The 57,671-nt window shown below is 29.0% G+C and carries 55 protein-coding genes and 1 pseudogene (1 of these 56 running past the window's edge); 26 read left to right on the forward strand and 30 right to left on the reverse strand.

The features are described 5' to 3' along the window. Both WAO74_RS08470 and WAO74_RS08475 read left to right on the forward strand, forming a co-directional pair. A pseudogene (locus WAO74_RS08470) lies at positions 1-732 on the forward strand (hypothetical protein); the annotation flags it as partial. Next, positions 726-2,240, forward strand: a complete 1,515-nt coding sequence (locus WAO74_RS08475; protein WP_422161196.1) for a cellulase family glycosylhydrolase — start codon at positions 726-728, stop codon at positions 2,238-2,240. The pseudogene WAO74_RS08470 and the gene WAO74_RS08475, both read left to right, overlap by 7 nt. On the opposite strand, the gene WAO74_RS08480 is transcribed toward WAO74_RS08475, so the two are convergent. After that, entirely contained in the window at positions 2,233-3,447 is a 1,215-nt protein-coding gene (locus tag WAO74_RS08480; protein WP_422161197.1) for a glycosyltransferase, read from the reverse strand. The two genes, WAO74_RS08475 and WAO74_RS08480, sit on opposite strands and share 8 nt — an antisense overlap. A 102-nt stretch (positions 3,448-3,549) precedes the next feature. Beyond that, positions 3,550-4,806, reverse strand: coding sequence for a sugar isomerase (locus WAO74_RS08485; RefSeq protein WP_422161198.1), 1,257 nt, complete (start codon positions 4,804-4,806; stop codon positions 3,550-3,552). A gap of 179 nt (positions 4,807-4,985) precedes the next feature. On the opposite strand from WAO74_RS08485, the gene WAO74_RS08490 reads away from it, so the two are divergent. Beyond that, the gene (locus tag WAO74_RS08490) at positions 4,986-7,010 is read left to right on the forward strand and encodes a tetratricopeptide repeat protein (protein ID WP_422161297.1); all 2,025 of its coding nucleotides are present in this window, start codon (positions 4,986-4,988) and stop codon (positions 7,008-7,010) included. A 51-nt stretch (positions 7,011-7,061) separates the two neighbouring features. Here the strand turns inward: WAO74_RS08490 and WAO74_RS08495 are convergent, their stop codons facing one another. The 12 genes from WAO74_RS08495 to rpsF all read right to left on the reverse strand — a co-directional run bounded on the left by WAO74_RS08495 (position 7,062) and on the right by rpsF (position 17,535). Next, positions 7,062-9,506, reverse strand: a complete 2,445-nt coding sequence (locus WAO74_RS08495; RefSeq protein WP_422161200.1) for a DUF4114 domain-containing protein — start codon at positions 9,504-9,506, stop codon at positions 7,062-7,064. 110 nt (positions 9,507-9,616) lie between these two features. Continuing rightward, positions 9,617-10,327 carry a LytR/AlgR family response regulator transcription factor gene (locus WAO74_RS08500; protein WP_422161202.1) on the reverse strand — a complete coding sequence of 237 codons (711 nt, stop codon included), beginning with the start codon at positions 10,325-10,327 and terminating at the stop codon, positions 9,617-9,619. Positions 10,328-10,332: 5 nt separating this feature from the next. Further along, positions 10,333-10,650 carry an Hpt domain-containing protein gene (locus WAO74_RS08505; protein ID WP_422161203.1) on the reverse strand — a complete coding sequence of 106 codons (318 nt, stop codon included), beginning with the start codon at positions 10,648-10,650 and terminating at the stop codon, positions 10,333-10,335. Next, positions 10,619-11,701 carry a sensor histidine kinase gene (locus tag WAO74_RS08510; RefSeq protein WP_422161204.1) on the reverse strand — a complete coding sequence of 361 codons (1,083 nt, stop codon included), beginning with the start codon at positions 11,699-11,701 and terminating at the stop codon, positions 10,619-10,621. The genes WAO74_RS08505 and WAO74_RS08510 overlap by 32 nt, the downstream gene beginning before the upstream one ends. Next, complete coding sequence (locus tag WAO74_RS08515; protein WP_422161206.1) at positions 11,701-12,840, reverse strand: FIST signal transduction protein; 1,140 nt, start codon at positions 12,838-12,840, stop codon at positions 11,701-11,703. Before WAO74_RS08515 ends, WAO74_RS08510 begins: the two co-directional genes overlap by 1 nt. A 3-nt stretch (positions 12,841-12,843) precedes the next feature. Beyond that, positions 12,844-14,823 (reverse strand): PAS domain-containing sensor histidine kinase, encoded by a 1,980-nt coding sequence (locus WAO74_RS08520; protein WP_422161208.1) that lies wholly within the window; start codon positions 14,821-14,823, stop codon positions 12,844-12,846. Then, entirely contained in the window at positions 14,823-15,362 is a 540-nt protein-coding gene (locus WAO74_RS08525; protein ID WP_422161210.1) for a heme NO-binding domain-containing protein, read from the reverse strand. The genes WAO74_RS08520 and WAO74_RS08525 overlap by 1 nt, the downstream gene beginning before the upstream one ends. Next, entirely contained in the window at positions 15,363-15,776 is a 414-nt protein-coding gene (locus WAO74_RS08530) for a response regulator (RefSeq protein ID WP_422161212.1), read from the reverse strand. Between the two features lie 126 nt (positions 15,777-15,902). After that, complete coding sequence (locus WAO74_RS08535; protein ID WP_422161213.1) at positions 15,903-16,370, reverse strand: DUF6495 family protein; 468 nt, start codon at positions 16,368-16,370, stop codon at positions 15,903-15,905. Between the two features lie 61 nt (positions 16,371-16,431). Beyond that, the gene (rplI, locus tag WAO74_RS08540) at positions 16,432-16,878 is read right to left on the reverse strand and encodes a 50S ribosomal protein L9 (RefSeq protein ID WP_422161215.1); all 447 of its coding nucleotides are present in this window, start codon (positions 16,876-16,878) and stop codon (positions 16,432-16,434) included. 15 nt (positions 16,879-16,893) lie between these two features. After that, positions 16,894-17,190, reverse strand: coding sequence for a 30S ribosomal protein S18 (gene rpsR / locus WAO74_RS08545; protein ID WP_422161217.1), 297 nt, complete (start codon positions 17,188-17,190; stop codon positions 16,894-16,896). A gap of 3 nt (positions 17,191-17,193) precedes the next feature. Continuing rightward, positions 17,194-17,535 carry a 30S ribosomal protein S6 gene (gene rpsF / locus WAO74_RS08550; RefSeq protein WP_422161218.1) on the reverse strand — a complete coding sequence of 114 codons (342 nt, stop codon included), beginning with the start codon at positions 17,533-17,535 and terminating at the stop codon, positions 17,194-17,196. 124 nt (positions 17,536-17,659) lie between these two features. Here rpsF and WAO74_RS08555 point away from each other — a divergent pair, with 124 nt between their 5' ends. Then, complete coding sequence (locus WAO74_RS08555; protein WP_422161220.1) at positions 17,660-18,553, forward strand: sterol desaturase family protein; 894 nt, start codon at positions 17,660-17,662, stop codon at positions 18,551-18,553. A 39-nt stretch (positions 18,554-18,592) separates the two neighbouring features. On the opposite strand, the gene ald is transcribed toward WAO74_RS08555, so the two are convergent. The 4 genes from ald to WAO74_RS08575 all read right to left on the reverse strand — a co-directional run bounded on the left by ald (position 18,593) and on the right by WAO74_RS08575 (position 22,406). Next, positions 18,593-19,672, reverse strand: coding sequence for an alanine dehydrogenase (gene ald / locus WAO74_RS08560; RefSeq protein ID WP_422161222.1), 1,080 nt, complete (start codon positions 19,670-19,672; stop codon positions 18,593-18,595). Positions 19,673-19,869: 197 nt separating this feature from the next. Further along, positions 19,870-20,979, reverse strand: coding sequence for a hypothetical protein (locus tag WAO74_RS08565; RefSeq protein ID WP_422161224.1), 1,110 nt, complete (start codon positions 20,977-20,979; stop codon positions 19,870-19,872). A gap of 58 nt (positions 20,980-21,037) precedes the next feature. Next, positions 21,038-21,859: a hypothetical protein gene (locus WAO74_RS08570; RefSeq protein WP_422161226.1), complete on the reverse strand. Its 822-nt coding sequence runs from the start codon at positions 21,857-21,859 to the stop codon at positions 21,038-21,040. After that, a complete protein-coding gene (locus tag WAO74_RS08575; RefSeq protein WP_422161227.1) occupies positions 21,846-22,406 on the reverse strand; it encodes an RNA polymerase sigma factor in 561 nt (186 codons plus the stop codon). Before WAO74_RS08575 ends, WAO74_RS08570 begins: the two co-directional genes overlap by 14 nt. Before the next feature lie 141 nt (positions 22,407-22,547). Between WAO74_RS08575 and WAO74_RS08580 the strand changes: the two genes are divergently transcribed. Next, on the forward strand, positions 22,548-24,188 hold the full coding sequence (locus WAO74_RS08580; RefSeq protein ID WP_422161229.1) for a carboxypeptidase-like regulatory domain-containing protein: 1,641 nt from the start codon (positions 22,548-22,550) through the stop codon (positions 24,186-24,188). Between the two features lie 89 nt (positions 24,189-24,277). On the opposite strand, the gene WAO74_RS08585 is transcribed toward WAO74_RS08580, so the two are convergent. The 3 genes from WAO74_RS08585 to priA form a co-directional block, all read right to left on the reverse strand. Beyond that, a complete protein-coding gene (locus WAO74_RS08585; protein WP_422161231.1) occupies positions 24,278-24,514 on the reverse strand; it encodes a DUF2442 domain-containing protein in 237 nt (78 codons plus the stop codon). Further along, positions 24,492-24,731: a DUF4160 domain-containing protein gene (locus WAO74_RS08590; RefSeq protein ID WP_422161233.1), complete on the reverse strand. Its 240-nt coding sequence runs from the start codon at positions 24,729-24,731 to the stop codon at positions 24,492-24,494. The genes WAO74_RS08585 and WAO74_RS08590 overlap by 23 nt, the downstream gene beginning before the upstream one ends. Before the next feature lie 75 nt (positions 24,732-24,806). Then, positions 24,807-27,227 carry a replication restart helicase PriA gene (gene priA / locus WAO74_RS08595; protein ID WP_422161299.1) on the reverse strand — a complete coding sequence of 807 codons (2,421 nt, stop codon included), beginning with the start codon at positions 27,225-27,227 and terminating at the stop codon, positions 24,807-24,809. A 142-nt stretch (positions 27,228-27,369) separates the two neighbouring features. On the opposite strand from priA, the gene WAO74_RS08600 reads away from it, so the two are divergent. The 4 genes from WAO74_RS08600 (at position 27,370) to WAO74_RS08615 (ending at position 31,256) form a co-directional block, all read left to right on the forward strand. Next, positions 27,370-28,260, forward strand: coding sequence for an alpha/beta hydrolase (locus WAO74_RS08600; protein ID WP_422161235.1), 891 nt, complete (start codon positions 27,370-27,372; stop codon positions 28,258-28,260). 21 nt (positions 28,261-28,281) lie between these two features. Beyond that, positions 28,282-29,145 carry an alpha/beta fold hydrolase gene (locus tag WAO74_RS08605; RefSeq protein ID WP_422161237.1) on the forward strand — a complete coding sequence of 288 codons (864 nt, stop codon included), beginning with the start codon at positions 28,282-28,284 and terminating at the stop codon, positions 29,143-29,145. A gap of 70 nt (positions 29,146-29,215) precedes the next feature. Continuing rightward, complete coding sequence (locus tag WAO74_RS08610; RefSeq protein WP_422161239.1) at positions 29,216-30,067, forward strand: alpha/beta fold hydrolase; 852 nt, start codon at positions 29,216-29,218, stop codon at positions 30,065-30,067. Between the two features lie 94 nt (positions 30,068-30,161). Continuing rightward, positions 30,162-31,256: a polysaccharide lyase family 7 protein gene (locus WAO74_RS08615; RefSeq protein ID WP_422161241.1), complete on the forward strand. Its 1,095-nt coding sequence runs from the start codon at positions 30,162-30,164 to the stop codon at positions 31,254-31,256. On the opposite strand, the gene WAO74_RS08620 is transcribed toward WAO74_RS08615, so the two are convergent. From WAO74_RS08620 to WAO74_RS08630, 3 genes are read right to left on the reverse strand one after another with little or no spacing between them, the layout of a single operon-like run. Then, on the reverse strand, positions 31,253-31,471 hold the full coding sequence (locus WAO74_RS08620; RefSeq protein ID WP_422161243.1) for a VF530 family DNA-binding protein: 219 nt from the start codon (positions 31,469-31,471) through the stop codon (positions 31,253-31,255). The two genes, WAO74_RS08615 and WAO74_RS08620, sit on opposite strands and share 4 nt — an antisense overlap. Continuing rightward, positions 31,472-32,131: an NAD(P)H-binding protein gene (locus WAO74_RS08625; RefSeq protein WP_422161245.1), complete on the reverse strand. Its 660-nt coding sequence runs from the start codon at positions 32,129-32,131 to the stop codon at positions 31,472-31,474. It abuts the gene before it with no gap. After that, positions 32,131-33,753, reverse strand: a complete 1,623-nt coding sequence (locus WAO74_RS08630) for an aminopeptidase P N-terminal domain-containing protein (RefSeq protein ID WP_422161247.1) — start codon at positions 33,751-33,753, stop codon at positions 32,131-32,133. Before WAO74_RS08630 ends, WAO74_RS08625 begins: the two co-directional genes overlap by 1 nt. Positions 33,754-33,882: 129 nt before the next feature. Here WAO74_RS08630 and gcvT point away from each other — a divergent pair, with 129 nt between their 5' ends. Beyond that, positions 33,883-34,968, forward strand: coding sequence for a glycine cleavage system aminomethyltransferase GcvT (gene gcvT / locus WAO74_RS08635; protein WP_422161249.1), 1,086 nt, complete (start codon positions 33,883-33,885; stop codon positions 34,966-34,968). 397 nt (positions 34,969-35,365) lie between these two features. After that, positions 35,366-36,112 (forward strand): glycoside hydrolase family 16 protein, encoded by a 747-nt coding sequence (locus WAO74_RS08640; protein ID WP_422161251.1) that lies wholly within the window; start codon positions 35,366-35,368, stop codon positions 36,110-36,112. A 67-nt stretch (positions 36,113-36,179) separates the two neighbouring features. Here WAO74_RS08640 and ychF read toward each other — a convergent pair whose 3' ends face one another. After that, positions 36,180-37,271 (reverse strand): redox-regulated ATPase YchF, encoded by a 1,092-nt coding sequence (gene ychF, locus WAO74_RS08645; RefSeq protein WP_422161253.1) that lies wholly within the window; start codon positions 37,269-37,271, stop codon positions 36,180-36,182. Positions 37,272-37,386: 115 nt separating this feature from the next. After that, positions 37,387-37,737 (reverse strand): 4Fe-4S dicluster domain-containing protein, encoded by a 351-nt coding sequence (locus WAO74_RS08650; RefSeq protein WP_422161255.1) that lies wholly within the window; start codon positions 37,735-37,737, stop codon positions 37,387-37,389. A gap of 69 nt (positions 37,738-37,806) precedes the next feature. Between WAO74_RS08650 and WAO74_RS08655 the strand changes: the two genes are divergently transcribed. From WAO74_RS08655 to WAO74_RS08690, 8 genes are all read left to right on the forward strand, one after another. After that, on the forward strand, positions 37,807-38,868 hold the full coding sequence (locus WAO74_RS08655) for an acyl-CoA reductase (RefSeq protein ID WP_422161257.1): 1,062 nt from the start codon (positions 37,807-37,809) through the stop codon (positions 38,866-38,868). 80 nt (positions 38,869-38,948) lie between these two features. Continuing rightward, entirely contained in the window at positions 38,949-40,010 is a 1,062-nt protein-coding gene (serC, locus tag WAO74_RS08660) for a 3-phosphoserine/phosphohydroxythreonine transaminase (RefSeq protein ID WP_422161259.1), read from the forward strand. A gap of 146 nt (positions 40,011-40,156) precedes the next feature. Further along, positions 40,157-41,107, forward strand: coding sequence for a D-2-hydroxyacid dehydrogenase (locus WAO74_RS08665; RefSeq protein ID WP_422161260.1), 951 nt, complete (start codon positions 40,157-40,159; stop codon positions 41,105-41,107). Positions 41,108-41,151: 44 nt separating this feature from the next. Beyond that, on the forward strand, positions 41,152-42,387 hold the full coding sequence (locus WAO74_RS08670) for a DUF1015 domain-containing protein (protein ID WP_422161262.1): 1,236 nt from the start codon (positions 41,152-41,154) through the stop codon (positions 42,385-42,387). 56 nt (positions 42,388-42,443) lie between these two features. Next, positions 42,444-43,103, forward strand: coding sequence for a YggS family pyridoxal phosphate-dependent enzyme (locus WAO74_RS08675; RefSeq protein ID WP_422161264.1), 660 nt, complete (start codon positions 42,444-42,446; stop codon positions 43,101-43,103). Between the two features lie 20 nt (positions 43,104-43,123). Further along, a complete protein-coding gene (locus WAO74_RS08680; protein ID WP_422161266.1) occupies positions 43,124-44,203 on the forward strand; it encodes an exonuclease domain-containing protein in 1,080 nt (359 codons plus the stop codon). Positions 44,204-44,301: 98 nt separating this feature from the next. Continuing rightward, complete coding sequence (locus WAO74_RS08685; RefSeq protein ID WP_422161268.1) at positions 44,302-45,744, forward strand: C1 family peptidase; 1,443 nt, start codon at positions 44,302-44,304, stop codon at positions 45,742-45,744. 10 nt (positions 45,745-45,754) lie between these two features. Beyond that, the gene (locus WAO74_RS08690) at positions 45,755-49,165 is read left to right on the forward strand and encodes a caspase family protein (protein ID WP_422161269.1); all 3,411 of its coding nucleotides are present in this window, start codon (positions 45,755-45,757) and stop codon (positions 49,163-49,165) included. Between the two features lie 158 nt (positions 49,166-49,323). On the opposite strand, the gene WAO74_RS08695 is transcribed toward WAO74_RS08690, so the two are convergent. Together WAO74_RS08695 and recF are read right to left on the reverse strand one after the other, a co-directional pair. Then, positions 49,324-49,620: a DUF721 domain-containing protein gene (locus WAO74_RS08695; RefSeq protein WP_422161271.1), complete on the reverse strand. Its 297-nt coding sequence runs from the start codon at positions 49,618-49,620 to the stop codon at positions 49,324-49,326. Between the two features lie 84 nt (positions 49,621-49,704). Then, positions 49,705-50,784 (reverse strand): DNA replication/repair protein RecF, encoded by a 1,080-nt coding sequence (gene recF / locus WAO74_RS08700; protein ID WP_422161273.1) that lies wholly within the window; start codon positions 50,782-50,784, stop codon positions 49,705-49,707. A gap of 115 nt (positions 50,785-50,899) precedes the next feature. Between recF and WAO74_RS08705 the strand changes: the two genes are divergently transcribed. The 7 genes from WAO74_RS08705 to WAO74_RS08735 all read left to right on the forward strand — a co-directional run bounded on the left by WAO74_RS08705 (position 50,900) and on the right by WAO74_RS08735 (position 57,096). Continuing rightward, positions 50,900-51,664 carry a tetratricopeptide repeat protein gene (locus WAO74_RS08705; protein WP_422161276.1) on the forward strand — a complete coding sequence of 255 codons (765 nt, stop codon included), beginning with the start codon at positions 50,900-50,902 and terminating at the stop codon, positions 51,662-51,664. A 70-nt stretch (positions 51,665-51,734) separates the two neighbouring features. Continuing rightward, positions 51,735-52,241: a 6,7-dimethyl-8-ribityllumazine synthase gene (gene ribH / locus WAO74_RS08710; RefSeq protein WP_422161278.1), complete on the forward strand. Its 507-nt coding sequence runs from the start codon at positions 51,735-51,737 to the stop codon at positions 52,239-52,241. A 145-nt stretch (positions 52,242-52,386) separates the two neighbouring features. Then, positions 52,387-52,662 carry a riboflavin synthase subunit beta gene (locus WAO74_RS08715; RefSeq protein ID WP_422161279.1) on the forward strand — a complete coding sequence of 92 codons (276 nt, stop codon included), beginning with the start codon at positions 52,387-52,389 and terminating at the stop codon, positions 52,660-52,662. Beyond that, the gene (gene mutL, locus WAO74_RS08720) at positions 52,662-54,473 is read left to right on the forward strand and encodes a DNA mismatch repair endonuclease MutL (RefSeq protein WP_422161280.1); all 1,812 of its coding nucleotides are present in this window, start codon (positions 52,662-52,664) and stop codon (positions 54,471-54,473) included. The genes WAO74_RS08715 and mutL overlap by 1 nt, the downstream gene beginning before the upstream one ends. Positions 54,474-54,475: 2 nt before the next feature. After that, complete coding sequence (locus tag WAO74_RS08725) at positions 54,476-55,210, forward strand: rhomboid family intramembrane serine protease (RefSeq protein ID WP_422161282.1); 735 nt, start codon at positions 54,476-54,478, stop codon at positions 55,208-55,210. Continuing rightward, complete coding sequence (locus WAO74_RS08730) at positions 55,207-56,058, forward strand: rhomboid family intramembrane serine protease (RefSeq protein ID WP_422161284.1); 852 nt, start codon at positions 55,207-55,209, stop codon at positions 56,056-56,058. The genes WAO74_RS08725 and WAO74_RS08730 overlap by 4 nt, the downstream gene beginning before the upstream one ends. A 21-nt stretch (positions 56,059-56,079) precedes the next feature. Continuing rightward, positions 56,080-57,096, forward strand: a complete 1,017-nt coding sequence (locus WAO74_RS08735) for an endonuclease/exonuclease/phosphatase family protein (RefSeq protein WP_422161286.1) — start codon at positions 56,080-56,082, stop codon at positions 57,094-57,096. Here WAO74_RS08735 and WAO74_RS08740 read toward each other — a convergent pair. Next, positions 57,093-57,410, reverse strand: coding sequence for an antibiotic biosynthesis monooxygenase family protein (locus WAO74_RS08740; protein ID WP_422161288.1), 318 nt, complete (start codon positions 57,408-57,410; stop codon positions 57,093-57,095). The two genes, WAO74_RS08735 and WAO74_RS08740, sit on opposite strands and share 4 nt — an antisense overlap. Beyond that, a protein-coding gene (locus WAO74_RS08745; protein WP_422161290.1) for a GNAT family N-acetyltransferase crosses the window boundary here: on the reverse strand, positions 57,407-57,671 show its 3' portion. It continues 233 nt past the right edge of the window; the window shows 265 of its 498 coding nt (coding positions 234-498); the start codon falls outside the window, past its right edge; its stop codon occupies positions 57,407-57,409. Before WAO74_RS08745 ends, WAO74_RS08740 begins: the two co-directional genes overlap by 4 nt.

Raw genomic sequence — 57,671 nt, forward strand, 5'->3', positions numbered from 1 at the left:
CAATTTCTGGATGCAGAAAATACAACTCAAGTTTTTACCAATAATTTAATTGCTTATCATAGAATATTTTCACCTGTAAAAAGTGGTAGAATGTTACTTTCTTCAAAATCATTTGAACTAAATTCTAAAGAATATGATGTGAATATTATGCCAGCCATTGGAACAAATTTCAATCTTTATTCGAAAAGAAATCATGAATATGCAGATGGAAATCAAATTACCCAATTTTACACTTCTATAATTCTAGACAAAAATAATAATGTAGTAAGTGATGGTACTTTTGTAGATTTTTTTATCACCAATAAAAAAGGAAATATTCTTAAAACTTCTGGAACTACCATAAATGGAGTAGCTTTTGCTAAAATGATTCACCCTGAATGGGAAGAAAATTGGAGTGTGAAAGCCTACATTAATGGAATTGCAGAGAGCGATATTTTACAAATTAATTATAAAAAAGTAATAGAAGATTTTAAAGTAATTTTTTCTAAAAATAATAGAAAAATAACTGTTGGTCCTTTAAAAAGTTTTATGAATCAAATGATACCTGATGGTTTACAAGTGAAATTATCTATTTCTAGAAATGGAAAAGTTCTCGATGAAATTGTTAAAAAATCAATAGACGGATTTGTTATTTTTGATTTAAACAGTAACATTTATGAAAACAACACTTACGATTTAACAATAACTGCTGCAGGAATAACCAAAACATTTCAATCTAAAAAATTATGGTAAAAAGAAACAAAGCCATTGTAAGAGGTGTTTTGATGTTGTCTTATATCCTTATAATTTCAATCATTTTATTCTTAATCAGCTCTTTATTAAATTACTTTAATACTGGCGCAGATAGAAGTAAAATTTTACACACAGAAGTTAAAAAAATAGACCAATATCTTCCAAAAATCGATTGGATTTTAAACGGAAATGAAGGAAGAGAAATAAACCAACAAACCCTAAATAGCATAGAAAACGATTATTTAGATGCCTGGTATGTAAAACATATTGCTTACAAAACTAATTTAAAAAATGGCATTGAAGATTATTATACTGATAATGCAAGACAAAATATATTCAATTTTATAACTGAGAATAAAAAACAAAACACCTCTATAGAAAGCACTACTTTAGAACACAAACCTGATATTTTATTTTTTAGTGAAGATGGTCAATTAGTGGTTTTAGAAGATAAAAATGTTGTTGAATATAAAAAGATATTAAAAGATGATAAAATTGTTTTAGAAATATCTGAAGTCTCCAGTTATAAAATCATTTTGCTTTTAGAAGATGGTTTTTGGAGAATTAGACATTTGGTAAAAGAAAGTACAAAACTTTTAGATAAATCTGTAAGCCCCACTCCTATTCATTCTTTAAGTATAAAAGGTATTAATTATTATCCACAAGCAACTCCATGGAATATGTTTGGAGACGATTTTAATATTCAAATTATTCAAAAAGATTTTAATATTATTAAAGATGCCAATTTAAATACCATTCGAATTTTTATTCCTTATGAAGATTTTGGAAAAGCCAAAGTAAGACAAACCAAATTAAATAAACTGAAGCAAGTTTTAGATGCTGCTGAAAAAAGTAATTTAAAAGTTGTAATTACTTTATTTGATTTTTATGGAAATTATGATGTTTTAGATTGGACATTAAATTATAAACATGCAGAAACAATTGTATCAACCTTTAAAAATCATAACGCAATTTTAGCTTGGGATTTAAAAAACGAACCCAATTTAGATTTTGATTCAAGAGGAAAAGAAAATGTAATTTCTTGGCTAGAACATTTAATTATTTTAATAAAAAAAATAGATAAAAAGCATGGGATTACCATTGGTTGGTCTAATATAGAAAGTGCCCATATTCTAGAAGATAAGCTCGATTTTATTTCTTTTCATTATTACGAAGACATCAATAAGTTCGAAAAATCTTATAATGATTTAGCTTCAAAAATCAATCACAAACCCATTATTTTAGGTGAGTTTGGTGTTTCTTCTTACAATGGTTTTTGGAAACCTTTTGGAAGTTCTGAAGAGAAACAAGCCAATTATTATAAAGAAATGCAAAAAATCCTAAGCAAAAAGGAAATTCCTTTTATGTCTTGGACTTTGTATGATTTTGAAGATGTTCCCAAAGAAGTTGTAGGGAAACTTCCTTGGAGAACAAACCCTCAAAAAAGATTTGGTTTTATTAATAGCAAGGGAACTAAAAAACCTTCTTTTGAGTTTATTTCTAAATAACTGAAGGAGTTGATAATGATTTACTAGTATTCAGTTTTGAATTAATTAACTCAAACTCCTCTAAATATATGTTTGTTATTCTTTCCATAGGAAAAGCTGTTGCAGCCTTGTAATTTGCTTTTTCTAACTCTATTCTATACGTATCGTTTGTAACAATAGCCTCAATTGCATTTGCCAAACTTGTTACATTTTCTGGCTCGAAAAACTCTCCTCTGTAACCTTCATCTTTTATTAAAGTGGCTAAATCACCCAAATTAGGCATTACAACAGCTTTACCATAACTACCTGCTTGATGCAAAACGCCTGAACTTCCTGTAGTTGATGTGTAAGGGAAAACAACAACTGCACTTTCATTAAAAATTCTTTCCACTTCACTTTCTTCTACATAACCTGTAAAAGTTATTTGAGGCACATGTTGATAAATCTCTTTTACATTTGCTAAATATCCTATTACATTTGGATTGTCTGTTCCTGCAATTACAATCTCTAAATTTAAACCAGAAGAGGCTCTCACTTTTTCAACTGCTTCAATCATAGATTCTACTTTTTTGTAAGTTCCGAATTTACCAAAAGTCATTATTTTTAGGGCACCATTTGGTAATTGATGTGATGGTTTTTCTGGAATTTCAAAAGTTCCATGAGGAATCATTTTTACATTGTCAACTTTATATTTTTCTTCAAGTATCGTAACATATTTATCCATAGTAACAGCGACTAAATCGGCTTTTAAAATTAATTTTGTTAAGCTTGTTCCTATAAAATTATATATTTTTTGAGCTATTTTATTTGATGTAAAACCTGCACTTTTTAAATCTACTTGTTCTAAAATATTATGTAATAAAACAATGGTTGGTAATTTCTTAATTTTACACACTAATGGTAATGCCAATCCTAAAGCTGCAGCAACTTTCTTATCACCAAATTTCATAAACTGTAAATTGAATAATATTGCATCTGGCTTTAGGTTATTAATTGCCTTGGTAACATTAACAATATTTAAATAGCTATTAAACTTCCAACATTCTTTTGCAGTAATTTTACATCCGTTTTCGGTAAAATTAATATCTTTTCCTTCAGGGGTTTCATCCGTTAACAAAACCAATTCAGTAACTTTTTCACTTTGTCTAAAACTTTTTACTAAGTGATATGCGTATTCGTTTAACGTTACTTTACTTGGTGGATATGCTGTTACGATTGCTAATTTCATAATATATATTTTTAATTATAGTTCAAATTTCAGATTAAATTATGGTATAAAAAGACCAGGTATGCTCAAATACAATTAAGTATAGATTAATGGTTGAAAGGTTTAGATGATGCTATTTGTTCTCTCTTTAAAATTAGATAAGAAGAAGAAAGTAAGTTGCACAATCAATAAAATAACCATTGCAATTATTTGAACATTTACTACTTGCTCTAAAGAAGAATGGAAAAGAATAATTAAGACGATCTGTAACATACCAAAGATTCCTGATAAGAAAACTGGCACATATTTATCTAATGATAAATAGTAGTATGCAAAAATATTAGAGACTGCAAAAATACCAGTAGCTAAGGCATATTTCCATAATAATGATGCTATTTCTAAATATCCATCACCAAATAATATATATATGATTTGTGTCGGAAAAAGATAACAAACTGTAGTAATAGAAATAGCAATAATTGAAATATAACCAACGTATTTCAGTAAAATTGGCAACGTCGATTTTCCATCTTTTTTAAGTTGAACAACAGCTGGTAAAAGCAACATTACAAACATCCATGCAACAAAGTAAACTACTCTACCAATTAATGCTAAAGAGGCGTATAAACCAGCTTCATAAGACTCAAAGTAATGTTTTACCAATAAAATATCGCTGTTGTTAATTATTATTTGTGTGAGTTCATAAAATGCGGTAATCACAAAAAAACCTTGTACCATTTTAGACTCTGTTTTTTCGAGTTTGATAAATTTAGAGAAGGAAATATTTTTGAATTTAAAAGGAATTAAACCAAATAAAAATGAAGCTAAAATTCCAAGAGCAATAATTAAAGAGGATTCTATTTCCAGAAAATAAAGCAAACCAAAGGTAATTACCAATCGACTAATCATTTCTAATTGATAGGTAATTGATAAAAAAGTAAATTCTTTTTTTCCTTGAAAAAAACCTCTATTTACACTCATTAAAAAGTAAAACGGAATTCCAATTCCAAAAACCACAAACATTCGTGCAGACGATGTTTTAAAGAAGGTTTGTAATTCAGATGAAAATAAAATAACTGCCAAACCAAAAAGCAAACCAACTATTGATGCGTATTTAAAGGTGTTTGCTATGAAATTTTTAAACACTTCATTCTCAAATATTACAGAGAATTTCGCGGTTACTAACTGAAAAGTCATGGCTACAAAAGACAAAACCAATAAAAAAGTAATCATTATAGCAGCATCAGCAAATTTTTCAGGACCTAAAATTCTTCCTAAAACCAAATTATAAAGGTAATTTCCACCATTTACTAACAAACCACTAATCATAAAAATTTGCTCTGGAGAAATCTTTTGTCTTAAAGGAATTGAAATTGCCATGTAATTTGTTGTTTTTATAATTAATGGTGCAAATATCTTTCAGAAACTCTAAATAAAAAGTCTTCTGTCGACCAAAAACCATTTTGTATGGCTTAATGATTAAAAGCTAATGCTTAACTTGCCATAGATATTAAAAGAGCATACAATTGAAAAAAATAGCACTACTTACCTTTCTTTTTATGAGTGTTTACATGCAATCGCAAGACATGAAAGAAGGTTTTAATTATTTAGAAACAGGTAAATATAAAAAAGCAGAAACCTTTTTTAAGACCATTTTAAAAGAATTTCCAACCAACAAAACAGCAAGATTGTGTTATGGAAGAGCTGTTGGTTTAAATGGAGATTCTACAGAAGCTGTAGACTTATTTACTTCACTTTTAAACGATTACCCAAATGATTTTGAAGTAAAACTAAACTTTGCTGAATCTCTATTGTGGGACAAACAATATAAGGCTGCAGAAACATATTATGAAAAATTGATTCAAGAAAATAATCAAAGTTTTCCTGCGCTATTAGGCTATGCAAATACATTATCGAATCTTAAAAAATTTAAGGATGCACTTATTTACGTGAATAAAGCTTTGGTTGTTTTACCAGGAAATAATAATGCATTGGTTTCTAAAAAATACATGCGTTTAGGTTTAGCCAATGAGCAAGTAAATGCCCAAAATTATTTGGAAGCAGAAAGTATTTTAAACGAAAATTTTACGGATTTTAAAAAGGATAAAGAAACTTTACTAAACTTAGCAAACTTGTATCTCATTTCTAATCAAATAGATAAAGCTCTAGAAACGTATACAATTATTGGAGAAAACCCAGAGAATATGTTTACCTCTTTAAACGGAACTTCTTTGGCTCATCATTTAGATGGAAATGATAAACTAGCATTAATTACTAGCGAAAAAGCGATGAGTTTGTTAAATGAGAACTCATCTACCACTGATGTAAAACAAACAAAGGAAAGATATATTCAAGCTTTAATTTGGAATAAAAAATACAAATTAGCAAAAACTGAAATTGATATTTTATTTGCAGAAACTGAAACACCAGAAAACTGGATGTTAAGTTTAAGAGCTACTTTAAATATTTATAAAAGTGATTTTAAAAAAAGTATAGAAGATTACAATTTAATCTTAAAAAAAGACAGTGCTTCTTTTGATGGAAATCTTGGAAAAGCCAATGCATTAAAAGCTTCTGGTTATTATATAGATGCTTATAAAAGTGCTGACAATACTTTGAGTTTTTATAAAAACCAGAAAGATGCTACACAGTTTATTAAAAGTTTAGACAAAGATTTTACGCCTTTTTTAGAAACAAACATTTCTTATTCTTTTGATAATGGAAACAATAAAGCCTATTCTTATGCTGCAAATACCGAAATTCCTTTTTCTACAAAATTTAAAGTATTAGCAAGTTATACATATAGAACAACAAGCAATTCTGTAAATAATTTAGCTGCAAATTCGAATAACTTTTTAGCTGGAATATCGTATCAACTTTTAAATAATGTTACCTTTAAAGGGAGTTTGGGTGTAACAGCTTCTAAAGCAGATACCAACGAATTTAGTCAGTTATTAGCAGATGTTTCTTTTAATATAAAACCTTTTAAACTTCAAAATCTAGAAGTAGGATATAAAAGAGAAGTACAGAATTTTAATGCTGAGTTGTTAGATAGAGAAATTGTTCAAAATAACTATTTACTAAATTACAGTTTAAGTACAAACTTTAAATTGGGTTGGTTTACTCAATATTATTTCACCTCTCAGAATGATAGTAATACAAGAAATTTATTATTTACATCTTTGTATTATAATCTTTTAGAAAAACCTTCTTTAAAAGTGGGCTTGAATTATCAGAATATTTCTTTTAAAAACCAAGTGCCAACAATTTATTTTAGTCCGAGTAAATTTTATGCAGCAGAAGTGTTTTTAAATTTGATAAAAGACGAAAATATTGCTAAAATTGATGAATGGTTTTACGAACTAAATTTAGCAACGGGTTTCCAATATATAGAAGATGATAAAAGGCAAAGCACTTATAGAGTTCAGGCAAAATTAGGTTATAAATTTTCTGAACGAGCTTTGCTAAATGTTTATGGTTTGCAGAGTAATATTGCCTCTGCAACTGCTGCTGGTTTTACTTTTACCGAAATTGGATTAAGATTTAAATGGTATCTTTCTAAAAAACCTTTCTATAAAAAATAAAGGTAAAAGCTTTCGCTTTTACCTTTTTGTATTCCTTCTTAAAGTTGAGGGTTATTTGATGATAAACGTTCCAGAATACAACTTGTTGTTATCATCTTTTAATTTATATTTATAAATACCCTTGTTTAATCTTGGAGCATTATAGCTCACTTTTATAGAAGTACCATCTGTATTTATTGTTTGTATATCTACTACTCTACCCAAGTAATCATATACTTGAATAACAATATTTTTAGAAGTTTCTACCAATTGAATAGTGGTATTACTAGAAAAAGGGTTTGGATAGTTTACTGTTTTTTTAGCGTCAGAAACCGTAAAACTATCATTTGATAACACATTTTTATTTTGTCTAAAAGATAATTCACTTACTTCAATTTTGTAAGGTTTATAAGTTGTATAATTTCCAATGATAGAAAAAACTATCGTTTTAATATTGGTAATAGTTGCTTTATTTCCTGATGCATCTACAAAGTCAGAAAAAGCAATTGTGTGCTCAGTTTCTTCTGAATTTGCAGTTATTGTATAACGTAATCTATTCTCCCAAGCTCTATCTTCTTCCTGCATAATTACAATTTCTACAGGTTCATTATTGGTCATTTTAAAGTTTACGAACTCATAATCTCTTACTTCTAAAGTTTGATCTCCAGGTAAAATATGTCTGAATAAATTTATATTTCCTTTAACTTCTCCACTTGCTAGTACATTTCTATCCACTTCATAAAAATCATCTTCATAACTTCTTTCAGATGTAGAAACCTCAAAATTAGAAACTGTTGCATAATCGTTTAAATAATCTAAACCCCAAGGACCATCAGCTAAATACAAAGCATCTATTAAATCTGATGTTTCTGTTTGTAAAGAAAATCCGATATCGAATAAAACACCTGTTTCTATTTCTAAAACTTCGTTGTAAGCACCTGAAAGAGAAAATGTGTTTTTAACCTCTATATGATCTGCTACTTCAGTTTCTGCAATATAACCAACAAAATTAATAGATTGTTCTTTTGTTTTATTAATCAAGTTTAAGCGAACAACTCCATTTGAATAGCTTCCAGATTTTACAAAAACATTTGGTAAAACTTCTTCTTTTATGCTACTTTTCAATCCGTTTTTAGCTGTATGAGTATCTATAATATAATTAGCTATAGAAAAAACTTGCGAATACGAACTACCCCAAATTTGATAATTTTGATAATTTCCTGTTGGATATTGAGCGATGTTCCAAAAGCTAAACAATTCGTTTTCAGAATCATCCATCTTTACAGAAAAACTTAAGCTATATTCTATTTCTCCAGAAGCTCTTTTAATTTTAGAACTTATAATTTGATGTCCTCTTGTTTGTACTGTTCTTACATCTTCTAAACTTGATGAATTTAAACGATCACAAATAATTTTAGAATGATCATAAATATTCCCATTGGTTGCTGTAGCCAAAACTGCTGCAATTCTATTATTCCCTTGATAATAATCAACAGAAAATACCTCTGTAGCATTTGTGATTCCTAATAAATCTTCAGGACTAGAAACTTTGGCAACTTCTGTTTTATACATGCCTGTTTCAGGTAAAAAATCCATTAAAGAAGTTGTATTCGATTTTCTTGAAATTTCGCTTTTATTAAAGTTGCTTTGAAACTGTTTATTAAATTTAGAATTTCCACTTTTTTCTCTCTGAAAGTTTCTTTTAGCAATTAAATCTGCTAAAGAACCATTGCTTTCTAAACCTCCATCATAAGCAGACGTAACATTATTTGCCTCTGTAATATCTGCATAATTACTTGTATTAATAGCTTCATAAGGGTTTGCAGTAACATAAAAAATAGCATCATTAAAATCTTGATCACAATTCGAATAATCTCTTCTAACATCCTCGAAACCAAGTATAATTCTCTCGTTTTTTGGATCTGCTAGTAAAACATTATGGTAACGTAAACTTGGCTCATTTTCTGGATTATAGTCAGGGTTAGAAAATAATTTCCATAAACCATTTCCAACTTTTTGTTGAGATGAACTCCAGGCATTCGCTAATAATACCCAACCAATTCCTGTTCCTGCTTTAAATGAACCTATTTTAACTTTATCACCAACTTTTAGGCCTCCTCCACTGCCAAGTGCTGACACATTTGGAAATATGATGGTAATATCGTTATCTGCAGGTTTACTGCGATTTGTAGCATTTAAATCGTACGTATAAAAACCTAAAACATTTCTATAACCTGCTCCTTCTGCTACAAAAGTTACCCAAACATCTGCATCTTTGGTAATTTGTATATCTGTATCGTAACCAGAAGTAATGTATTGTGGATTGTAATCTGGCACAGGATAAGATTCTGGCAAAGAATTGCTAATCATTTCTTGTGTTTCTACAGAAACTAAATCTCCTGGGTTTTCTAAATATTTTGGAGTTCCATCAGAAGTATATTCTCCTAAGTATTTAAAAGATTGTGCTTGCAAAGAAGCCATTGTGGTAAGTACCAAAACACATATAATTTTTTTCATGATATTTATTTTAATACCACAAAATTATAGCGAAATGATTTTTGATTTTTAAATAATCTGCATTTACAGTTTAAGTGTAGACCAAATGCATGTTTTCTTTAGACTAAGTATTATAATAAGTCTAAACGCTGCATTAATTCTGGTCTTTTTGATCTACTAATGGGAATTACATCTTTCTTAATTAGCACACTGTTATCTTCAATATCAATAATTTTTTTAATATTGATAATGTAAGAACGATGAATTTTAAGAAATAAAGATTCTGGTAATTTTTCTTCTATCTTTTTAAGAGTAGAATGCACTATATACTCTTTATTTTCGGTTTTTATTTTGATATAATCTTTTTGAGCTTCAATTAAATAAATACTAGGTAAATCTATTTTAATTAAACGTCTATCTATATTTACGTAGAAATCGTTATCAATAGCTGGTTTATTATCAGCTTCTTGTTTATTATTTTTGGAAGTAATCGTTTTCTTTTCAGCTTTTAAAACTGCTTTTTGAAAACGAGGAAGCGTTAGTGGTTTTAGAAGGTAATCTACAATAAAATCGTATTCAAAAGCTTCTATAGCAAATTTTGGATCTGAGGTTGTTAGAATTATTTTTGGTGGATTTTTAAGCGTTTGTATAAAGTCTAATCCATTAAAATCTGGCATGTGAATGTCTAAAAAAATAAGATCTATTTCGTTACCATTTAAAAACTTAATAGCTTGCATTGCATTCGAATACTCCTCAATAACATGTAATCCTTTTATATCATCGCAAAGAGTTCTAATAATAACCCTTGCCATTTTTTCGTCATCTATAATAATACAATTCATAAATCTTAAATAGTTTCTAAAAATTCTGAAATTACATTGAGTATTTTTTCAAAATCTTCTGAACCTTCTATCGAAAATTCTCTCAGATTATGTTCATACTCATTTGCAATTTTATAACTTTTCTCCAGGCCAAAAATACTAATTTTATGTTTAAGTTTATGAACATTTTCTTCTATTTTTTTATAATCTAACTGACCAAAACTTTCGAAATAGTCTTTTTTCTCATCAGGAAACTCAGTTTTAATAACGTCTATTAATTGATTTTTTACAGATTTATCTCCTCTTGCAAGACTATCTATATAAAGCATGTTGGGGTTTTCCATATTGTTTTTTTAATGTAAAATAAAAAGTTGAGCCTTGGTAAATTTCTGATTTTATCCAAATAACACCTTCATATAAATTTACAATTTTTTTTACAATAGATAAACCAATTCCTGTAGATTTATAATTATTTTCTAATTTTTGAAATACTTCGAAAATTTTAGAAAAATACTTTTCTTCTATTCCTTTGCCATTATCTTGAATAAAAAACTCGTAATAATCTTCCTTTTCAGAAAAACCGATTTTTATAATTACATTTTTTTTATCATTAAAAGTAACTGCATTATTTATTAGATTTTTAAATAACTGTTCTAATCTATAAACATCACCTTGCACAATTGGCAAATTATTTGCAACTTGTATTTTAATATTTTTTGCAAGATTTAGTTTTAAAATCAGATCTTTTATTAAAATATTTAAATCTACATTATAAAACTGTTTTTCAAATTTAGATATAGATGAATATTCTAAAATACCTTTTACTAAAGTATCCATTTTTTCTACATTATCTCTAATTAAATCTATTTTAGAATTACAATCGTCATTTAAAACTTCTGCATAATCTTCTTTCATCCAGACTGTAATAGCGTCTATGCTTTGTAATGGCGATTTTAAATCATGAGAAACCATGTGAGCATAGTCATTCAGTTCTTTATTCTGACGTTCTAAATTAGATAAAAGTTTATCTCTTTGCTGATTTACTTTTATGATTTTTTTTGTTTGATTATCAATATAATCCACCAATTTTAACGAATCTAAATCGATACTTTCTAAATTATCATCTTTTTCTAATTCATAAAAATCTAAAGTATCTATTACATTTTTTAGCTTTTTAATAACCTCTTTTTGATTGTCTGATTCTTTTTTAAGCTTTTGATTGGCGATAAAAAGTTCGTCTGAACTTATGCTAGTTGCTCTCTGCAACATTGCAAATTGGTTATCTAAAGTGTGATAGGACCTATTTACAGCGTCTAAAAAAGTCTGTAAATCTTTATCTGTTTCAAAATTTTTGGGTAAATATTTTATTATTTGCCTTTTTAAAAGTGAATTCATTATTCGCTTATTAATGTAATAGTCATTGTTTGGTTGTGAAGTTGGCAATTATTTTCTCCATGAAATGGTGCAATTTCTCCATATGAATATAAGCCACAAATGGTCGTTTCATTTCCGATAACATTTAAAACTTCTTCTACTTCTTCTTCTACTCTTTGATCTAAAACTAATTTTCTACCAATACAACTTACTAAAATTGCTAATTCTGCCTTTTTACTTCTTAATTCATTGGCATTTTTAGCGGCAATTTCAGCAGCATTCACAATATTATCAACATTCGTCATCATTAACTGAGCTTTCGAATTTTCAAAAATATCTCCAGCCAAAATCATTGAATTGTCCTCTTCATTTATATTTAAAATAGTTCTAACAATAGATTGTTTATTGTTTTCAGATTTTACTTGAAGCGGATACAATAATGCTGCTGCTGGTAATTCTTTTGATTTTTCTCCTAAATAGGTTTTGTATAAATCTAAAGCGGGTTTATGATCTAATTCATAGAGAATATTTCCTTGAGATTTGGTTACAATTCTTTCAGGTCCAAAAGGCGTCCAACCTCCTTTAATAGAAAAAGAAACCTCTAAGGATTCTCCATAAAAACCTATGGCTACAATTTCTCCAGATTTTGGATTTTCGTTGTAAGCAGCCATTGTTTTTTCGAATCTGGCAGCATCTCCACACAAAGCTCCAGTTATTAGTAAGTTGTCTATGGTTGCAGAATTCATTCCTTTTGTTAATTGACTGCCATTGATAAAACTCCCTTCAGAGAGCACAAGCACATACTTTAAACCATCTTCAGAAAACTGATTTATTAGCGTTTTGCCAGTTTCATAGCTATCAATAGATTTTTCTGATTCAAAAACATTGGTTGTTTTAATAACAAAATTACTTTTTTCAAATTCAATAGCGGTTATGGTTATACTTTCGTCATCTACTGAATGAGAAGTTATATCTCCAGAGGTTGAGCCAAAAACAATATGACCATCTTTAAAAATAGATTTTACTTCTTTATAAATATTAGTGTCTTCTAACAATAATCGGTTTCCAAAAACTAGCACTAATGGCTTTACAAGAATTACATTTTCGGTTAAATATTCCCAATTTGTATCTTTATTTCTTTTGAGTTGTACTGTTTTCATTTGTTATTTTTTAATGGTAAAATAAAATGTTGTTCCAACATTTGGTTCACTTTCTAACCATATAGTACCTCCATATAAATCAACAATTTTCTTTACAATAGAAAGTCCAATTCCTGTAGAATCTTCTCTTTTATTTAAAGATTGAAATATTTTAAATATTTTTTCGTGGTATTTCTTTTCGATTCCAATACCATTATCTTTTATAGAAAATTTGTAAAAAGAATTTTCTTCTGTATAGTCTACTTCTACAATTCCTTTTTCTTTATCTAAAAACTTAAGAGCGTTACTAATAAGATTTTGAAATAATTGTTGAAATTTTGTTGCATCACCTTTTAAAGTAGGTAATTTTTTTAGTGCATAAACTGATGTATTTTCTGGAATTAATAATAATCCTTTAATTTTATTAAAAAGAAGATTTAAATCAATGAATTCTAATTCGTTAACCTCGGATCCTGCACTAGAATATTCTAAAATATTAGAAATTAGTTGTTCCATGGTTTCTAAAGTATTTTCAATTAATTCAAGATTTTGAATCGAAGCTTCATCAAGTTTATCTTTATTATCCATTTTAATCCAAGAAACAAGAGCATCTATGCTTCTTAATGGCGATTTTAAATCATGAGAAACTACATGTGCATATTCTTGCAATTCATCATTTCTTTTTTCTAATTCTTTTAAAATATTTTCTTTCTGATTTTCTAATGCTTTAAAATCGGTAATATCTAAATGAATTCCTATGGAACCTACTAATTCTCCTTTAAGATTGTAGTTGGGAGCACCACTAATTAACCAATTTCTGGTTTCTCCTTTTTTATTTTTTACTTTTATTTCGTAAGAATTAGATTCTCCTTTTATTCGTTTCAAATTTTGTTTTGAAATAACGTCTTCTTCTTCGTTAATTTGAAAAACTTCTCCTCCTTTTTTTCCTATAAGTTCTTCTTCAGAATAGCCAGACATTTCAGAAAAACTTTGATTGATCATTAAAATTTCATCCTCGGTATTTACCTCTACCAAACCTAGATTCATGTTCGCAATAATGCTACTGTATTTTTCTTTTTGGGTTTCTATGCTTTTACTATATTGTCTACTTAAAGTTACATTTTTATAAGTCCATAAATGTCCTTTGTATACATTTCCTTTTAAAATGGGAATAAAATCTCTTTCTAAGATGGTACCATCTATCATCAGTAATTCATCACCTAAAACTTGTTCTTTATTTCTAAGGATTTCATTAATTCTGTTTATAAAAGATTCTGGGTCTTTAAAAAGGTGTTTACTTTGTTCAGATGCATTTGAGCAGTCTTGGCCTTTTAACAATTCTGGAGAAACAGGTATTTTAAAAATTTCGCAAAATTTATAGTTTGTAAGAACTATTTCTCTTTTTTCATTTTCTAATAAAACACCATTATCTAAACTTAAAATAAGCGAAGAAAGTCTGTTTTCTGATTCTATTAAAGCATCTTCTGCTTCTTTGTCTATGGTGATATCTCTTACAATACCTTGAGCTGCAATTGGTTTTTTCTGACTATTAAATATTAAGCTCCCATTTACCTGCACCCACTTAATAGTATTATCTTTAGATATAATTCTTGAGGTATAGTTTGTAAAAAAGCCTTTTTCATTTAATTGATTAAAAGATTCAAAAGCATGTTTTAAATCTTCTTTATAAATTAAATCGGTTACGTTTAGTTTTTGATTTTGAATATCATAGCCAAAAAGATCGACTGCAGCAGCGTTCATCTTTATAACGTTTCCTGATAATTCGATTACCAAATATGCGTCTAATATATTTTCGAAAACACCTTGCAGCTCCGAAGATTTTTCATCTAATAACTCTCCTAATTTAGTGTTTGCTTTTTTAAGTTCTTCGGTTAAATAGTATAATTCAGAAGATTTACTTTCTAAAATTGATTCTGCAGCTTTTCTTGCGGCTTTCTCTCTTTTTATTGCTCTTTGAAGTATGTCTATTTTATCTTGATTCATTAATTTTTGTTGATAATGAACTTCACTTCAGTTCCATCTTCTTTAATTTTTTCTAAAACAATAGAGGCAGTAGATTTGAAATGAGCGAAAGTTTTATTCATAAGACCCAAACCAAAATGATGCATAGCTCTGCTCGATTTATAGATCATTATTAAAGAATCATCCGTTCTTTGTTCTACAATAAAAGTAGGTAATTCTGCATCCGGATATATTTTTCTTACTTCTATATGAATATGGTTCTCTATAGATGCCAACATTTCTATAGGATCTTTATAAGTCTCTAATAAGCCAGCATAACTTCTTTCAATTACACTAAAAAAATGTTCTCCATAAACCAGTAGTAATTGGTCTATTGAAATTGATGTATGCGCGCTTAAATGCTGCAGTAATTGTAACATTTCAGAAAAACTATAAGTCCCAACAGAAGTGTAAATTCCCTGTGATTCTAAATTAGATTTAGATATTATTTCGTCAACTACTTCATAGCCAAACTTATCTTCTACTAAATCTAAAAACTCTGTAAATACAATACCTTTCATCTAATATTTTTTTAATTCATTTATACTCCAATATGCTAAAACTTTTTCTATTTTCTTAACGTAATCCTCGTATTTTAAAGGCTTTAAAACATATCCAGAAACACCAATCTTATAACATTCTTGTAAATCTTTTTGATTATCAGATGTTGTTAAAATTACTGTTGGTATATGTTTTAAATCATCACTATTTTTTAAAATTGATAAAAACTCTATCCCATTTATTTTAGGCATGTTTAAATCTAATAAAATTAAATCAGGTAATTGACTTTTATCTTCTAAAAAATGCAATGCTTCTTCCCCATTTTTAGCTTCAACAATCGAATGCTTTAATTCTAATAATGAAATTGTTCTTTTCATTTTCATTATCTCAATTAAATTATCTTCAATTAATAATACCTTTAAAATTGTTTCCATACCTTTTACGTATATTTAAGTAATAAAATTAAGGTATAAGAATCTCAAAAAATAAAATTAATCATCAAGGAGAATAAAGTATCGACGAAATGCAATAAAGTGTAGATAAACGGATTCTTTTAATTGTTAAGTAACCAGTTGATTAAAATATTCAAATATTTCACCTTTAGAAATGGAGCTACCTTTTTCTATTAAGTCGAAGATTTCTTTATTTCTGTCAGAATCATAGTTTTTTGTTCCCATAAAAATATCTACAGAATTATCCATAGGATTTTGCATTAGCCATTCAAAACCTTTTTGTTCTAATAAATTGATATCCCAATTAATTTTAATAGCAATTCTGTGAATTTTATTGTCTTCGCACTTAAACAAGTTGGCTGTAGTTTCAGAAAAGTGTTCTAAATAATTTGTTTTGGTTAAAACATCTTCCCAAACAATGTCCGAAAAAATATTCATTTCTTCTTCTGCAACTTTAGGTTTCTCTTTTTTAATGGTGGTCCACTCTTTAACATCTATACTTTGACTAGCTAAAAATTGAGCAAACTCATTATGCAAACTTTCAAATTGTTCCTTGGTTAATTGTCTATATTTCATTTTGTAAAAATAAAAAAAGCTCGTTATTTCTAACGAGCTTTTTAAGAATTTTGTTTGTTACTTATTCAGCAACTACCTCAAAAGTAATATCTGCAACTACTGCTCTGTGCAATCTTACAGAAGCTTCGTATTTACCTAATCTTTTTACAGAACCTCCAACAACTTTAATAAATTTCTTGTCGATTTCTGTACCTTCCTTGGTTAAAGCTGCAGCTAAATCTATGTTGTTTACAGAGCCAAATAACTTGTCTCCAGAACCGGTTTTAGATGCGATTTTAATTTCATAACCTTTAATTGTTTCAGCTAATTTATTAGCATCACCAATTAATTTAGCTTCTTTATAAGCGCGTTGTTTTAGATTTTCTGCTAAAACTTTCTTTGCAGATGAAGTAGCTAAAATTGCTTGTCCTGTAGGGATTAAAAAATTTCTACCATAACCGTTTTTCACAGTTACAACATCATCTTTAAAACCTAAATTTTCTATATCTTGTTTTAATATCAATTCCATTGTTCTACTTCTTTATTATTTTAACAAATCTCCTACGTAAGGCATTAAAGCTAAATGACGAGCTCTTTTGATTGCTTGCGCAACTTTACGTTGGTATTTTAATGATGTTCCTGTTAAACGTCTTGGTAAAATTTTACCCTGTTCGTTTACTAAATACATTAAGAAGTCAGCATCTTTATAATCTATATATTTGATACCTTTTTTCTTAAATCTACAGTATTTCGATTCTTTTTTAGTTTCGATGTCTAATGGCGTTAAATATCTAACGTCAGCAGATTTACCGCCTTTTGCTTGTTGTTCTATTGTTGCCATTTCTTATTTTTTAGTAGATTTAACACGTTCAGTTCTAACTTTAGCCCAAGCTGCTGCATGTTTGTCTAATCTAACAGAAAGGTAGCGCATAATGCTATCATCTCTTCTAAATTCTAACTCAAACGCAGCAATTTCTTCTCCAGAAATTTTGTATTCAAACAAGTGATAAAAACCACTTTTCTTTTTTTGAATTGGATATGCTAATTTTTTTAAGCCCCAATCTTCTTTAGAAATCATTTCGGCACCTTTAGAAACCAAATAGTCATTAAACTTTTGTACTGTTTCCTTTATCTGAGTATCAGATAAAACGGGATTCAAAATGAAAACAGTTTCGTAATGATTCATAATTAAGTATTTATTGTTTATTTTTAAGGGTGCAAATATAGTAACTTTTTTATATTTACGGTATCTTTTTTAAGATTAAAAAGTTAACTACACAATGATCTTTCATTTGATTTAAAATACTGATATGCAAATACCTGAAATACCAAACTTAATTCATTACACAATACCCTTTTTTATAGCAACTGTGATCCTTGAAATTATTTTAACTATAAAAGTGAAATTAGAAGATTACGAGTTTAAAGATGCTAGAACCTCAATAGCCATGGGATTAGGGAATGTTTTTATTGGTTTATTTACAAAAAGTTTGGTGTTAGTCTGTTTTCTTTTTTTGTATCAATTTAGAGTTTTTACAATTCCGTTTGCTTGGTGGTCTTGGGGTATTCTTTTATTTGCAGAAGATTTTTGTTATTATTGGTTTCACAGAATAAGTCATGAAAGCAGGTTGTTTTGGGCAAGCCATGTTGTGCATCATTCTTCTAAAAAATACAATTTAAGCACAGCTTTAAGACAAACTTGGTCTGGAAGTTTTTATACATTCATTTTTTGGTTTCCATTAATTATTATTGGTTTCCATCCAATTATGGTTTTGGTCCAAATGTCTATTAGTTTAATTTATCAATATTGGATTCATACAGAGCTTATTCATAAATTGCCAAAGTGGTTTGAAGCTATTTTTAACACACCAAGTCACCATAGAGTGCATCATGCAACAAATGCACAATATTTAGATAGAAACCATGCAGGTATTTTTATTATTTGGGATAAACTTTTTGGCACTTTCGAGCCAGAAATAGAAAAACCAATTTATGGTTTGGTTAAAAATATAGAAACTTACAATGTTATTAAGGTTGCATTTTTAGAATGGAAAAATATGTTTAAAGATTTTTTTACCTCCAAAACCTCTTTATTAAATAAATTAAAATATTTTATAAAACCTCCTGGATGGAAACATGATGGAACAAGTATTTTATCTAAGGATATTAGAAAAGAATGGGAAGAAAAAAATGGACAAGCATAAACCTTATCCATTCTATATCTTTAAAAACTAAAATCGAAATTAAAAAATACCTTCTAATTCTTTATACACAATTTTTCCTTTTACAATATTTAATCCTTTTGCTAAAGTTGCATCATTTTCACAAGCTTTTTCCCAACCTAAATTTGCTAACTTTAAAACATAGGTAAGTGTAACATTTGTTAATGCCATTGTAGAAGTGTAAGGCACTGCACCTGGCATATTTGCAACGCAATAATGCACAACATCATCTATAATATATGTTGGGTCTTCGTGAGTTGTAGCTCTTGTAGTTTCGAAACAACCACCTTGATCTACTGCAACATCTACAATAACAGTTCCTGGTCTCATTTCTTTTAACATATCTTTAGTTATTAATTTTGGCGCCTTTCCTCCTTTTACCAAAACTCCACCAATTATTAAATCGTGAATTTTTATATGCTGTCTAATGCTATATTCACTAGAAAAACCTGTAATTACATGACTTGGTAAAACATCATTTACATAGCGTAAACGTTTCATATTAATATCTAAAATAGTTACGTGAGCCCCTAAACCTGCTGCCATTTTTGCAGCTTGTACACCCACAACTCCAGCTCCTAGAATTAATACTTTTCCTGGAGTAACACCTGGAACACCACCTAATAAAATACCTCGTCCTTTTACGGGTTTCTCTAAATATTTTGCTCCTTGCTGTATAGACATTCTACCAGCAACTTCAGACATAGGTGTTAATAAAGGCAAAGTACCATCTTCATCTTCTACAGTTTCATAAGCAATACAAATAGATTTACTCATAATCATTGCTTTTGTAAGAGGCTCACTCGATGCAAAATGAAAATATGTAAACACAATTTGATTTTCTTTAATTAAAGGATATTCCAGTGCTATAGGCTCTTTAACTTTTACAATCATTTCACTTTTCGAATAAACTTCTTCTATAGTTGGCAAAATAGTTGCTCCAACTTCTATGTAATCTTTATCAAAAAAACCACTTCCTTCGCCAGCTTTAGATTGCACATATACTGTATGTTTATTTTTGGTTAGTGCAAAAACACCTGCAGGTGTCATACCAACTCTACTTTCGTTATTCTTAATCTCTTTAGGAATTCCTATTATCATATAAAGATTCTATTTGTTTCAGTGTATAAAAATAAACCCAATTTTTGAATCTGTAAAATTAAATACATAATCTTCTAATTATTCTGATTTTGATAAAATATTAACAATAATAACGCAAAATCGATAACAAAAAGTAGTGAAATAAAAAAGCTATTGTTTTCACAACAGCTTTTTATAAAATGACTTTAGATAAATACTTAATTCAAATCTAAACGAATACCCATTGATATATTTCTAGTTTCGGTATTATTAAACAAAGGATTCAAATCATATTTTACATAAAAACTTGTAGATTTATACCCTATATATGTGCTTATACCATAATTAAAAGTATTCATATTAAAGTTGTTGTATTGCACTTCATTTACATCTACTCCATTAAGATTTTGATATTCTAAATATTGTCTAGTTCCTAATTTAAAACCAAAGAAACCTCCTAAACCCAATCTTACAGAATTATTTGTTCTGTCTCTAACTCTTCCATCATCATATATTTTATTTTTAGATAAATCCCATTCTAAATGCATAGGAAAATTCAATTGCACATGCCTTAATCTACTTTCTGTTAAGCTTTCATCAATTCTGGTTTCTATGTTTGTCATGTCTCCATTTTTAACATGTTGCTGGTTGTTTTCTAGACGTAAATTATTCCACAGTAAAGAAAAACCATATTTAAAATAGAATTGCGATGGTTCTTTTGTAAAACGTGTTTTCCATGTCCAGCCCAATTCGTAAAAACGAGAACGCCATAATTGATATTCAGAATTATTTAAAGATGATAGCTTATTATTATTCAGAACATTATTAATACCCATAGCAAACACAAATTGAGTGGTAGTAGTTCTTTGCGTTTTGTTTCTAAACTTCCATCTTTCTTTTCTTTTTTCATTTCGTTCATCCAAATCTCCGTCAGAAATGTTTAGTTTAAAAACTTTTCTACCAATCGTGAAAATATTATCATCATCTTCATCTGTAATCATTTCATCTGAAGAGGCAATCTTTCCATTAGTTTTATCTTGTACTAAAATTTGAAGTAAAGCTTCTTGTTCGCCCACTAACTTTTCTATTCTCCTTGCATGATAAGCTGCAACTTCTTTCTTTAAAGTATTTGCTGTGTCTTCTGTAATTTCTCCTCTTTCTAATTGCTTGTCAATTGCAACTACTTTGCTTTTTAAAGAGTCTTTCTGTTGTTTGGTAATATTTTCTATTCTTTTTGATATTTTGCTCACTTCATCCTCGAAAGTTTTTTCTTGAGATTGGGCAACAGTTGCTACAAACAACACTAGTATAAGTAGTATTCTTTTCATTTTTATGGATTTTAAAATTTTATTGTTTTTTGTTTTTTTTAGAATTGATTATTTCGTTTTAATCATTTCTACTGGCAATTGCAGATGCAATATCGGTTACTCTTCTTTTTAACGATTTCATAAAATTATTCTGAAAATCATCATCATTTATAGTACGCTCTACTTCTGCTAAAATAGTTTCTGGATTTATTTTTAAATTCGATTTTTTGAGCTCACTTTTAATCGTTTTTAAAATATCTTCTCTATTCAAATTGTATTTTGCGTAATATTCTTTTACCTCTTTTGGTGTGTGAGTTACAGCATACAATAAATCATCCGAATTTATTTTTATGCTACTATTTGGGTTTTGTTGTAAGGTTCTTTTTTCTATTTCTTTATTCTGATTTTTAGTGAGAGAATTCCCTATTTCAGTAGAAATAACTTCCTTTTTTTCTTCCACTTTTGCAATGGCCATTTTCTCTTTTTTAATCGGTTTTTCAATTTTAGTTTTAGAATTTTCTTTTGCTGAAATTCCTTTTTTTGCAGCTTCTTTTTGATGCTCTACTTCTACTCCATTTTTCTGAACTAAAGCTTCTTGAACTGGAATTTCATTTTTAAATTTCTCTATTTTTTTATCAATAATAGTGGTATCAATAGGTGTAATAACAATTTCTTCTTTTGGTGGAATTTCTTGTGATTCTTCAGAAAATAGTTGAATTCCTATAGAAACCAATAGTAAAATACTTGCTGCTGCTCCTATATAAAAAAACCAACCGATTTTCTTTTGTTTTGGTTGTTCGCCTAATTGCACAGACAAACGTTCCCAAGCAGAAGCTGATGGCTTAAAAGTTCTGTTTTCGAACTTCTCTTGTATGCTTTTATCTAATTTATTTGTCTCCATTACTAATTTTGTTCATTTTGTAATAATTCTGTTGCAACAATTTACGCGCTTTAAATAATTGCGATTTTGATGTACTTTCAGAAACTCCTAATTTCTCTGCAATTTCCGAATGCTTATAGCCTTCTATGGCATATAAATTAAACACCATTTTGTAACCTTCTGGCAATTGATCTATCAGTTTTTGAATGTCTTCTACAGAAGTATTTTCTAAACTTTCTGTTGCTGCATTATTAAAAACATATTCTTCATCAGATACATCAACCAAGATTTTTTTACGGAGATAAGAAATACAGGTGTTTACCATAATTCTTCTTATCCAACCTTCAAAACTTCCTTCGTGTTTGAACTTGTGTAAGTTTTTAAAAACCTTTAAAAACCCTTGCAATAGCAAATCTTCTGCATGATGTAAATCTTTTACATATTGCCTACATACACCCAACATTTTAGGAGAATGCTGCTCAAACAATTGCTGTTGTGCTTCTCTGTTGTTTACAATCGCTTTATTGATGAGCGATTTTTCTAGGTTATGCAATGGTATAATTTTCAAGCCTCTTGATTTGGTTTTGACTGCCTTACAAATATATAGACTACAAAAGTTTTAAAAAGGTTGCTTCAACCTTAATTTTTTTTAATCAAATAAAAAAATCTTGGTATAAAATTTGATATATTTAGGTAACTTATAACCACTATGAAAACTAAACTTACCTTATTTCTTCTATTAATTCCTATTTATATTTTATCACAAACAACTTTAGAATTAGAATTAAAATCCATTTCAGGTTTTATAAAACACAACAATAAAGCCTTAGAAAATGTAACTATTTTTGTCGAAAACACCACTAGATATTCTGTTTCTGATGCAAAAGGTTTTTATACTATAAAAGCAAAACCAGGCGAAATACTAAGTTATAGTTATGTAGGTTTTGAGACTCTAATTGTTTTACTCGAAGATGTTACAAATACTCTAAATATTGATTTAAAACCTGAAAGTATTCCAAAATCTCCCAATATTAAAAAAACACCAAAATTAGGTGAAAGTACTATTGGAGATGAAATACAAAACTTTTTAGCCTTAAAAATAGAGGTAGAAACACTAAATAAAGATGCTACTTCTTTAACCAGAGCTATTGAAGAAAAACTACCAAATGTACTTGTAAGATTGAACAAATATGGTGAAGAAGTTTTGTATATAAAAGGGAAAGAGTTTGATGGTTCTGCAATTTGGGAAATTGATAATTATCAATATGATATCCCTTTTCCTGTATACATCTCAGAAGTAAAAGAGCTTTTTATTTTAAATCAAAAAAATCAAAATCCAATTATTAAGGTAAAAACAACTATAGATTACAGCAAATTGAAAAATGTAAATTTTAATAACTATTATTTTACTGATGATGATTTTTATAGTAATGATGCCATTAAATATGATAAAATTAAAAAAGATATTCCTTTTTTAGATAAATATAAAGAGGTTTCAAATGCAACAGAGACTTTAGACTTATATACAAAAACTTATACAGAAGATAAGGCCAATACCAACTATCATCTAGATATATTTAATTTTTTTCAAGAAGAAAAATTAAGTAAATCTCTTTTAATTAAGATATTAGAAGATTATGAAGTTTTTGCAAACCAAAACTCAGAAGATCTAAAAGCAGTTGCCTATAAATATGAAGAATTAGGCCAATTGGAAAAAGCTATAGAAATTTACAAAAAAATTATTAAAATAAGACCTAACCATAGACAATCCTATAGAGATTTGGCAAATGTTTTTTTAGAACTAAAAAAATATAGAGATTTCTGGTTCACTTATAATTATTTTTTAAATAAAGGTTTTAAAATTGAAGACAATGATATTGGAGAAGTTATTACCTCTGAAATCATGGCTACTTATAACTTAGACCAAGAAAATGAAAGTAATAGTGTTCAAAAAATTAATATTAACGAGCCTAGTAAAAATATTGAAAGTGATGTGCGAATTGTAATAGAATGGAATAGTACAGAAGCTGAATTTGTGCTAGAATTTGTGAATCCAGATGCTGAAATTTTCCTTTTAGAGAATTCTTCAAATCATAATTTAGAATTAATTATGGATCAAAAAATAAAAGGTTATACTTCTAAAGAAATTTTTATAGAAGAATTGGCTAGTGGGAATTATTTATTGAATTTAACTTATTTAGGTAATAAGCAATACAAACCAACCCTATTTAAAATAACTACCTATTACAATTGGGGCAAACCCAACCAAACTAAAAATATGGATGTATTTGAGTTTACAACAGAAAATATAAAAGCACAACTTTTAAAATTGGATCGTAGAAAACTTTAATAAGCATCCACATCAATAATAAATCTTATGGGGCTAAAACTTAGTTTTGTTAGCGTAAATAGGTAATTTATAAAATTAAAATAGAAATTTTAATCTAACAAACGCTCAATAGAAATATCTTCGTCTAAATCTTTCCAATGAATACCTTCTCCATTTCCAATAAATCTCCAATTATTTAATTGTTCTTTTGTTGCATTTCTTAACGAAACAAACCATTCTAAAGGCACAGAGAGTTCTCTGCCATCTTCTAAAAAAACAGTCATTTTGTTTTGGTCAAAAACTACGTCTGTAGCAAATCTTGATTTATTGATTGTTAAAAAACTCATTCCATTTATTTGTAAATAATTCTCTGTTTTCTGAAACTAACTTACGTATTTCAGTTACTTCTGATGCCTTAAACCTTCTTGAATATACTAATTCTACAAATGGTTCTAAATTAAATTTAGCTGTTTTATTTTCTTTTTCAATATGAACATGAATAGGCAAATGATCATTTGCATAAAAGAAAAATCGAAAACCATTTAATTTTAAAATTGTTGGCACAACTCAAATGTAATCATTCTAAAATAAAAACACAAAATTTATTGTAAACTGATTTACAGAAAACTCAATTTTTTTTTAATAAGCATCCACATCAATAATAAAACGAATAGGTCTAAAATCTTTTACAGCTTCAAATGTATTTTTAATTTTAGAGACTTGATTTTTAGTGTTTGCTAAATTCTGTTTTGGAGGAATTTTAATCACCAAATTCTTAATGTACTGATTTCTAATTCTGGCAACTGCTGGCGCTGTTGGTCCTAAAACATGTTCTCCAAAAGAATTATAAAGCGCTTTAAAAAGCCAATTAACTCCAGAATCAACCTTATTGTAATCTCTGTGTTTTAAAGTAATTTTTATCAATCTGTAATAAGGAGGATATTTGTATTGCCAACGTTCTTGCAACTGTTCTTTATACATTTCTATATAATTTGTAGTAGAAACTTGTTGTAATATTTTGTGATAAGGATTGTATGTTTGAATGGCAACATTGCCTTGCTTTTTAGTTCTTCCTGCTCTCCCAGAAACTTGCACCATCATTTGATACGCTCTTTCATGGGCTCTAAAATCTGGGAAGTTTAGCATGGTATCTGCATTTAAAATACCTACTAAAGAAACATTATCAAAATCCAATCCTTTAGAAAGCATTTGTGTGCCTACTAAAACATCTATTTCTCTCGCTTCAAAAGCACCAATTATTTTCTGATATCCGAATTTTCCACGAGTGGTGTCTAAATCCATTCTTCCTATTTTATAATCAGGAAAAAACTCTTTAAGTTCTAACTCAATTTGCTCTGTTCCAAAACCTTTGGTATCTAAAGTATTACTTCCACAAGCTGCACAGCTATTGGGCATTGCTCTTTGATAATTGCAATAGTGACAACGTAATTCATTTCTAAATTTATGAAATGTTAAACTTACATCACAATTTGGACATTGAGGAGCAACTCCACAGGTTTTACATTCGACTACAGGCGAATATCCACGTCTGTTTTGAAATAAAATTACTTGTTCTTTTTCGTCTAAAGCTTCTTGAATTAATTGTAGCAATCGATCAGAAAAATGACCTTTCATTTCCTTTTTTCGTTGCTTTTCTTTTACATCAATAAGTTCAATTTTTGGCAATTGCACATTATTAAAACGTCTATTTAACTCAACAAAACCATATTTATTTTGTTGTGCATTAAAATAACTTTCTAAAGACGGAGTTGCAGAACCTAACAAAATTTTTGCATTGTGTAATTTGGCCAAAACTATGGCTGCATCTCTTGCATTGTATCTTGGTGAAGGCTCGAATTGTTTGTAGGAAGTTTCATGTTCTTCATCAACCACAATGAATCCTAAATTGGAAAAAGGTAAAAATATAGACGATCTTGCTCCTAAAATAATTTGTGCTTTTATTTTGTTTTCCAAAACGTTGTTCCACACCTCTACTCTTTCGTTCATAGAATATTTAGAATGAAACACAGAAATCTGATTTCCAAAATAAAATTGTAAACGAACAATTATCTGAGTTGTTAATGCTATTTCTGGTAATAAGAATAAAACTTGCTTGCCTTCATCTAAAACCTCTTGAATTAGCTTTGTATAGACTTCTGTTTTACCAGAACTTGTAATTCCGTGTAAAAGTGTTACGTCTTTTTCTTTAAACGTCTCTTTAATTTCAAAAAGTGCTTTTTCTTGAAACTCATTTAAAACCTTTAAATCATTTGTATCTCCTTTAAAATTAATTCGATCTGTCTGAATTTCATAAAACTCAAAGATATTTTTATCTACCAAAGATTTTAAAATTGATGATGAAACATCTGCCTTTTCTTCTAAATCTTTTGCTTTTATTGGTTTTTTTGTTGATGATAACTGGAAAAAAGTTAACACTGCGTCTCTTTGTTTTTTGGCTCTCGAAAGTTCTTCTAGTAAAGAATTAAGGGCATCATCAGAATTGTAATGAGGTTGTAAACGAATATATTTTACCAATTTAGGTTTGTACTGTTCGTAAATTTCTTCTTTAATGTAAATAGCAGATTTTTTTATCAACTCATTTACAATAGGCATTACTTTTTTTTGTCCTAAAATAGCTGCAACTTGATGAATCGTTAATTGAGATTGATGCTGTAAAGCTTCAAAAATTAAAAACTCATCATCGCCTAAAATATCTTCGTTTTGGAAAGCTTCGTTCTTATAAAGAATCGTTTCACTTTCCAATAAAAAAGCAGATGGTAAAGCAGCTCTATAAACATCTCCCAAAGCACACATATAGTAATTTGCAAGCCATTGCCAATGCATTAACTGGTGTTCATTAACCAAAGGGGTTTCATCTAATATTTGATGAATTTCTTTCGCTTCATATAAGGTTGGTGCATTTTTATGAATATTAAAAACCAAACCTGTATACATTTTAGATTTACCAAAAGAAACAGCAACTCGCATACCTTTTTGCAAGAAATTGGCTTCGTCTTCAGTTACAAAGTACGTAAACGTTTTCTTGATGGGAATAGGCAGTATAACATCTATATAATTGATAATCAATGTGTTTTTAACAGTGGGAATAAAATATTTTGAAGTAAAATAAATAAAAAACAAAATTAAAAAAAAATCGTATATTTATGCACATTTATATATTTTATATTTAACCCCCAAATATATGACCGCACAAAATTGGAAAGAACTAGGGAAATTTATCAGCATTTACAATAACGATATTTTTGTTATTGATAAAGGAAATTCAAAAGAAACTATAGTAATATTAAATGGTTTCCCAACATCAACCTATGATTATCATAAAATTATAGATGAGTTAACTGAAAACTACAGAGTTATTATTCATGATCATCTTGGTTTTGGTTTTTCCGCAAGACCTAAAGGCTTACAATATTCTATAATAGACCAAGCAGATATTGCACTTAGACTATGGTCTGAACTAGGTTTAAAGGAAGTTACAATTTTGGCTCAAGATTCTGGGAATTCTGTTGCTAAAGAAATTTTAGCACGTAAAAACAATAATCTAACTCCAATAAAAATAAATGAAATTATTTTAACCAGTAGTGGAAAAAGATTAGAGCATATACAAATGTCTAACATTTCTATAATTCTAAATAATAATAAAATAGGACAATACATCTCTATATTAAAAAATAAAGGACTCAAAAAAATTGAAAATTTATATACTACAGATAAACAAGAACTAGAGATTGATCAGGATGATTTAAATGAAGAATTTAATCATGATGCTGAAGTAAGAAAAATTCAAATTACAAGTAATTATATAAAAGACAGTTATGTCTATTTTCATAGATGGACAGAGGGTTTAAAAGACTCTAAAATTCCTATTAGAATCTATTGGCAAAAAAGTGACCCAATTTCTATGAAAGAAATAGCAATTGTTTTAGCTTCAGAGAAAATAAATAAGAATATAGAATGGATTGAAAATTCTAGTCATTTCTCAATAATAGAATCTCCTAAAAGTTGGTTACATTTAGTTTTTGATCATAATGGAAGTAATAATAAAAGATCAAAATACGCTGCATTCTTTTAGAACTATAAATTTTATTTGTTTATGAACTCACAAGAATGGGAAAATAAAGGCTTTTATATTAAAGCGTTTAATAAAGAGGTATTTGTAATTGATGCAGGAAATAATAAAACAAATACCCTTTTAATGCTTCATGATTATGCAACATCTTCATTTGATTATTACAAAACTCTAGAGAAATTATCTAAACATTATAGAGTTGTATTAATAGACTTAATTGGTTTTGGAAATTCAGATAAACCACTGGATGAATATTTTACCATAATACAACAAACAGATATTGTTTTAGAAACAATAAAAATATTGCAAATTAAAAAGCTTACTTTATTTGGCCATGGTTATGGTGCACACATATTAAATGAAATAATTGTAAGAAAAAATTTAGAACAAATAGAACTATCTATTGAAAAATTTATTTTCTGTAATTTGCATATGAAAATAAATCCAGCTAAAATCACATTTTCTCAACTTAAAACGTTTATACAAATCCAAAAAATGCCCATAGCCATGCTAAGTTCTGTTGGTATTTATAAGAAAAAAATAAAAGAATTGTTTTTTAACTCAGAAAAAATATCTGATAATGAGTTAGAACAAATGTGGAATTTAATGCAAAAAAAATCTGGAAATCATGTAATTAATTATTTTAGTAATTACATCGAAGAAAGAAATACATTTTGGAATAGATGGTACAGAGCTTTAAGAAACTCTAAAATGGCAATTAAAATGATTTCATCTAAAGATTCTCCTATAGCTTTACCAGAAATGAGTGAAATTATATCAAATGAAATACCTGATAATAAAATTTTGTGGATTAATAATTCTGGACATTTTCCAATGTTAGAAAACCCAGAAGAATTGGTTGAATTAATTTTAAAAGACAGAAAGTAAAAATAGCATATTTAATTTTGAAAGGAAATAATAATTATAAAATCACTAAATTAGATAATAATCTGATTTTATGAATAGTTTAGACTGGAAAAATAAAGGAAAATTTATTACCGTTTTTAATAAAAATGTTTTTGTAATTGATGAAGGTAAATCTGATGAAACACTAGTTATTCTTCATGGTTACCCTACTTCATCCTTTGACTACTATAAGGTTCTACCAGAACTTTCTAAAAAATACAGAGTAATAATTCATGATCATTTGGGGTTTGGTTTTTCTGATAAACCCTTAGACTACTCCTACTCTTTAATTGAACAAGCAGATTTTGCCTTGCAGCTATGGAAACAATTAGGTGTACAAAACGTAACTTTATTAGCACACGATTATGGAACTTCTGTGGCTACAGAAATTTTGGCAAGACACAACAAACAACAAATTAATTTACAAATAAATACTCTTATTTTATGCAATGGATCTGTGCATATAGAATTCTCTAAACTACGCACCATTCAGAAATTATTAAAAAATAAGATTACTGGAAAATGGATTGCAAAATTGACCAATTTTAGTATTTTTAAGAAAAATATGCGCACTATTTATTTTGATAAAACCCAAGTTTCTGATGAAGAATTAAAAGAAATGTGGTTACAATTAGAAAATAATGAAGGCAGAAAAGTAATTCATCAATTAACAAATTACATAAACGAACGCTATTATTTTTGGGACAGATGGATTGGAGCTTTGCAAGAAACCCAAATTCCTACTAAAATTATTTGGGCAAAAAACGATCCCATTGCTGTTCCTAAAATTGCTGAATTATTGCACCAAGAAATACCCAATAACCAATTATTTTGGATAGAAAATTGTGGGCATTTTTTAATGTTAGAGAAACCAAAAGAATGGTCTGAGTTCATATTTAAATAAGCTAATAAAAAAAATGTTATATTTTGATATTTTGAATATAAAATTAGTAACTTAGTGCATGATATTAAACATCATACTAAAGACCCCCATTTTAATGCTTAAAATTAAAAAAAAAAGTAGATTAAAAACAATACTTTTTATTACAAGTATTTTTATCTTGGTAAGTAGTTGTACAAAAACTTCTAAAAAACCAGATGAAAAACAAAATTCAAAACCAGTTTATGCCAGCGATGTTACTCCTTTTTTTAATGATTGGAAATTAATTTTAGGTGATGGCTCTAATGTAGGGTTTGCAAATAATTTTGAACATAAAGATTTCTTTTACACTGTAAATGATGGTGAAAATAATTGGGTCGTTTACAAAGCGCCCAATGGAGGTAATACTCATGGAACATCAAACAATACTAGAACAGAATTAGCACAAGTTAAAAAATGGTATCCAGCAACTGCAGATGATCAATTAACGGCTACACTAAAAGTAATGAATGTGTCAAGTACTGGAGATGCCAGAGTTGCAGCTTCTTATGCTGTTGTTGTGGGTCAAATTCACAGTGCAGATGGTCATGAAAACGAGCCCTTAAAAATATTTTACAAGAAATTTCCAGGACATAAAAAAGGTTCTGTTTTTTGGCATTATGAAATAAATACTGCTGGTGATGACAATTCTGGAAGATGGGATTTTTCTACGGCAGTTTGGGGAAATGATTTTTCGGTTGTTGGAGAAACAGAAAACACCTATCCAGAAGAACCCAAAAATGGCATTGCCTTAGGTGAAGAATTTAGCTACGAAATTGTAGTTAAAAATGGTGTTATGATCTTAAAATTTACCAGTAAAAAGCATGAAACAAAACTATTTTCGAAAAACCTAATCGAATCAGAATATACTACAAAAGCAGACATTCCTCTGCAAACACAAGCTTTATTTGTGCCAATAGGACAAGATGGAGTTGAAAAGGAAAATGGGTATGCCAATGAAGGTTGCTTCTTTAAATTAGGTTCTTACAACCAAACCAATGGAAAATCGCCAGAAGTAAATAAAAATTGGTGTTCAGGAGCCGAAACACATAATGGAGATATTCAAAAACAATATGCAGATGGAAACTATGCAGAGGTTTGGTTTAAAACTGCAAGTATTGTAGTAAGTAAAAATGCTGTTTCTAATGAAGGTTATTTTACTAAAAACGATTAGGTCATATTTTTTAAATAAAACTGCTCTACTTTTTCTCTAGCCCAAGGTGTGGTTCTTAAAAATTTTAAACTCGATTTATAGGATGGGTCATTTTTAAAAGCATTAATATTTAAAGAATAACCCAATTCTTCCCAACCATATTTTAAATATAATTGTTCTAACATTGTAGCTAATTTAATGCCATGTAAAGGGTTATTTGGTTGTTCGTTGCTCATTTATGTGGTAGCTATTTCTTGAATTTCATCTGAACTGAAAATCGATTTATTGTTTGGTTTGTTAGCAAGTAGCATCATACAACTAGCTATTTTTTCTGGATCGATCATTTTATATTTTTTAAATCCACCAATTAAAAACGGATTTAAAATTGTCATCATTCCTTTTCCAATTCGCTCTCCTACTCTATTTTCATTTCGATTTCCACCAATTAAAGAGGGTCTTAAAATAATAGTGTTTTTAATGTTTTGTTGCAAAATAGCATGCTCCATTTCACCTTTTGTTCTGTTATAAAAAATAGCACTTTTTGCATCTGCTCCCATAGAAGATATTACAACAAACGTTTTAATTCCATTCTTTTTTGCCAATTTTGCTGCATTCACAGGAATTCCGTAATCAATGGCTTTATAGCTGTTTTTATCTTTTGTTTTGGCAGCAGTTGTACCAACGCAACAAAACACTTCATCTGCGATAAAGTCTTTTGAATGCTGGTCTAATTGTAATACATCTATTAAAAATTCTTGTATTTTCTCTGAATTTAAATCAACCTTATTTCTAGAAAATAATTTTATGCAACTATAGTTTTTATCTGCAATTAATTTTTTTAACAAAATGTTTCCTGTTAATCCTGTTGCTCCTAAAATAATGGCAGTTTTACCCATTATTTATCTAAATCTGGTAGCAGAAAATCGTCTAAAACAGAATTTTTTGCCATCATTTTTTCTATTTCTTCGGTAGTTCTTGGTGCTTCTCCAGATAAATTTACAGGACCATTTTTGGTAACTAAAATATCATCTTCAATTCTTATTCCAATTCCCCACCATTTTTTATCACAAGGACTTCCATCAGGAATGTAAATTCCAGGTTCCATGGTAACAATCATATTTTCTTCAAAATTACCATAATTTCCAGGATCGTGAACGTCTAAACCAATATGATGCGAAGTTCCATGAGGAAAATAATTATGTCTTTCATCCACAGATTTTATGATCCCCAGCTTGAATAAACCTTCGTTAATAATTTTTATGGCAACTTGTCTTGGAGCTTGCATACTGCCACCAATTGTGTACAAAGCAATACCAGCCTCTTGAGCATCGTAGACCAAATCGTAAATTTGTTTTTGTTCTTTGGTAAATTTTCCATTTGCAGGTATTGTTCGAGTTACATCTGCAGTAAAACCTCTGTACTCAGCACCTAAATCCATTAAAACCAAATTGTTACCAACTTTTGTTTGATTATTTTCTATATAATGCAAAATACAACCATTGTTTCCTGCGCCCACTATAGATGGATAACCTTCGTATTCTGCCCCATATTTTTTGTATACAAATTCATGAATTCCTTGCAACTCAGTTTCAGACATATGTGGTTTCATGGCTTTCATTACTTCTATTTGCCCAATAGCAGAAATACGAACAGCTTTTGTAATTAACTTTATTTCAGCTTCTGTTTTAATTTCACGCATGGTAGCTAAATTTCCAGGTAAAAAATTTAAATCGATATTCGTTTTTGGCTTTAAAGCCAATGATATTTTCTGTTGAAATTCTTTTTTTAAATCGTCTGTTTCAGCAGCTTTATAACCTTTAATTAACTCATCCTCTTTAATTTCTGATGAACGTTCTGCCAATCTATCAATAATACTAATTACGTTGGCACTGCTTTCTATAGGTGTTTCTGATATGTTATTGTAAACATATTCTTTCATTCTCGAAAGATACAAAGATGGGTCATAACCCGCTTTTTCTTTAAATGATTTCACCAAACTATACACATCTGCACCTCCTAAATTTCTATAATCATCGTTAAATTTCTCGATAAATACTTTATCATATTTTTTAAAATCAATGTTGTTTTCTAAAAACTGATCAGCATCCATAGCCATTTCAAAACCCAATTCTTTAGTAGCACCGAGAACTCCTAAACGTTTTCCATTCCATTGTTCTGCTCTTTCGTCTCTTTTTTGCACATATAAAATTTCGTTGTATGTGTTTCCTTTTTCATCAGTTTGATTTTCCGAAAACAACACTAAAACCCCATTTGGCTCTCTATAACCTGTTAAATAATAGAAATTAGGATCTTGATGAAACACATAATCGACATCATTGGCTCTATTTCTTAAAGGGTTTGCAAAAACCACAGCAACAGAATTTGCCGGCATTTTAGAACGCAACAAATCTCTTCTTTCTTTATGAAATTCTTTTGATAAATAATCAGTAGGTGTTTGAGAGATTCCTTTTAAACCAAGTGACAAAAAGAAAACAAGTATAATTTTAGAAATTTTCATAAGATAAATAATCAAAGTTTTACCAAATGTAATATTATTTCTTTTTTGATTGAAAATATTAACAAATTATTAGTGATTGATTATTGTATATTTTTCAATAATTTAGCCAAAAATTAAAGAAATCTACAAATGAAAGACATCACATTAAAAGAAGTTCACGAAAAATTTGGCGCAAAAATGGTTCCTTTTGCTGGTTATAATATGCCTGTTTCTTATGAAAGTATTAATGTAGAGCACGAAACTGTAAGAAATGCTGTGGGTGTTTTTGATGTAAGTCATATGGGTGAATTTTTAGTTTCTGGCGAAAATGCCTTGGCATTAATTCAAAAAGTAACTTCCAATGATGCTTCTAAATTAGCCATTGGTGATGCACAATACAGCTGTTTTCCAAATGAAACTGGAGGAATTGTGGACGATTTAATTTGTTATAGAATTAAAGAACATCAATATTTATTGGTAGTAAATGCTTCTAATATAGAAAAAGATTGGAATTGGATTTCTAGCTACAACAAAGACTTTAATGCGGATTTAAAAGATTTGTCTGAAGATTATTCTTTGTTAGCAATTCAAGGTCCGAAGGCAGTGGAATCCATGCAATCTTTAACTTCAATAGACTTGGCAACAATTCCTTTTTACAAGTTTAAAATAGGCGATTTTGCTGGCATTGAGCATGTAATTATTTCTGCAACTGGTTACACTGGTTCTGGTGGATTTGAAATTTATTGTAAAAATAGCGAGGTTGAGCAAATTTGGAACAAAGTTTTTGAGGCTGGAGCTTCTTTTGGCATTAAACCTATTGGTTTAGCAGCCAGAGACACTTTGCGTTTAGAAATGGGTTATTGTTTGTATGGAAATGATATTGATGATACCACATCACCTATAGAAGCTGGTTTGGGTTGGATAACAAAATTTACAAAAGATTTTGTAAATGCTGAGGCTTTGGCAAAACAAAAAGAACAGAAACCAGAACGTAAGTTGGTAGCCTTTGAACTCGATGAAAAAGGAGTTCCAAGACATGGTTATGATATTGTAGATGGCCATGGAACTGTAATTGGAAATGTAACTTCTGGAACTATGAGTCCGAGTTTAGGCAAAGGAATTGGAATGGGATATGTACCTGCCATATTTGCGTCTTCAGGCACACAAATATACATTCAAGTTCGTAAAAACGCGATTTCTGCAACTGTAGTAAAATTGCCTTTTTACAAAGGATAATTTTCATATATAAATATACAGAACCTCACTTTTTGTGAAGTTTTTGTATTTATTACAAGCCCAAAAATTAGTAGGAATTGTTTGGGGAGTAACGTTCGTTTATTTACTTCGAAGTTTTACAAACTATTGCTTTTACTATATAAACCATATAAATGAAAATAAAAACTTTGAATTTATTGGTTTTAATACTGTTAATTTTAAAGTGATCATTTCTAAAATAAGACTATATAATTTTAAACATTATGAATAGAAATGACAAAGTTATTTCATTCATTAAAAAATTGGCTTGTGAATATTTTAGGATAGAAATAAAACGAATAGCAAAAAAAAGTAAACTCTAATTGTGGTTTTCAGAAGATAAACGTAATCTTGCAATCCAATAAAAGGCACTACATACATGCAACAAAAAAAATATACGTTAGTCTGGGAAGATCAATTTAACAATAATGAATTAGACCAAACAAAATGGAATAGACAAGTTGAAGCTGCAGGAAGATTTAATGAGGAATGGCAAAGATATACAGCTGATATTAAAAACTCTTACATAGAAAACAATCAATTAGTATTAAAAGCAATTCACGAAAGTGAAACTCATGGTTTAGATCAATACAGTTCTGCTCGTTTAAATACCGCTGGCAAATTTGATTTTACCTATGGTAAAATTGTAGCAAAAATGAAATTACCAAGTGCAAAAGCCATTTGGCCAGCTTTTTGGATGTTGGGTTCTAATATTGATGAAAATGGTGGTGATACACTTTGGCCAATGACTGGTGAAATTGATATTCTAGAACTTTGGGGTTCTGTGGATGCCAGTGTTGTGGAAGCAAACGTACATTATGCAGATGTTAAAGGCAAACACACTCAAATGGGTGCTATTGGTTATCATTTATCAAAAGGGACTTTTACCGAAGATTTTCATGAATTTGAATTGGAATGGACAAAAGAGGAAATGATTTGGAAAGTTGATGGCAACACATATCATACTCTAAACATCACCGATAAAAAATATTACGCTTTTCATAAAGACTTTTTCTTATTGGTAAATATTGCTGTTGGTGGCGAATTCGCTGGTTATCCAGATGATACAACTCCTTTTCCACAAGAAATGTTAGTAGATTGGATTAAAGTTTATCAACTAAACTAAAAAAATGTTCATAAAAAAAGCCTCTATATTTTGAATATTGAGGCTTTTTAATTTTATAAAATTACTTTTAAACGTTAAAGCGAAAGTGCATTACATCACCATCTTTAACTATATAATCCTTACCTTCTACTCTCATTTTACCAGCTTCTTTTACTTTGGCTTCTGTACCATAAGTAACATAATCTGTGTAGGAAATAGTTTCGGCTCTAATAAATCCCTTTTCAAAATCGGTATGAATTACACCAGCAGCTTGAGGAGCAGTTGCACCAATTGGTATGGTCCAAGCCCTAACTTCTTTTACACCTGCTGTAAAATACGTTTGTAAGTTTAGTAATTTATAAGCAGAACGAATTAAACGAGATACCCCAGCTTCTTCCAAGCCCATATCTGCCAAAAACATCTGTCTTTCTTCATAATCATCTAGTTCTGTAATATCTGCTTCTGTTCCCACAGCTAACACAATTACTTCTGCATCTTCATCTTTTACAGCTTCTTTTACTTGGTCTACATAGGCATTTCCAGAAACTGCCGAATTTTCATCAACATTGCACACATACAACACTGGTTTTGCAGTAATAAATTGTAAAGGATGAATAAATTCTAATTCTTTATCAGTAAATTTTATAGCTCTAATAGAAACTCCTTTTAGCAAAGTTTCTTCTACTTTTAGTAAAACAACCAATTCGTCTTGCGCTTCTTTATTACCAGTTTTTGCAGTTCTTTTAACTCTTTCTAAACGTTTTTGAACCGTTTCTAAATCTTTTAATTGCAACTCAATATCAATGGTTTCTTTATCTCTAACAGGGTTTACAGAATTATCAACATGAATAATATTATCATTATCAAAACAACGTAACACATGCAAAATAGCATCTGTTTCTCTAATATTTGCTAAAAACTGATTTCCTAATCCTTCACCTTTACTAGCTCCTTTTACCAAACCTGCAATATCCACAATCTCTACAGATGTTGGCACAACACGTTCTGGGTTAACCAATTCTTCTAACTTTTCTATACGCTTGTCTGGTACATTTACAACACCAATATTTGGCTCAATAGTACAAAATGGAAAGTTTGCACTTTGCGCTTTTGCATTTGATAAACAGTTAAACAAAGTTGATTTTCCTACGTTTGGTAATCCTACAATTCCAGCTTTCATTTTCTTAAATTTTGCGAGTGCAAATATAATTGTTTTTTAAGCATAAAAAATCCCAAATTTAACATTCAGGATTTTTTGTCTTTTTATCGATTTTATAGAATAAAATCTTTTTCTTTTATTTCTGATGCATAAATCGTTGTTTTTCTAACAACTCTTCTTCAGTTTCTACATTATTATCATCTGGCACACAACAATCTACAGGACAAACTGCAGCACATTGTGGCTCTTCATGGAAACCTTTACATTCTGTACATTTATCTGCAACAATGTAATAAATTTCATCAGAAACCGGTTCTTGATCTTCATCTGCGTTTACCGTTTTTCCATTTGGTAAAACTGCTTTTCCCTTTAAATCTGTTCCATCTGAATATTTCCAATCATCTGCACCTTCATAAATTGCTGTGTTTGGACATTCTGGTTCACAAGCGCCACAATTTATACATTCATCTGTTATTATAATTGCCATAATTTTATATTCTGTTTTTGTACATTTGCAGTTGCAAAAATAACCCCAAAATTATAGACAACCAAATAAATGATTAGTATTCAAAAGAGAATTATTGCATTTACAAAATTAGGCGACTTTTTAAGTCAATTTTCTATTGATGAAATAAAGAAAAAAGAAAACATTGAACATAATGATTTGTTTTTTGATGGATTTTTATATCAAATAAAATTAGCTGAAGAAAGAAATTCTTGGTTTACAAAAGATAATATTTTATTCTCTTTATGTAGTTGGTCTAAAGTTTTAAATAATAGCAACTTAGAATCACTTATAAATAGTGTTTCTTTAAATATAAATACATCAAAAAAAGTAGCCATTGTCATGGCTGGAAATATTCCTTTAGTAGGTTTTCATGATTTTTTATCCGTATTAATTTCTGGTCATACTGTTTTGGTAAAACAATCTTCTAATGATAAATATTTACTACCCTTTTTAGCTAAATATTTAGAATATGTAGAAGAGGGTTTTAAAGGGAAAATAATTTTTACAGAGGAAAAGTTGATCGATTTCGATGCTGTAATTGCAACAGGTAGCAATAATACTGCTCGTTATTTTGAATATTATTTTAAAAATAAGCCTAGTATAATTAGAAAAAGTAGAAATTCTGTGGCTGTAATTACTGGGAATGAAACTGAAGAAGATTTTCAGAAATTAGCAACCGATGTTTTTCAATATTTTGGATTAGGTTGTAGAAGTGTTTCTAAATTGTTTGTGCCTAAAGACTTTAATTTCGACGCTTTTTTTACAGGTATGTATGAAAAAAAAGACATGATTAACAATGCAAAATATGCTAATAATTACGATTATAACAAAGCAGTGTATTTAATGAGTTTGTTTGATTTGTTAGAAAACGGATTTTTAATGATTAAAGAAGATAAAAGTTACTCCTCTCCTATTGCCACTGTTTTTTATGAATATTATGACAATCCAATCGATTTAAAAATAAAATTACATCAAGATAGAGAAAAAATTCAATGCATTGTTGCCAAAGATTTTATAGAAAACGAAGTTGCTTTTGGGCAAACACAACATCCAAAATTAACAGATTTTGCTGATGGCATAAATACATTGGAATTTTTATCGAACATATAACTTGGTTTCAAGTTGATTGTTTTCGGTTATAAGTATTACTGATAAACTTTGAAACTTTGAAACTTTGAAACTTAAAAGAAATGAAAAAACATAATTTTAGTGCAGGCCCTTGCATACTGCCTCAAGAAGTGTTGCAAAAAGCGTCAGAAGCGATTATCAATTTTAATGATGATAATCTCTCTTTAATAGAAATATCACACAGAAGCAAACCTTTTGTAGCTGTTATGGACAAAGCACAGTCTTTAGCTTTAGAGCTTTTAGGTTTAGAAAATAAAGGATACAAAGCATTGTTTTTACAAGGTGGTGCAAGTATGGAATTTTTAATGGTTGCTTACAATTTATTAAATAAAAAAGCAGCTTATTTAAACACAGGTACTTGGTCTGACAAAGCCATGAAAGAAGCAAAAGCATTTGGTGAAATTGTAGAAGTTGCTTCATCAAAAGACAAGGGTTATAACTATATCCCAAAAGGATATTCTATTCCTAAAGATGCAGATTATTTTCATTGCACAAGTAACAATACAGTTGCTGGTACTCAAATAAAAACGTTCCCAGACACCAATGTTACTGTAGTTTGTGATATGAGTTCAGATATTTTTTCTAGGCAATTAGACTTCGAAAAATTCGATTTAATTTATGCTGGAGCTCAGAAAAACATGGGACCTGCAGGAACTACTTTAGTAATTATTAAAGAAGCTATTTTAGGTAAAGTAGCAAGGCATATACCTGCAATGCTAAATTATCAAACACATATAAATAGCGATAGTATGTACAATACACCTTCTGTTTTTGCTGTTTATGTTTCTATGCTCACTTTAGAATGGTTAAAAGATTTAGGTGGCATCCCTTTTATAGAAGAAGTGAATAATAAAAAGGCAAAATTGTTATATGATGAAATTGATAGAAATCCCCTTTTTAAAGGTGTTGTAGCCAAAGAAGACAGAAGTACCATGAACGCCACTTTTGTTTTGACAGACGAAAGTTTGAAAGAAAAATTTGATAGTATGTGCAAAGAAGCAGGAATTGTTGGCATCAATGGACATAGAAGTGTTGGTGGTTATAGAGCAAGTATGTACAATGCATTGCCACTTTATAGTGTGCAAGCTTTGGTAGATGTGATGAAAAGCTTAAGCCTATTCTAAACGCTCCAAAGGAAAGGAACTATTACTTTTGTGATAAAAATAACGTAGAAAAAATACTTTTTTAAATTGATGAAATTTAAAGAAAAAACAAAATTGAATAAATAATAAATAAAACTCCTTCCCTTTGGGAAGGTTGGGATGGGTTTATGAGAATATTAGCAAACGACGGAATTTCGAAAAGCGGAATTGAAACTTTAGAAAAAGTAGGTTTTGAAGTAATTACAGTAAAAGTTGCTCAAAATCAGTTAGAGAATTACATTAACGAACATAGTATTGATGCCCTTTTAGTAAGAAGTGCAACCCAAGTACAGCAAGAATTAATTGATGCTTGCCCTAGTTTAAAATTAATTGGAAGAGCTGGAGTTGGTATGGATAATATAGATGTAGAATATGCAATAGACAATGGTTTGCATGTAATTAATACTCCAAATGCATCTGCGAGTTCTGTTGCAGAACTGGTTTTTGCACATCTATTTGGAATGGTAAGATTCTTACATTCTTCGAACAGAGAAATGCCTTTAGAAGGTGATACGCGTTTTAACCAATTAAAAAAAGCATATTCACAAGGTACAGAGTTAAGAGGAAAAACATTGGGAATTATTGGCTTTGGTGCAATAGGACAAGAAGTTGCAAAAATTGCCTTGGGTGTTGGCATGAAAGTTCTTGCCACAGACAATGAGGTTGAAAGTGCGCCAATTTCTATCGAATTTTTCAATGGACAAAAAATTACCTTTCAGATAGATACCATCGAAAAAGACCAATTATTAAAAGAAGCCGATTTTATCACTTTACACACACCAGCTCAAGAAAAGTATATTATTACTTCATCAGAAATTAAGAAAATGAAAGATGGAGTTGGAATTATTAATACTGCAAGAGGTGGAATTTTAAACGAAGTTGACTTGGTAAATGCCATTGAAGAAGGAAAAATTAAGTATGCAGCTTTAGATGTTTTTGAAACAGAACCAACACCTGCTGTGCAGTTATTAATGAATCCAGAAATTTCTTTAACTCCACATATTGGAGCATCAACTACAGAAGCACAAGAAAGAATTGGGCTAGAATTGGCAAATCAAATTATACATTTATTAAAATAATTTTTGTTCTTCATCAACAAAAAAAATAAGATTAAAAACAAAAAATGGCAATTGTAAAACCTTTTAAAGCAGTAAGACCTAACAGAGATAAAGTGGCTTTGGTATCTTCTAAATCTTACGAAGCATATACTCCTGCTGAATTAGGTGCCAAATTAGACTTTAATCCGTATACATTTTTACATGTTATAAATCCAGATTATAAATATCTTCAAGAAATTTCTGCAGAACAACGTTTTCAATTAGTTCGCAATCGTTATTTAAGTTTTAAAGAGCAAAATATTTTTATTAAAGATAAAATGCCTGCTTTTTACATTTATGAAACTGTGAAAGAAAATACTTCTTTTTGCGGAATTATTGCAGCTACAAGTATAGAGGATTATGATACTGATGTAATTAAAAAACACGAAGGCGTTATTAAAAGAAGAGTTTTACTTTTCGAAAATTATTTAAAAACCACCGGTTTTAATGCAGAACCAGTTTTGTTAACTTTTAAAGATGATGAAACCCTGGCTGAAATTATTGATCACAAAAAACAAGAAAGACCAGAATACGAATTTTCTACAACCGATAAAAAATTGCATAAACTTTGGTTGGTAATCGATGATTCTACGATTGATAAAATAACCAAAACTTTTCAAAAAATAGAAGCTTTTTACATTGCAGATGGCCATCATAGATCTGCTTCTTCAGTACTTCTAGCAAAAGATTTGGCGAAAAAAAATAAAGAGAATAATGGTTTGGAGGATTATAACTTTTTTATGAGTTATTTAATTCCTGAATCGCAATTACAAATTTCTGAATTTAATAGGTTTGTAAAAGATTTAAATGGTTTGTCTTTGGAAGGTTTTCTGCAAAAAATAAGCACTCATTTTATCATTGAAAATCGTAGACAACAGATATATGTTCCCTCAGAAAAACATCATTTTAGCATGTATTTAAATGGCGAATTTTATTCGCTTTATTTAAAAAAAGACAACTATAAATTTACAAATGCTTTAAGTAAGTTAGATGCAGAAATTTTATTCAAGTTAATTTTAAATCCTATTTTAGGTATAAAAGATTTAACTAATAACGATAGAACTGGTTATTCTGACACAAAAACAGATATTCTCTCTATTAAAACATTAGTGGATAAAAATTTGTATAAAGTAGGTTTTGGCTTGTTACCAACAACCGTAAATGAATTAAAAGAAATTGCAAATGCAAATTTAAAAATGCCCCCAAAAACTACTTATATTCAGCCAAAATTAAGAAGTGGTTTAACCATGTATGAATTTTAACAAAAGTTTGTCTTTTTGAAATTGTTAGGAGTTTTAAAAAACAATAGTTTAGAGTTATGATTAAAGAAAACCTTGAAAAAATAAAAGTTACTTTGCCAGAAAATGTAACCTTGGTTGCAGTTTCTAAAACCAAACCTATTGCTGATTTACAAGAAGCATATAATGCTGGTCAGCGAATTTTTGGTGAGAATAAAATTCAGGAAATGGCCGAAAAACATGAAGCTTTACCCAAAGATATTCAATGGCACATGATTGGTCATTTACAAAGCAATAAAGTAAAATATATGGCTCATTTTGTGAATTTAATTCACGGAATTGATAAATTTAGCACCTTAAAAGAAATAAATAAACAAGCAAAAAAACACAATAAAGTAATAAATTGCTTGTTACAAGCAAGAATAGCTGAAGAAGAAACAAAATTTGGTTTATCGTTTGTTGATATCGAAGCTATTTTATCATCAAAAGAAATGGCAGAATTACAGAATATTAAAATAATAGGATTGATGGGAATGGCTACTTTTACTGATGACAAAAATCAATTGACAAAAGAATTCTCATCACTTAAAATTTTTTTTGATAAATTAAAAACTAAAAATTCAGAATTAAAAACTTTATCAATGGGCATGAGTGGAGACTATGAATTGGCAATCGAAAATGGAAGTACGATGATTCGAGTTGGAAGTTCTATATTTGGCCATCGAAATTATAATCAATAAATCCCTCAAAAAAAGAAAAATTGTACGCTATTTTAGACATAGAAACTACTGGAGGTAAGTTTAACGAAGAAGGAATTACTGAAATTGCCATTTATAAATTTGATGGCTATGAAGTTGTAGATCAATTTATTAGTCTTGTAAACCCTGAAAAACCTATTCAAGAATTTGTTGTAAAACTAACTGGTATTAACAACAAAATGTTACGAAATGCACCAAAATTTTACGAGGTTGCAAAACGAATTGTAGAAATTACGAAAGACTGTATAATTGTTGCGCACAATAGTGCTTTCGATTACAGAATTCTGAGAACAGAATTTGAAAGATTAGGTTTCGATTTCGAAAGAAATACTTTGTGTACTGTAGAATTAAGTCAGCAACTCATAGAAAATTTACCATCTTACAGTTTAGGAAAACTCACAAAAACTCTTGGAATCCCTATAGTTGATAGACACAGAGCAAATGGAGATGCTTTAGCAACAGTGCAACTATTTAAACTTTTATTAGAAAAAGATTCCAAAAAAAGCATTATTCAAAGTTCTATAAAATATTTTGATAAAAGACTCGAAAAAGAAAAATTACAGAACTTAATTGAATCGATTCCTTCGGTTTCTGGTATTTTTTATATTCATGATTTAAATGGAAAGGTGATATATTTAGGTAGAGGAAAAAATATAAAAAACGAGATTAATGGCCTTTTCTTAAAAAGCACGAGACGTGCCGTAAAAATTCAAGATAGAGCTGAAACTGTTTCTTTTGATAGAACTGGTAGCGAATTATTTACGCGATTAAAATATTATTTAGAGTTAGAAAGTTTATCTCCAAAATTTAACTTTAAGAAGAAATTTAAAATTACCAAAGAAAACTTTAATAATGACAATTTTATTATTGTGGATAAAGGAAGAGAAGCCGAAGAAAAAGCAATTATTTTAGTAGAAAATAATCAAGTTTATGGTTTTGGTTACACAGATTTGTCCTATCAACAAAACGACCTTTCTGTGTTAAAATCGATTTTAACCATTGTTCCTAACAAAGAAATATCTAAAACGGTTATAAAAAACTATTTAAATAAAAGCAAAGTTCAAAAAATAGAGCGATTGTAAAAAGCCATCTTTTTAATATTTTTAAAATACGTCATTTGACGTATTTTTTTTTTATATCTTAGTTTTGATATTTGTAAGGTAACACTAAAACATTCAAAATGAAAAAATTAACGCTACTCATTTTTGGTTTATTCTTAACAAACATTTTCTCTCAAGATAATTTTGGAACAGGTTTAAAATTCGATGAAAATCTGTATGAGTCTATCACCCAAACTGTACCTTTAGTAACTAGAAGTTTTACGGCTTTGCCAAAATCTTTTAGTATTAAGGGTTATGCTCCTACCCCACAAAGTCAAGGTCAGCAAGGTTCTTGCGTTGGCTGGGCAAGTGCTTATGGCGCAAGAACTATAGCTTATGCCATAAAAAATAACTGGAACTACAACACTGCTAAAATCAATCAAAATACATTTTCGCCTGCATATGTATATAATCAAATTAAAGTTAATGATCAATGTCAGGGTGCATATATAGAAAATGCAATGAAATTGATGAATACCTATGGAGCTGCAAAATTATTAGATTTTCCTTACACAGATAAATCTTGCACTTCTATACCAAATTCTTTTACAACATCAAAAGCAAAAGAAAATACTATTTTAACTTACGAAAGATTGGCAAGATGGACAAATCCTGACAATTTAGTAGGTAAAGTTAAAAAAGCAATTTCTAGCAAACAACCAGTTGTAATTGGTTTGTTTCAATATGATAAACTAATTGTTGATAGCCAAAATGTATGGATTCCGAATTCTGGAACTCATGGACATGCTATGGTTGTTGTTGGTTATGATGATAACAAAGCTGGAGGTGCTTTTGAAATTATGAATTCTTGGGGATCAAATTGGGGCCAAAATGGTTTCTTTTGGATAAAATATGCCGATTTTGAAAGACAAATAAAAACAGCATATGTTCTAATTGACAAAGAAGATAAAGAGGAAATAAAGATTGATACTAATAATAACAACCTTTATACTTCCAATAAATTAGGAGGTGAATTAACATTAAAATTAAGCAATGGAAACAATATGCCCATTAGTTTGGCTGAAGGAGCTACAAGAAATTTTAATATTGTAAAGGCGACAAAAACGACTTACAAAGTAAATAATACCTACAGCTCTGGAACGCAATTTAGAATCTATTTAAAAAGCAAGCAGAAAGGTTATGTGTATTTAATTGGTTATGGTTCTTCAGATAAATCTGTGAATAAATTATATCCTTTCGATAATTTTAGCGATTATTTCAGCTACACAAATAGCGAAATTGCATTACCAAATGAAGACTATTTTATAGAATTTGATAACAACCCTGGAAGAGATATTCTTTGCGTTTTATACAGCAAAGAAAAACTAAATATCGATGATATTGTAAATAAGGCAAAATATGGTTCTGGAGATTTTGTTTCGAGAGTAAAAGACGCTTTATCTTACAATATGTTTAAAGGTACAGACATAACTTTTAGCAAAGAAAACATAGCTTTTGATGCAACTTCTACAAACCCATCAGCAAAAGTGGTACCTATTTTTATAGAAATGAACCATCAATAAAAATTAGATTATGAATATTTTAAAAAACATTACTTTTCTTTTATTATTCATTCAATTCTCAACATTTTCTCAAAACTATGTTTTCGAAGAAAATTTTGATGGAACTACTTCTTGGCCTGAAGGGAATAACGAAATAAGAGAATTAAAAATTTACAATGGAAGATATTATTTCGATCATAAAGAAATGGATAACAATTGGCAAGTTAGCTCGCCAACTTCCAGATTAAATACCACAGAAGATTTTGAGATTGAAACATCTATTCAGAAAATTTCGGGTACAGACAATTCTGCAATTTCTTTTTTGTTCGATTATAAAGACGCACAGAATTACAGAGAATTTGGCTTTTCTACCAATGGTTACTATCGTATTTCAGAGTCTATAAATGGCAATTATTCAACCATACAAGCCTGGACAAAATCAGATAAGGTAAAAACAGGAAACTATGGTGTTAATGTTCTAAAAGTTCGAAAAAAAGGAAATACAGTTACTTTTTTAGTAAATGACGATTTTCTTTACAGCATGGATTATCGAGTTTTTCTAGGCGATAAATATGCAATTACGCTTTATAAAAATCAAAAAATTTCTATAGATTATATTAGAGCACAGCAATTATCATCTTCGAATAACAACAATTTAATTACTACAAATAAAACGATTCTTTTTGAAGGTTTTAATAATAATGATAACAATTGGGCAATGAAAAACTCTCCAGAAGTAAGTTTTGAAATGAGAAGTGGTGATTATGTTTTAGACCATAAAAGAGACAAAGGAGGTTGGAATTCTACAATTGAGAAAAAAATTGACACACAAAGAGATTTCTCTATAATTGGGCAATTCAAAAAAATTAGCGGAATTAACAATAATGGTTTTGGGTTACTTTTTGGTAGAGAAAACAACGATAACCAACACGAATTTTTTATTACCTCTGGAGGTTCTTTTAAAATAAAAGAGGTTGCAAATGGAAAAGCTAACTATTTAAAAAATTGGACAAAATCCAGCTATATCCAAACAGGTAATAATGCAATTAATTACTTAAATGTAACAAAAGAAGGCAACACTTTAAAGTATTACATTAACAGTAATTTAGTACACACCAGTTATTCCTTTAAATTTTATGGAGATAGAACTGGCTTTATTGTTTATGATAGACAAAGAATTAGTGTTGGCTATTTAAGCATTATGTATTCAGATAATAACACAAACAATATAAACATTAACAACAATAATAACAATTTAGATGTTATTTTATCTGATGATTTTTATTCGAATATAAATAATTGGAGTACTTCAAATAATGAAACTGTAAATTTTTCCTTTTCGAACGGAAATTATAATTTAGAACACAAAATAGATGAAAAAGGATGGTTAACACATATTGACAAATATTTTGATACCTCCAAAGATTTTGAAATTGAAACAAAATTCGAACATATTTTTGGAAACACAAATGCACCTTATGGAATTCTTTGGGGTAAAAAGGACACCAACTATTTTCAGTTTTTAATTACTGCTACAGGTTATTATAAAATAAATAGAGTTGTAAATAATAAAAGTGAAGATATTGTAAAATGGGTAAAATCTGCTACAATAAACGAAGGTAGTGGAAAAAGTAACATTGTTAAAATAGAAAAAGATGGCGATTTTTATAAATTCTATATCAATAATACCTACATCACCAAAATAGATTTTGAACCCTTTTATGGCACTGGAATTGGTTATGGTGTTTATTACAAACAAAAAATTTCAGTAGACTATTTAACAATTAAAAATGTAAAAACAAACAATTACAAACCAATTGTTAACACCAAAACGCTTACTGCACCTTTATACGATAGTTTCGACTCGAATATAAATGATTGGAATTTAGAAGATGCAACCAATTATTCTGTAGACATGAGTAATGGTCAATTGATTCTAGCCAGAAAAACAAAAGGCGGAATTTTTATTAGCAGAGATTTAGATATAGATACCAATAAAGATTTTATTTTAGAAACTGCCATCAGCGAAAAAAACACCTCAGATGGAATGTATGGTTTTACTTTTGGAAGAAAAAATTCTGCAAACGAATTTACCTTTCTTTTGTCTGGTAATGGAAGTTACAAATATAGAAAGTTTGAAAACGATACGTATTCAGAGATTATTCCTCTAACATCTTCATCAGCAATAAAAACAGGAGAAAACCAAGCTAACAAAATAAAAATTGTAAAATCTGGAAAACTACTCAGATTTTATATTAACGATCAATATGTAAACGAAACAGCCTTCGAAAACTTTTTCGGAAACAAAATTGGCTACACTATTTATTTTGATAGAAAAATTGCTGCAGATTATTTAGACGTTAAATACCAAACCATTAGCTATAACGATCCTCCTACTGTAGTTATTACAGAACCAACTGTAGAGCAAGAAAGAGGTTTTAAAATTGTTGAAGCAAAAAGAATTTTGGTGAAGGGTAGAGCCACAGATGCAGATGGTATTTTTGAAATAACCGTAAATGGTATAGAAGCAAATGTTTCTAGTGATGGAACTTTCACAGCAAATGTGCCTCTAAAATATGGTAAAAACGATTTAATTGTAAAAGCAACCGATTTAAAACAAGCTTCATCAACAAAAACGTTTGTAATAAAACGCTCTTCTCCAAATATCGATAAAGAAGATTTTACAGAAAATACTATTGAAGAAAAAATAGATATTGGCTTTGGAAAATATTACGCCTTAATTATTGGCGTAAGTAAATATACAGATACAACCATTGCAGATTTGCAAGACGAACCTACAAAAGATGCACAATCTTTAGCAGATGTTTTAACAGCCAAATACAGTTTTGCTAAAGAAAATGTAACTGTGCTTAAAAACCCAACAGAAAATGAAATTAATAGAGAATTCATTAAACTAAGCAGAACAGTTGGTGCAAATGATAACTTAGTTATTTTTTATGCAGGTCATGGAAATTACGATAAAGTGAGTGAAAAAGGCTATTGGATGCCATCGAACGCAAATATGGAATTCGAAGAAAACATCATTTTAAACACCAGTATTGTAACCTATATTAAAGCCATACCTTCTAAACATACCTTACTTATTTCTGATGCTTGTTTTAGTGGAAGTATTTTAACCAGAACCCGAAGTTATGAAAAAGCTTCGAACGCAGTAAAAGCTAAATATGCCTTACCAAGTAGAAAAGCAATAACAAGTGGTGCTTTGGAAACAGTGCCAAACAAAAGTGTTTTTATGGAATACTTGATAAAAAGATTAAATAATAATACAGATCTTTATCTTTCTGCAGGTCAGTTATTTAATATGATAGAAGACCCAGTAATAAACAATCCTGTTGGCGATAAAATTCAAAGACCAATTTACGCACCCATTAGCAGAACTGGTGATGAAGGTGGAGATTTTATTTTTATAAAAAGAAACTAAATCAATTTAATTTTTTATACAATTTCAGCTCTTGATTCATATATTTGAATTAAGAGCTTTTAATTTACACTCTTGATGGGAAAGTGTCAAATAAACCCAAAAAAAACTTAATAAAATTATTATAACACCAGTAATTTTAGTTAAAGATTTGAACACAATTACACCAACATCAATTTAGAAATAACTTCACTACCCAGTTCTTCATTCATCATTTTTATAATTTTCTCTTTGCCATAACTCAATTCCTCTCTTAAAACAGAAGAAGATAATTGTATCACTAAAGTTTTGTTTTGCAATTTTATAGAGGTTGTATGGGTTGCAACTCCTGGTCCCATCATTTTTATCCAAGTTTCTTCCACTTTAATTTTTTGCATTCCCTTACTCAAGTTATTTTCTTTAATGAAACTGTTCATTAAATCTTGAATTGAAAAAGAATCGTTTTCTCTTTTAGACATTATTGTTCGCTTTTAGCTTTTGGCTATTTGTCTTTTGCCAGTTTTTATTCTGTTTATTTTTCTTAAAAATTTAAACTACTAAAACTATAACTTAAAAATTTGATACGGTTTGTTGCTTTGTTTTACAATTTTCTCTGTTCTTTCAGAATGTGTATCTGTTATAAATATTTGCCCAAATTCGTCATTATTTACCAAATCTATAATTTGTGAAACTCTATTTTCATCTAACTTATCAAAAATATCATCTAGCAATAATATAGGTGTTACGTTTGATTGTTGTTTGATAAAATCGAACTGAGCCAATTTTAAAGCAATTAAATACGATTTTTGCTGACCTTGAGAACCAAATTTTTTAATAGGGTACTCTCCTATTTCAAAACTCAAATCATCTTTATGAATGCCTGAACTTGTATATTGTAAAATTTTATCTTTCTCTAAAGATTTTTTTAAAACTTCAGTCATTGAAAAATCATGCAATTGACTTTTATAAACCAAATTCACAACCTCTTTATCTCCAGAAATTATTTGATATTTATCATTAAAAATTGGAATAAATTGCTCTAAAAAAGTTTTTCTTACCTCATAAATTTTAGCTCCAAAATTTTCTAATTGCTCATTGTAAACACTTAAGTTTAAAGTATCGAAGGTTCTATTTGCAGCAAAATATTTTAATAACGCGTTTCTTTGAGAAACTACTTTATTGTAAGAAATTAAATCTTGTAAATAACTTTTATTTTGCTGAGAAATAACACCATCAATAAATTTTCTACGAGTATCACTGCCTTCTGTAACCAAATCTCTATCAGCAGGAGAAATAATTACCAAAGGAATTTGACCTATATGTTCTGAAAACTTATCGTAATTTTTGCCATTTCTTTTTAAAACTTTTTTCTGACCTTTTTTTAAACTACAAACAATGGTTTCTTTTCTATCATTTAAAAGGTATTCTCCTTCAATCATAAAAAAACCTTCTCCATGTTTTATATTTTGCACAGCCACAGAATTAAAGTAACTTTTGGCAAAAGACAAATAGTAAATAGCATCTAAAATATTCGTTTTTCCTACGCCATTATTACCCACAAAACAGTTTATTTTCTGATGAAAATCAAAAGTTTGTGAACTAATATTCTTAAAGTTTACAAGAGAAATTTTTTCTAAATACACGTAATAAAATCAATATTAAAAAGAATGTGCAAATTATCGAAAATTTTGCAAAATAACCCCTTTTAAAATCCAATTAAAAAAACTATTTTTGTCGCCACTAATTTTTTAAGAAAATATGGCAACATACAAGAAGAAATACAAAGCAGAAGGTAAAAAAGAAGCAAATCAAATAGACGAATCTGAATTCGAAACTGCTGGTGTTTTAAATACTTTAGATGAAACTGCATCTAGATCTGAGCAATGGATAGAAAAAAATAGCAAACCATTATTTTACACTTTAGTGGGTATTGTAGTTGTTTTTATAGCATATATGGGTTATAACAAATACATTGTTGAGCCAAATGAAGTAGAAGCTTCTAACGAACTTGCTTTTCCAAGAAAATATTTTGATGAAGCTGCAACTGCTGGTTCTGGTATAGATTCTTTATTAGTTTTAGGCTTAGAAGGAGCAGATGGTAAATATGGTTTTATTGATATCGCAGATTCTTACAGTAATACTGATGCAGGAAATTTAGCGAATTATTATGCAGGAATTTCTTATTTGCAAATGAAACAATATGAAAAAGCAATTGATTATTTAGGCAAATTTAAATCTGATAATGCTACTTTAAATGCTGTTGCATTAGGTGCAATTGGTGATGCCTTTTCTGATATTAACCAACAAGAGGATGCTTTAGAATATTATGAGAAAGCTGCGAATGAAAAAGCAAATGAGTATACAACTCCTTTATTTTTATACAAAGCAGGAAATACTGCATTATCGTTAAAAAAATATGATAAGGCAGAATCTTTATTCACAAAAATTAAAGAAGAATATCCAACTTCAGACCAAGGGACTGATATTGATAAATTTATAAATGCTGCAAAATATGCAAATTAGTTATTGGTTGTTGGTTTATAGTTTTTAGTTACAATCCAACAACCAAAAGCTAAGAACTAAAAACCAAAACATGGCAACAACAGATTTATCTTACTATGATAAAGCAACAATCCCAAATGCGAAAAATTTTCGATTTGGGATTGTTGTTTCTGAATGGAATCCAGAGATTACTCAAAACCTAAAAAAAGGAGCTCTTGATGCTTTATTAGATTGTGGAGCGACCAAAGAGAATATTATTTCTTGGGATGTTCCTGGAAGTTTCGAATTGGTTTATGGATGTAAAAAAATGATTCAATCGCAAAAAGTTGATGCTATTATTGCCATTGGAAATGTAATACAAGGAGAAACAAAACATTTCGATTTTGTTTGTGAAGGTGTTACTCAAGGCATTATAGATTTGAATGTAAAATTCGATATTCCTGTAATTTTCTGCGTGTTAACAGATAATACCAAACAGCAATCTTTAGACAGATCTGGAGGTAAATTAGGCAACAAAGGCATAGAATGTGCAGTGGCTGCTGTTAAAATGGCAGCAATTAAAAATTTTGGTAGAACTTCGGAAAGTATTGGTTTCTAATACTTTTACAATCAGCTATTTTTAAGAATACTTTTAACATCATTTCTTGATGTATTCCCTTTTATTCTTTAAATTTGAGCAGCTTTTAAATTGGTACAATAATTGATTTTTACAAATAATTATGTAACCAATTATTTTCGAAACTATGGGATTTTTAAAAAGAACGAACAAAAAATTTGATTATCAACCTCGATATTATAAAGGAGAAGGAAGTCCTTTTAAGATTGAGCATAAGTTAGATAAGTTTAGAAAAACAGCTGGAAAAAACAAAGGTTTAAAATCTAAATTTACAGAGGCTATTGGGGAACTAAAAAGTGGTGATAAAGGTGTTAACAAAACTATTATGTACATTATTATTATTCTCGTTCTCGTTTTTTTATACATCATAGATTTTGATGTATCAATCTTCTATTCAAAATAATGTCAGACATCATTCAACTTTTACCAGATCATGTAGCAAACCAAATTGCTGCAGGAGAAGTAGTACAAAGACCTGCTTCTGTGGTGAAGGAATTGCTCGAAAATGCTATTGATGCTAGTGCTACAAGTATAAAATTATTACTAAAAGATGCAGGTAAAACCTTAATTCAGGTTATTGATGATGGCAAAGGAATGAGTGCCACAGACGCTAGAATGTGTTTTGAAAGACATGCTACATCAAAAATTAAAAAAGCAGAAGATTTATTTAATTTGTGTACCAAAGGTTTTAGAGGCGAAGCTCTAGCCTCAATTGCAGCAATTGCTCATGTTGAATTAAAAACAAAGCAAGAAGATGAAGATGTTGGAACCAGCATTAAAATTGAAGGCAGTAAAGTAATTTCTCAAGATTTTATTTCTACCTCAAAAGGTACAAGTATCGCTGTAAAAAATTTGTTTTACAACATCCCTGCAAGAAGAAATTTTCTAAAATCAGATACAGTAGAAACCAGACATATTATAGATGAATTTCAAAGAGTAGCTTTGGCACATCCAACAATTGCTTTTTTGTTACATCATAATAACAACGAGGTCTATCACTTAAAAAGCAGCAATTTAAGACAACGAATTGTAGCTGTTTTTGGGACAAAAATGAATGAAAAATTAGTTCCAATTGATGAAAAAACAGACATTGTAAACATTCATGGTTTTGTTGCAAAGCCAGAATTCTCTAAGCGAAAACGTGGGGAACAATTTTTCTTTGTAAACGATCGATTTATAAAAAGTGCCTATTTAAATCACGCAGTAATTAGTGCTTTCGATGGCTTGCTAGAACAAGGCTCACATCCCTCCTACTTTTTATATTTAAATGTTCCAACAAATACGATTGATATTAACATTCATCCCACAAAAACAGAAATAAAGTTTGATAACGAAAAGGCTTTATATGCCATGTTAAGAGCAACTGTAAAACACAGTTTAGGGCAATACAATGTGGCACCTGTTTTAGATTTTAATAGAGATTCTAATTTAGACACACCTTATCATTTTAATACAAATTCGATAAAAACAAGTTCTCCAAAAATTACAGTAGATCCTGATTTTAATCCTTTTAAAGAAGTTGAACAAAAGGAAATTCGCTTTCCATATAAAAGAGAACAAACCACTCAAAGTTGGGAATCTTTGTATACATCTACAAGTAATTCTGATGAAAATCAGGAAGAATTATTTAGTAGCCAACAAGAAACTAAAACTCAAAAAACCTTTCAAATTCAGCGTAAATATGTAATGAGTTTGATAAAATCTGGAGTGGTTTTAATTCATCAATCAATGGCACATCAACGTATTTTATATGAAGAGTTTTTAGAAAGTATTACTGTAAAAGAAGCCAACAGTCAACAATTGTTATTTCCTGTAAAAATATCGTTTTCATCACAAGAAATTGAAATGATTTATACCATAAAATCTGAACTAGAAAATGCAGGTTTTTCTTTTGATGAGTTTACGAAAGACAGTGTAACCATAAAAGGAATCCCTGTTTCTGTTACAGAAAGTAAAATTACTATTATTCTAGAAGAACTTTTAAATGATATGAATTTGGAAGTGCCAGATGCAAGTTTTAGTCATTTTGATGTTATGGCTAAATCTTTCGCAAAAACATTATGCATAAAAACTGGAACACAACTTTCTGAAAAAGAGCAAGAAAGTTTGGTAAATAATTTATTTTCTTGCAAAGAACCTAGTATTTCTCCTTTTGGAAAAGCAACGTTTAAAACCTTAACCTTAAACGAGATTGATAATTTATTTAATAGTTAAAAATGGGTAAAATTACAGACGCTATAAAACATCTAATAATTATAAATGTAATATTTTTTATTGCGCCTCAGCTGCTAAAATTAGATTTCACAAACCTTTTAGCATTGCATTTTCCTAAGAACCAGCATTTTGGAATTTGGCAATATGTTACACACATGTTTATGCATGGCAGTTTTGCTCATATATTATTTAACATGTATGGTTTATGGGCTTTTGGCACTCCTTTAGAACAAATGTGGGGAAAGAAAAAATTTATTTTCTTTTACTTTTCTGCAGGAATTGGGGCTGGTTTAATTTACACTTTGGTTAATTATTATCAGTTTAATGGAATTTATGAATTGTTTATAAATGCAGGTTTAAGTAATGCAGATGTGATTTCAATATTAGAAAAAGGAACGACAGCTGGTTTTAATTTAAATGATGCAATAACACAAACACAATTTGATAAAATTTACGATTTATATCATACACCTGCTGTTGGTGCTTCTGGTGCAATTTATGGAGTTTTAGTAGCTTTTGGACTCTATTTTAAAGATGCAAAATTAGCGTTGATATTTTTTCCAGTGCCAATTGCAGCAAAATATTTTATTCCTGTAATGATTTTAGGTGATTTGTTTTTTGGAATGACAAAATATTCTGTTGGTAATATTGCCCATTTTGCGCATATAGGTGGAGCTTTAATAGGCTTTTTGATTGCTTACTATTGGAAAAAAAATCAATTTAAAACTAGTTTATGAGTTTTATAGACGACATAAAAAATAGATATTCAAAAGGTAATATTGTAGAAAAACTCATTTACATTAATATTGCTGTTTTTATTTTAACCCTGTTAATAAGTGTAATTCAAGGTTTGTATAAAGGGCAAGTAAATTGGTTAGTTGAGTGGTTTTCTTTAGACGATGATGTAAATTCTTTACTAAAAAAACCTTGGTCTATAATTTCTTACGGCTTTTTGCATGCCGATTTTTTACACATTTTAATGAACTTGATAGTCCTTTATTTTATTGGAAACTTGTTTATTGAATATTTTACCCAAAAAAAGTTGTTAAGTTTCTATTTCTTAGGAACCTTTTTTGGTGGGATTTTTTACATTTTTAGTCAGAATTATTTTCCGCTTTTTGAAGGTAGATCTTCTTTATTAGTAGGTGCTTCTGCAGGTATTTCAGCAATATTTATAGGTATCACTACATACATGCCTAACTATCAATTAAAATTACGTTTTATAGGTTTTGTGAAACTCTGGTATTTAGCTGCTTTTTGGATAACATTAGATGTTTTAGGTTTAATTGGAGGAAATGCTGGAGGGCATTTTGCACATTTAGGAGGTGCTTTATTTGGCTATATTTATGTTGCAAAAGCCGGTAATAAAAACATAAATTTGTTTGATAAAATTGCATCTATTTTTACACAAAAAAAATCACCTTTAAAAACGGTATACAAATCAAACGAAAAAAGAAAAGCAACAGAAACCACAGATTTTACCCAAAAACAAATTGATGATATTTTAGATAAAATAAGTAAATCTGGTTATGATACTTTAACAAAACAAGAAAAAGAATTTCTCTTTAAACAAGGAAAAAAATAGCTAAAAAAAGAATTCCCCAACGTGAAAAAACTATCATTAATTAACAAGATTATTTTTATAATCAATTCGATGTTTGCAACAGTTTTGTTGCTCTCTTATTTATTACCTTATATTTCGCCAAAATCATTACCAGTATTTGCAATTTTAAGTTTATTCGTACCATTCCTAATTATTTTAAATATAATTTTTGTTCTGTATTGGTTAATCAATTTAAAAAAACAACTGCTTTTATCGTTTATAATTTTGGTTATTGGATGGTTTTTTAGTGCAACTTTTTATAAAGTTTCTGGGGTAAATTCTTCTTCCAATACTGATTTAAAAGTGATGAGTTATAACGTTAGAATGTTTAACCATTGGAAATGGATTAATGACGAAAACATTTCTAAAAATATTAGTGATTTTATTGCCGAAAAATCTCCAGATATTTTACTGTTTCAAGAGTATTACACTTTAGAAAAACAACAGATTAACTATCCATATAAATATGTAAAAACTAAAAATAGCAAAGCTTTTATTGGTTTGGCTATTTACTCTAAATTTCCAATCATAAATTCTGGTTCATTAAATTTAACCAACACTTCTAACAATATTATTTATGCTGATGTTTTAAGAAATAAAGATACCATTAGAGTGTATAATTTGCATTTACAATCTTTAGAATTAAATACTGACAAAGAAAATTTTGGTCAAGAAAATTCTGAGAAATTAATAGCGAGACTAAAAGAACGCTTTAAAAAACAAGCAGAACAAACAGAAAAGTTTTTAGAGCATGAGAAAAACTGGAAAGGAAAAAAAATAGTTGCTGGCGATTTTAATAACACCTCTTATTCTTGGGTTTATAATCAAATATCAAATAACAAAAAAGATGCTTTTGAGGAATCTGGAGTTGGTTTTGGAAAGACTTTTAATTATTGGTTTCCATTAAGAATCGATTTTATTTTAACGGATGAAGATGCAATTATTAATAAATTTAACTCTTTTTCAGAAAAAAATTCAGATCATTTCCCTGTTCTGGCTAAAATAAATTGGGAGAATTAATTTGTAAAACCATATTCACGTTCTACTTTGCAAATTCTTAATTGGTATTTTTTATACCATTTTTCTCTACCTAAATTTCTTGCTTCTGTATGTTCTACGTTGTTTTTCCAAGCTATAATATCCTCTTCTGTTTGCCAATAAGAAACTGTAATGCCTATTTCATTTCTTGCAGATTCTATGCCTAAATATCCTTTTTGCATTTTTGCTAATTCTTCCATTCTTTCTGCAGTTTCTAAATAACCTTCTAAATTATCTTCAACTATAGTAGAGAAAATAACAGCAAAATAAGGTGGTTTTAAATGGTCTACAATCATAATTTTAATTCGTATTTTGTTTCAGGCAATTTTATATCATTACTAATAAATTTTTTAACAATTTTAAAATTTAATCTTTCTAAAATTTTAGCTGAAGCTTTATTTTCATCAACAACATAACCCACTATTTTTTTTAATCCTATTTTTCTGCAATAAGAAATAGTGGCTTTGCAAATTTCGAAACCATACCCTTTATTCCAATATTCTTCTAAAAAACGATAACCAATTTCATCCTCTTTGCCATCTTTCACAAGGGCTAAA

The organism is Polaribacter sp., from assembly GCF_049276715.1.
Taxonomy (GTDB): domain Bacteria; phylum Bacteroidota; class Bacteroidia; order Flavobacteriales; family Flavobacteriaceae; genus Polaribacter.

Excerpts from the sequence above, each read along its gene's own strand:
- WAO74_RS08485 (WP_422161198.1), bottom strand. The coding sequence starts at position 4,806 with ATGGCAATTTCAATTCCTTTAAGACAAAAGATTTCTCCAGAGCAAATT.
- WAO74_RS08525 (WP_422161210.1), bottom strand. The coding sequence starts at position 15,362 with ATGAAAGGTATTGTATTTACAGAGTTTTTAGATTTAGTAGAAGATAAG.
- ribH (WP_422161278.1), top strand. The coding sequence starts at position 51,735 with ATGGCAACAACAGATTTATCTTACTATGATAAAGCAACAATCCCAAAT.
- serC (WP_422161259.1), top strand. The coding sequence starts at position 38,949 with ATGAAAAAACATAATTTTAGTGCAGGCCCTTGCATACTGCCTCAAGAA.
- WAO74_RS08495 (WP_422161200.1), bottom strand. The coding sequence starts at position 9,506 with ATGAAAAAAATTATATGTGTTTTGGTACTTACCACAATGGCTTCTTTG.
- WAO74_RS08725 (WP_422161282.1), top strand. The coding sequence starts at position 54,476 with ATGGGTAAAATTACAGACGCTATAAAACATCTAATAATTATAAATGTA.
- WAO74_RS08505 (WP_422161203.1), bottom strand. The coding sequence starts at position 10,650 with ATGGAAAACCCCAACATGCTTTATATAGATAGTCTTGCAAGAGGAGAT.
- gcvT (WP_422161249.1), top strand. The coding sequence starts at position 33,883 with ATGAAAGACATCACATTAAAAGAAGTTCACGAAAAATTTGGCGCAAAA.
- WAO74_RS08510 (WP_422161204.1), bottom strand. The coding sequence starts at position 11,701 with ATGAATTCACTTTTAAAAAGGCAAATAATAAAATATTTACCCAAAAAT.
- WAO74_RS08580 (WP_422161229.1), top strand. The coding sequence starts at position 22,548 with ATGAAAACTAAACTTACCTTATTTCTTCTATTAATTCCTATTTATATT.
- WAO74_RS08565 (WP_422161224.1), bottom strand. The coding sequence starts at position 20,979 with ATGAAAAGAATACTACTTATACTAGTGTTGTTTGTAGCAACTGTTGCC.
- mutL (WP_422161280.1), top strand. The coding sequence starts at position 52,662 with ATGTCAGACATCATTCAACTTTTACCAGATCATGTAGCAAACCAAATT.
- WAO74_RS08690 (WP_422161269.1), top strand. The coding sequence starts at position 45,755 with ATGAATATTTTAAAAAACATTACTTTTCTTTTATTATTCATTCAATTC.
- WAO74_RS08625 (WP_422161245.1), bottom strand. The coding sequence starts at position 32,131 with ATGGGTAAAACTGCCATTATTTTAGGAGCAACAGGATTAACAGGAAAC.
- rpsF (WP_422161218.1), bottom strand. The coding sequence starts at position 17,535 with ATGAATCATTACGAAACTGTTTTCATTTTGAATCCCGTTTTATCTGAT.
- ald (WP_422161222.1), bottom strand. The coding sequence starts at position 19,672 with ATGATAATAGGAATTCCTAAAGAGATTAAGAATAACGAAAGTAGAGTT.
- WAO74_RS08500 (WP_422161202.1), bottom strand. The coding sequence starts at position 10,327 with ATGAATTGTATTATTATAGATGACGAAAAAATGGCAAGGGTTATTATT.
- WAO74_RS08480 (WP_422161197.1), bottom strand. The coding sequence starts at position 3,447 with ATGAAATTAGCAATCGTAACAGCATATCCACCAAGTAAAGTAACGTTA.
- WAO74_RS08585 (WP_422161231.1), bottom strand. The coding sequence starts at position 24,514 with ATGAGTTTTTTAACAATCAATAAATCAAGATTTGCTACAGACGTAGTT.
- WAO74_RS08650 (WP_422161255.1), bottom strand. The coding sequence starts at position 37,737 with ATGGCAATTATAATAACAGATGAATGTATAAATTGTGGCGCTTGTGAA.
- WAO74_RS08600 (WP_422161235.1), top strand. The coding sequence starts at position 27,370 with ATGACCGCACAAAATTGGAAAGAACTAGGGAAATTTATCAGCATTTAC.
- WAO74_RS08520 (WP_422161208.1), bottom strand. The coding sequence starts at position 14,823 with ATGAATCAAGATAAAATAGACATACTTCAAAGAGCAATAAAAAGAGAG.
- WAO74_RS08605 (WP_422161237.1), top strand. The coding sequence starts at position 28,282 with ATGAACTCACAAGAATGGGAAAATAAAGGCTTTTATATTAAAGCGTTT.
- rplI (WP_422161215.1), bottom strand. The coding sequence starts at position 16,878 with ATGGAATTGATATTAAAACAAGATATAGAAAATTTAGGTTTTAAAGAT.
- WAO74_RS08475 (WP_422161196.1), top strand. The coding sequence starts at position 726 with ATGGTAAAAAGAAACAAAGCCATTGTAAGAGGTGTTTTGATGTTGTCT.
- WAO74_RS08715 (WP_422161279.1), top strand. The coding sequence starts at position 52,387 with ATGGGATTTTTAAAAAGAACGAACAAAAAATTTGATTATCAACCTCGA.
- WAO74_RS08630 (WP_422161247.1), bottom strand. The coding sequence starts at position 33,753 with ATGAAAATTTCTAAAATTATACTTGTTTTCTTTTTGTCACTTGGTTTA.
- WAO74_RS08640 (WP_422161251.1), top strand. The coding sequence starts at position 35,366 with ATGCAACAAAAAAAATATACGTTAGTCTGGGAAGATCAATTTAACAAT.
- WAO74_RS08555 (WP_422161220.1), top strand. The coding sequence starts at position 17,660 with ATGCAAATACCTGAAATACCAAACTTAATTCATTACACAATACCCTTT.
- WAO74_RS08705 (WP_422161276.1), top strand. The coding sequence starts at position 50,900 with ATGGCAACATACAAGAAGAAATACAAAGCAGAAGGTAAAAAAGAAGCA.
- WAO74_RS08610 (WP_422161239.1), top strand. The coding sequence starts at position 29,216 with ATGAATAGTTTAGACTGGAAAAATAAAGGAAAATTTATTACCGTTTTT.
- WAO74_RS08615 (WP_422161241.1), top strand. The coding sequence starts at position 30,162 with ATGCTTAAAATTAAAAAAAAAAGTAGATTAAAAACAATACTTTTTATT.
- WAO74_RS08685 (WP_422161268.1), top strand. The coding sequence starts at position 44,302 with ATGAAAAAATTAACGCTACTCATTTTTGGTTTATTCTTAACAAACATT.
- WAO74_RS08655 (WP_422161257.1), top strand. The coding sequence starts at position 37,807 with ATGATTAGTATTCAAAAGAGAATTATTGCATTTACAAAATTAGGCGAC.
- ychF (WP_422161253.1), bottom strand. The coding sequence starts at position 37,271 with ATGAAAGCTGGAATTGTAGGATTACCAAACGTAGGAAAATCAACTTTG.
- WAO74_RS08695 (WP_422161271.1), bottom strand. The coding sequence starts at position 49,620 with ATGTCTAAAAGAGAAAACGATTCTTTTTCAATTCAAGATTTAATGAAC.
- rpsR (WP_422161217.1), bottom strand. The coding sequence starts at position 17,190 with ATGGCAACAATAGAACAACAAGCAAAAGGCGGTAAATCTGCTGACGTT.
- WAO74_RS08730 (WP_422161284.1), top strand. The coding sequence starts at position 55,207 with ATGAGTTTTATAGACGACATAAAAAATAGATATTCAAAAGGTAATATT.
- WAO74_RS08515 (WP_422161206.1), bottom strand. The coding sequence starts at position 12,840 with ATGAAAACAGTACAACTCAAAAGAAATAAAGATACAAATTGGGAATAT.
- WAO74_RS08570 (WP_422161226.1), bottom strand. The coding sequence starts at position 21,859 with ATGGAGACAAATAAATTAGATAAAAGCATACAAGAGAAGTTCGAAAAC.
- WAO74_RS08535 (WP_422161213.1), bottom strand. The coding sequence starts at position 16,370 with ATGAAATATAGACAATTAACCAAGGAACAATTTGAAAGTTTGCATAAT.
- WAO74_RS08530 (WP_422161212.1), bottom strand. The coding sequence starts at position 15,776 with ATGGAAACAATTTTAAAGGTATTATTAATTGAAGATAATTTAATTGAG.
- WAO74_RS08490 (WP_422161297.1), top strand. The coding sequence starts at position 4,986 with ATGAGTGTTTACATGCAATCGCAAGACATGAAAGAAGGTTTTAATTAT.
- WAO74_RS08670 (WP_422161262.1), top strand. The coding sequence starts at position 41,152 with ATGGCAATTGTAAAACCTTTTAAAGCAGTAAGACCTAACAGAGATAAA.
- WAO74_RS08620 (WP_422161243.1), bottom strand. The coding sequence starts at position 31,471 with ATGAGCAACGAACAACCAAATAACCCTTTACATGGCATTAAATTAGCT.
- WAO74_RS08675 (WP_422161264.1), top strand. The coding sequence starts at position 42,444 with ATGATTAAAGAAAACCTTGAAAAAATAAAAGTTACTTTGCCAGAAAAT.
- WAO74_RS08665 (WP_422161260.1), top strand. The coding sequence starts at position 40,157 with ATGAGAATATTAGCAAACGACGGAATTTCGAAAAGCGGAATTGAAACT.
- WAO74_RS08740 (WP_422161288.1), bottom strand. The coding sequence starts at position 57,410 with ATGATTGTAGACCATTTAAAACCACCTTATTTTGCTGTTATTTTCTCT.